The following is a 57,671-nucleotide window of genomic DNA, read 5'->3' as shown; positions in this document are numbered from 1 at the left end:
ATCTGCCCCCGCTTCTAATAAACTACTAATATCGAGACCATGCATAATCCCCCCAGTAGCAACCAGCGGCAAACGGACTTCTTCTTGTAAAACCTCCAACAAAGTAGCGAGCGAGTAGTCATCCTCTTCAGAATTAAGGAAAGAACCCCGGTGTCCTCCCGCTTCAATTCCCTGCAACACAAGTACATCGGCTCCCGCATCACTCGCCAAGATTCCTTCTGCTGGTGTTGTAACGGTGACCATTACACAAGACCCACACTCTCTCAATCTGCTAATCACATCTGCAGATGGACAACCGAAAGTGAAACTTACAAACGGCACTCTTTGCTCATATAGTACCTCTAGCTTTTCTTCCCACTCATCATCTACATCCATTTTTGCTTCGCCAACATTCACATCAAGTAGCTGAGCGGTTTTCTTAAGCAACTTTGCATAGTTAGCAACCGCTTGAGTGTCCACAACATCAATCCCCGGGACAAAGACATTAACCCCGAAAGGCTGAGTGGTTAACTTACGCATCTGGAGGATTTCCTCCCGCATCTGAGATGCCGACTTATACCCGCCTGCCAAAAAACCAAGTGCTCCTGCATTCGAAACGGCTGATGCTAGCGTTGGATTCGAAACACCCCCAGCCATCGGAGCTTGAATAATCGGATATCGAACCGAAGCCAACTCCATCATCCCACCTCCTTCCTTGTGGTAATTCCCTGGAAGGTGCCTGGCACCATCCAGTTACTTCCATTTCTATATACTCCATTCTACCATGGTGCTAAAACTCAAACTTTTGCACAAATTGGCAACCTTGGCATGCTCTCCCGATTTGTTTTTTGGTTGAGGGGTCTATATAGTAAATTTCGTCAAATCCACAAACTGAACACTCTAGTGCATGTAGCACTTCTCTTTCACCAAATAGAGCATTTAATAGATAGTCAAAATTCATCCTGACACCACCTCTTAACACACTTTTTCTTAAAATAACAAAAAGCACCTCCGAAGCTACAAGAAACTTGTCAGATGAAGATCATTATTTATCGACAATTTCATCCTCTAACCATACCTATGTAGTACTTGGCCCATTGTTGGATGTTAATTCCTGGAAGGTGCCTGGCACCTTCCAAGTTTCTAACATATTTACCGAAATTTCCAAGTTACAACATTATAACAATTCATTTACATCTCCCTACTTTTCTATGAATTATGATACAATTACGGTCATGCTGATCTGAGGGGGAAATTAATTTGTTTAAGAAAACATCGAAATGGTTTATAGCAATGGCAATTGTCACGTTCCTACTAGGAGCATGTAGCAGTGGCGGTTCGGATGAAATTGTAGCGACTGTTAATGGAAAAGATATTCTGAAGAAAGACTATGAAGTAGAAATAGAGAATACAAAAACATCATATGAACAACAAGGGATTAATCTCGATGAACTTGATAGTGAAATGAAAGAAGAAGTGGAAAAGTCGGTATTAGACCAACTGATTAATACCGAGTTAATTCTTCAAACAGCAGAACAAGATGGGGTTTCTGTTGAACAAGGTGAGATTGATAGTGAAATAGATGCGATTAAATCCCAGTTCGAAGAGGACAAACAGTTTGAAGAGTTACTAGAAAAGAATAAATTAACTGAAGAACAATTAGGCGAGCAAGTAAAAAAACAACTTATTATCACTAAATATCTCGATAATAATGTCGGAGAGCTATCTACTACTGACGAGGAACTACAAGCCGTATATAACCAATACAAAGAGTCAGCCGAGACTCAAGAACAAGAACCAGAAGACTTTGAAACAATGAAACCTCAATTAGAACAACAAGTATTGGCTCAAAAGAAAAATGAAAAAGTGAACGAACTAATCGAAGAATTACGTAAATCAAACGAAGAAAAGATTGAGATTCTTCTATAAAGATGGATTTTACTAACCACCCAAAAAGCCCCCTAACGGTCATGTTAGGGGGCTTTTTACAATTTCTCAAATCATTTGGTAAACAACTGGGTGGTGCCAGGCACCATCCAAGTTTCTTCCAGTAACCATGTGTAAGATTCTATTGATATACTACCTATATGTTCTGCACCTATTCGCCTACCGCTTGACTGTTTGAAGAAGCAATTGATTCTTGCCTTCTTACCAGGTTAACGAGTAGATACACGACTGGTGTTAACACGACTGATGCAACGAATTTGAAGATATACTGTGTTAGAATCAGGCCTCCGAGTACAGCCAAAGGCATCGTACCGATGAAGGCGATGGTGATGAAAATGGTTGTATCGATTAATTGACTGAGCATTGTTGACGCATTATTACGCAGCCAAAGCTTACTCGATCCATGTTTGTCTTTCAACCGACCAAACACAAACACATCTAGATTTTGACTGATCATATAGGAAATTAAACTTGCAAGCACGACTCGGAAGCTCCCATTCAAGATCGTCTCAAACGAAGCTTGCTCACTAAACACCGGAGCTGCTGGCAAGGAGACGGTAATTGCGATAAAAATAAGCGCTAAAACTTGTGTGATAAAACCCGCTCGAACCGTTCGCTGTGCCTCTTTCTTTCCATAAACCTCAACAATCACATCGGTAATCGGAAAGGTAAAAATATAAATGATAACCGCTGCCGGTAGCATCGCCCACGTTCCAAGACTAAACAATTTTACAGCAACAATGTTCGATAAAATTAGCAACCCAACAAAAATTCCATTAAGGTATAAAAGCATATTGTCACCCTTTCATTCTGTTTTTCATTTCGGGCTTTAAGGGATTTCTTTAGGAAGCTGGCCTTATTTTATGTGACCCGATATTTACTAGGAACTCCACCTACTATCGTGAAGTCCAATCACATTAAAAATGAGCGCCTACGCCCTATCGATTATCAACCTTCTCAGGATAAAGATCATGATTCATCAAGCGGAAATTCGCCATTTCTTCATACTTCGTATCAGGCTTTCCGTAATTACACCACGGGTCAATGGAAATTCCGCCACGTGGCGTAAACTTGCCCCAAACCTCAATATAGCGCGGGTCTAACAGCTTGATTAAGTCATTCATTATGATGTTGACGCAATCCTCATGGAAGTCCCCATGATTACGGAAGCTAAACAAATACAATTTCAAAGACTTGCTCTCCACGATTTTTTTATCAGGAATATACGAAATATACATCGTTGCAAAATCAGGCTGACCTGTAATTGGGCAAAGACTCGTGAATTCCGGGCAATTAAATTTCACGAAATAATCGCGATTTGAGTGCAGGCTGTCAACCGCCTCTAACACCTCAGGTGCATAGTCGGATGGGTATTGTGTATGTTGATTCCCCAAAAGGGTCAAATCCTTTAAACCTTGTTCTTCATTACGTCCAGACATAAAAAAACCTCCCTGTATCATCTAACCCGATGCGTCACAGGGAGGTCCATAGCAAAAATAAGGATGCAAAAAAGCCACATCCGGGTATGGACATGGCTTTTAAAAAGTCATAAATCCATAGTTTTTTATAGAGGGTTTCCGCTATGAACCTCTCCCGTCCGAACACGGGTATTAAATTCTTTATTTATCATAATGAACATTAGTTAAAACGTCAATCACATTTTTAAAAGTACCATAAAAAGGATGAGCTATCCTAGCTTCAAAGCGGTTTAATCAATCGATTGTTAAAATGGGCCATATGGCCAAGAATGGGTTCCACTTGCCCTTCACCTAAAAGTTGTCTTCCGCTCCTTTTCACAAATTTGTCACCATTTTTTCAATAAGTTCCGATAATCAATCCATAACTTGTGAGAATCGATGCATATCTTCTGAAAATCAATCCATAACTCTATAAAATCAATGCATAGTAGATTTAATGCATCTGATAGATGTGAAAATCTCGTGAAATCCCCATAAAAAAGACCTAGCCAGTAGGCTAAGTCTCATCAAAACATATTATTTCGCTGGAACAATCAATTTCTGCCCAATGATTAAGTGCTTGGCTGGGTCTAATTTATTTACATCAACAATCGATTGCACAGTTACACCATACTGTTGAGCAATCTTCCAGAAAGTGTCGCAAGAAAATTTTCGAATACTGGGAAGTAATGGGGAAATAAAGTAGGTATTATTTATTGAAAAAAAAGGCTCTTCCCATGCAAAAAAGAGAAGTGCACAAAACACTTCTCCTCTAACAAAAATCGATTACATTTTCATCACTTTCCGCTTTTGCAACTCAGCTAAAACCACTGGATATTCCTTATCCAATTTAAATAGGAACATTAAAATCAACTGTAGCACGGCTAGACCTAATGGGATATAAAGATTCAGTGCTAAGATCATTTGGATGGAAAGCGCGGATTGTTCTGCCGCTCCACCTACATAACCACCAAAGCCCAATAACCAACCAATTAACGCAAGACCTAAACCAGTTCCTACCTTGATTCCAAAGCTTGCTCCACTGTTCACTAATCCTTCCGTACGAACGCCACTTTTATATTCCCCATATTCGACGGTGTCATTGATCATCGCAAACAACAAGGCAATTGCAGGAATTGCACCGATTCCAGCTAGAGCTGAACCCGTTAAGAAAACAGTTAAACTGGTCGGATCCGTCATTTTAACCAACTGAGCAACGATGTAAAGCAATGAACCAAAAATTGCCAAATTTCGTTTACCGAACCTCTTAACTAATGGAGTTAAGAAGAACATTCCGAGGAGCATCGGGAGAGATACAGCAAGTCCATAAAGCGGGAAGTAGGCAAGATTCCCCAATACCCACTGAGAATAATAGAGCGCGGCTCCTTGTGTAAGCGCCGTTGTTGCATAAAAAGCGATACAATAAACGGTGATAATCAACCAGTACTTATTTTTCGTTAGAGCAATAAATCCTTGCTTGGCGCTAACCTTTTCAATTTGACCATTCGCGTAAGAAGAGCTTCTTTCTTTTACCTTGCGGAAGGTTACATAAAGGGCAACAACCGTAATTAAGCCATATAAAACAGCGAGCATCGTCCAGCCGATAGCAGCTGCTAAGGGCTGCGTCAATGTCATAACCACTAGCGTACCAGTCATAATAAAGATACCTGCATAAACGTTTGCTTGAGAACGACTATTCTGATCCTGTGTCATCACACCTAGTAGCGTTTTATACGGAATCGATACAGCCGTGTAGAGCAAAATGAAAATTAAATACGTCGCATAAGCATAGATAATTTTCCCAGAATCACTAATATTCGGAACAGAGAATAATAGAATCGTCGTTGCCCCTAAAGGGAAGGACATCCATAAAAGCCACGGGCGGGCCTTTCCATGCTTAGATTTCGTCATATCTACAAGAGAACCCATTCCGAAGTCGGTAATTCCATCAAATAATCGCGCAACTAGCATGAGTGTACCGACCGATGTAGCCGCTAAGCCAGCAACATCTGTATAGTAAAAAGTCAAAAAGGCACCTAGTAACGTCCAAACTGAGAAGATCCCAAAACTACCTAAACCATATGACCACATTTCCGATTTCCCTGGTTTTTCCACTTCAGCAATAATATTTTTACTATTTACAAAATCATGTTTGAGTTGTTTCGCTAACATTTTCTACTCCCCCTGATCCTAGTATGAAAATCTCTCTTTTTATAGAATTACATGTTATTAAAATAGTATTGGACTGTGCAAAATCGTATTTGCCCTTACATCTGAAGTCTAAGCTGAAGATGACGAACCCATTGATAGTGCGTTTAAACCCCCGTAATGACGGGCGCGAACACAAATAACTAACCGGTTAGTATCTTAAAATAACAACTGTGAAATAATGATTAATTTGTTCGGCACCCACCCTCTTTTTATCTTAAATATACTGGAAAAGAGCTCCAGTTGATTTCCAAATTTATGTACTCCTTTAATATATTGGATGATAATTTACTTGTCAAACATAATTTCTAAATTATTTAAATATTTCGAAACAAGTATTTTAGTATAATAATTACACTGAAATTTATTTCTTTTCTTCCCTAAATAGTTAGCGTAAATCATCGTAGAAACCCCTTCTAATCTCCTTTTAAATACTCAAATTCCTGCATAGAGTGAATCTCAACATAAGACTCATATAATTAGGAAAATGGTTGGAATTCTGTCAGCCATCTTGCCCTTTAAAAGCGGGGTGAATGAATGCTTTACTAGATTCCCTCTTGGGTATAATAGCTAATCGCCCCCGTTCGTACTAGAGCGGTAGGAATCATTTTGGCGAAATAATGTGGCCTATTTTCAAGCATAATCACCTTATAAAATGATGTTTTTACAATGCTGGCTCTAATGGACCTATACAAGTGCGAATCTTCTATATAGCCTAAATTCATCCTAGATGAATTTAGGCTATATGAGTCTTGCCATTACACCCTCTTTCTGATCTGGAAATTAAACATCACGCATTATTTACTACACCAATCAACCAGACTGCCACGATTCCGAAATTACTCATTATTCGACAATCATTATAGAGAATCGGTCTCGTTCATAAATACCTCACAAATTCATTAACATTCCGTGAACAAAATGAAATATTCTGACAAAATTCGAGCATTTTCACACGTTGACGACTAGGAAAAAGCGCGAAAACTAGGGAATCGTAAAAATCGGTGCATGTCATTTGTGGGATTATGTCGAGAGTAAGGCGTTTACAAAGTTCTGAATTCTTACAATAATTTAAGAGGGAATCAACATCCATGAATACATAACACAGAGAGCATTCACTACAACATTTAATTTCTGGGAGGTTATTAAAATGGTCTATCAGCAAAAGCCTTGGTTAAAGTGGTATGATTCAAAAATTGACGAGCATGTGAGTGTAAAGTACGCGTCACTTTATGATTTTTTAGAAGATGCAGTCAAACGGTTTGGTGATAAGCCTGCATTTACCTTTTACGGTAAAGTCTTTAGCTACAATGAAACAAAAGCAATTGTTGACCGCCTGTCGGCTCATTTACATAGTAAAGGATTTAAAAAGGGCGATCGCGTTGCAATTATGCTTCCGAACTCGCCACATTATATCTTTGCTTTATTTGCGATTTTCCGTTTAGGAGGAATTGCGGTTCAAGTCAACCCAATGTATGTAGAAAGAGAAATTGCTTTTGTTTTAGAAGATTCCGGTGCGAGATATATGTTTGCCCTTGATGCATTCTATCCAAAAGTTAAAAAGGTCCAAGCGGATACATATTTAAAACATGTGGTTGCCATTGGTTTCGGTGAAAAGATTGCGCTCGCAGAGGGTGATAAATACTTTGAAGAAGCTCTTCAAACCCCAGTCACTGTGGAAGAAGCACCGATTAACCCATTTGAAGATGTCGCTGTCCTGCAATACACTGGTGGAACAACAGGCGTACCTAAAGGCGTCATGCTGACACATAGTAACCTCCTTTCCAATTTTAATCAGGTTTGCGATGCTATTTATAACGCTTGCGAAGATGTACCAGAATCTTTCAAGATGATCACCGTCCTTCCAATGTTCCATGTGTATGGACTCTCTAGTGTCGCCCTTTGCGGACTAAGAGAAGGTGCGAACCAAATCGTCTTGCCAAGGTTTGATGTCGCTGAGGTCATCGAGACAGTTAAACGCGAAAAGCCATTCATTTTTGCCGCTGTTCCTACGATGTATTTCGGCTTGAACAGCCAACCAGAATTATTAAAAGAAGCCGGCTTTGACCAACTATACTTTGTTGGAAGCGGTGGGGCTCCACTACCTGTTGAACAAGCGAAAGCATTCAAAAAAATTACCGGCGCTTCCATAATGGATGGATACGGACTCTCTGAAGCGGCACCAACGGTTATTTTTAACCCGCCATTCGTGCCTGCCAAAGAAGGCAGTATTGGAATTCCAGTTCAAAGCACCATCGTTCGCATCGTTCGCGAGACAGAGGATGGCGAATATGTTGATGTTCCAGTTGGTGAAGCGGGTGAATTGATTGTTAAAGGTCCGCAGGTGATGAAAGGCTATTGGAACCGCCCAAAAGATACAGAAGAAGCTCTTAAAGATGGCTGGTTGCATACTGGCGATATCGCAAAGATGGATGAAGATGGCTATTTCTACATCCTTGATCGCAGCAAAGATATGATTATTGCCAGTGGCTACAATGTCTACCCACGTGAAGTAGAGGAAGTTCTTTACCAACTTGAAGGCGTTGAAGAAGCTATCGTCATTGGTCTTCCAGATGAATATCGTGGTGAGACTGTTAAAGCTTTTGTGAAGCTAAAAGAGGGGGCTGTCGTTACCGAGGAAGAAATTCTTCAGTTCGGAAAAGATAACCTCGCACCATATAAGGCACCAAAGGCAGTCGAAATCCTTGCCGAGCTTCCAAAGTCAGCCGTTGGAAAACTGCTTCGGAGAGAACTTCGTGAGTTGGAGCTGAAGAAGGTTCAGGCTTAAGAAACATTCTCTAATAAAACAAGCAAGGGTGCCCTATTGAGAGGGCACCCTTGCTGTTTTTCTAATTTTTAGTATATCTATTCTTCCGACTTTGGAATCAAAGCTTCAAGCTCAACTGAAAACTTTTCTACCTCTGATTGCTTCCAACCAAACTGATCAGCCATATAAAGTAATACTGGATTCTTCCACTTTTTAACCGTCTCGATATCAAATAATAAATCCCCTGTTCTACGGAACCAAAAGTCTACTGGGGTAGCAATCATTTCGTGTTCAAGGCCGTAAATAAGTTGGGCAAAGATGCTTTTAGGGAGATTGTACGTTTCCAGTTCATTTTTATGTTGCTGAAACAGTTCGAAGACAATTGGAGTATTCGACCCATAAAAGCAAGCAAGCTGGATGGCTTCTTCTTTTGTTAATCCATCCGCCACCATCTCTTCTACTGCGGTTTGAACATACTGTTCGAAATTCGCTGCTCCGCCAACATTCCCGCCGGAAATTGGTAAGTTCTTTGTTTTGCACGGTCCAAATGGACGATTCAACTCCACTTTGAATTCTTCCGCGAGTTGGTCGACAATCGTTTCGGCCATTTTTCGATATCCCGTTAATTTTCCACCCGCGATGGTGATTAAACCAGACTCCGACTTCCAAATTTCATCCTTACGTGAAATCTCGGACGGACTCTTCCCTTCTTCAAGAATAAGCGGACGCACTCCGGCCCAGCTTGATTCAACATCACTTGCTGTCACCTTTACAGTTGGGAACATAAAATGGACCGCCTGGAGTAAGTAGTCGACATCTTCACGCGTTACATCAGGGGCAATAGGGTCTTTTTTATAAAAGGTATCGGTGGTGCCAATATAGGCTTTCCCGTTTCGCGGGATCGCAAAGACCATGCGCTTATCAGGTGTGTCGAAGTAAACTGCTTGCTTTAATGGAAACACAGATTGATCCAAGACAATATGGACACCTTTCGATAAAATCAACCCCTTGCCTTGCTTCGAACCGTCCATCTCACGGATCGAATCCACCCACGGTCCCGTTGCATTGATGATTTTTTTCGCCCGTACGTTAAACGTTTCACCCGTGAGTTGGTCAACAACCTGAACACCAACTAGTTTTTTATCTTCATATAAAAGTTCTTCTACCTTGGCATAATTTAATGCCTTCGTGCCATGGTCGACAGCGGCTTTCAGGACTTCGATTGTTAGACGCGCATCGTCGGTTCGATATTCTACATAATATCCCCCGCCCTTTAAGCCTCGATGTTTGATTAGCGGTTCCTTTTCAAGTGTCTCTTCCTTATTCAGCATGAATCGGCGCTCACTCTTTTTCACGCCAGCGAGAAAATCATAGACACGAAGCCCGACCGATGTCATCAAGCTACCGAATGTTCCGTCTTTATGCAAGGGAAGAAGCATCCATTCTGGTGTCGTAACATGTGGGCCATTTTCATAAACGATTGCTCGCTCTTTGCCCACTTCAGCAACCACTTTAAAATCGAATTGCTTTAAATAGCGCAAGCCGCCATGAACGAGTTTCGTCGACCGGCTCGAGGTTCCTGCGGCAAAGTCCTGCATCTCGAGGAGGGCCGTGTTCATCCCACGAGTCGAGGCATCTAGCGCAATCCCTGCCCCGGTAATGCCCCCGCCAATTACAAGGAGATCATAGGAGACCTCACGTAAAGTGGAGACTATCTCTTCCCGTTTTTTATTGGTAAACATTTGAATTCCCCCTTAGATAGGGCCGTTTTGGGTATAGGTTGGTGTTTGAATCGCAAAGCCGATTTTAACGCTTGGTTTGCTGATTATCCTAAAAGCAAACGATAAACATAGACTAGATTCCTAATTAGGTCCCGAAAGCAACAAAGCACGAGAAAAGAGCCCTGGATAAAAAAAGACCACGAATAGCTAACCGGTTCCGTTTCCTATTAAAAACAATAAAAATGTAAGTTAAAATGAGTGTCAAAATTGACACTCATTTTTTATATTAATGAAATCCCTAAAAAATTAGTATAGGAAATTGCACCTAAAATTGTCGGTGTACAAGGGCTGTTGTCCCTCTACAACTTCATCTGCAAATTGATATATAGTTTATCTTACAAAAAATAAGCGGAGTTTTTCCGCTTAAGTAAAGAAAAATTACCCATTTTCACGTTTGTTGAGTAAATAGTCGGAATTTCTCCGTCTATTTAAGTTGTTTTTAGTGCTTTTTCCAAAATAGCCGGAGTTTCTCCGCTTATTTATCAAACAAAACTGGCCCCAATCAATAAGAGTTTTAAAAGCCATTATTATTTGAACGATTGGGCTGCGGACACTGCCTTCTTCCAACCACCATAAAGCTTCTCGCGCTGTTCTTCCTGCATGGTTGGTTTAAATGTTTGGTCCACTGCCCATTGTCCGGCGATTTCGTCCTGACTTTTCCAGAATCTCACCGCAAGACCTGCCAAATAGGCGGCACCCAGTGCAGTTGTTTCATTAATGACTGGCCGTTCGACAGGAACATTTAGCACGTCACTTTGGAACTCCATTAAAAAATTATTTTTCACAGCACCGCCATCGACCCGGAGTGTTTTCAATTCAATAGCTGAATCCGCCTCCATTGCAGATAGGACATCCTTCGTTTGATAGGCGAGCGACTCAAGCGTTGCCCGGATAAAATGCTCCTTGCTCGTTCCCCGAGTCAGTCCAAAGACAGCACCTCTTACATCGCTATCCCAGTAGGGTGTCCCGAGCCCAACAAATGCCGGGACCACGTAAACCCCATCCGTTGATTCTACCCTTTCAGCATACTTTTCACTGTCTTTAGCATCTTTAAACATTCGTAACCCGTCCCGAAGCCACTGGACCGCAGAACCAGCGACGAAAATACTGCCTTCAAGGGCATACTCCACTTTTCCATTTAATCCCCAAGCAAGCGTGGTCAAGAGCCCATGTTCAGAAACCACCGCTTTTTCACCAGTATTCATTAACATAAAACAACCCGTTCCATAGGTGTTTTTCGCCATCCCCGCCTCAAAACATGCCTGACCGAATAGAGCAGCTTGCTGATCACCGGCAGCTCCTGCAATCGGCACTTCTTTACCGAAAAAGTGGGTGGCAATCGTATGGGCGTAAACCTCGGAGGATGGTCTGACTTCAGGAAGCATCGATGCGGGAACACCGAGGATTTCCAACAACTCCTCATCCCATTTTAATTCATGGATGTTGTACATTAGCGTCCTCGAAGCATTGCTATAGTCGGTTACGTGAGCTTGACCTCCGGAGAGCTTCCAAATCAGCCAAGTATCAATCGTTCCGAATAACAGGTTTCCCTCTTCAGCTCTTTGTTTTGCCCCCTCAACATTGTCGAGAATCCACTTCACCTTTGTGCCCGAGAAATAGGCGTCAATCAACAGGCCTGTTTTTTTACGAAAGGTATCGTCTAAGCCCTTTGATTTTAGTTCCTCACAGATGTCACTTGTTTGCCTCGACTGCCAAACAATCGCATTGTATACGGGATTACCTGTTTCTTTATCCCAGACAACCGTCGTTTCGCGCTGGTTTGTGATGCCAATTCCGGCAATCTGCTCAGGCTTAAGGTTCGATTCCGATAAAACTCCAGCAATCACTGCTAGGGTAGAGCCCCAAATTTCGTTCGCATTATGCTCCACCCAGCCTGGCTTTGGAAAATACTGCGTAAACTCATTCTGCGCGCTATACATAATCTTCCCTTGGTGATTAAAAAGAATCGCTCTTGTGCTTGTAGTCCCCTGATCGATGGATAAAATGAATGTTTCCATCCTATACTTCCCTCCCTCGGAATCGGTGGTTATCTTAAATTCATGTTTAGCTAAAATTTTTATATGGTTGGAGTGGTTTGTTATCTTCGTTTGGTTTAATGCTTTGTTTAACCGCTCTCTTGCACCTCACGGATAACACTTATTGGCGAGCGCGCAACAGCTTCTTGATACTTATTTTAACAGGACTGGGAACCATATTGTACCTAATCGCCTCTACATAGTGAAACACACACTTTTATATTTTATGAGCTTTCTAGAAAAAAAGGAGACCACCACAAAACTTTTACGGGAGTCTCCATTTTTATATATGAGCTTACTTTGCTAATTAATCAAACGTTTGATTGAATTGGCCTTGGTAGATCAAGGTTTAAAGGCTGTTCTTCACAAGTAAACATTCACAAACTTCTAAATTTATGCTTCTTTTTTAAAAGAAAGATAGGCAAGCATGGTAAAAACGAGGACCATTAACGCTGTAATTAACAACCACCCCGAGGCAAAGCTTCCCGTTTGGTCAACCAACAAACCAAAAAGAGGAGGGACTAAAACGACACCTAACGAACCAAAGGTAAGACTCACCCCGCTCGATATCCCCGATTGCTCGCGCGGAACAATTTCAGTCGCGAGGTTCATCCAAATCCCATTAAAGCCTGAAACGGAAAACCCGAATACGACTACGATTGGCACCATCATCCAAAAAGAAGCGGACGAGGCAAACGCTACCGTCGTGCTCGAAACGGCCGTTAAGATCGTGATGATGATTAAAATAATGACTCGGTTACTGTTAAACAAGAAATCACTAATCATTCCCCACGCAATTCGGCCCAACGATCCACTCACTTCGGAAATCACGAGGAGAATTCCTGATAGAAAGATAGAGATTCCAAGCTTCTGATGAGCATATAAAACAATGTAGGTGTTCAAACACATTTGTGCGCCACTTAATCCGATTGCACTTAAACTGACCAACATCAAAGCCTTATTTTTCATCATTTTAAACATGGATTTATAGAAAGCACCTAGACCATGCTCTCCAGTGGCTGTCGTTTGGTCGGGGGGATCCCGGTAGAACAAATAGGCGAGAAATCCACCGACCATTAACAAAATACACGCCCCTAAAAGGACAGGCCGCCAGCCATACTCGGCTCCAAGGGGAAGCAGAATCAAGCCAGCGAGTGCCGAGCCTGCTGTCACCCCTGTTTGCTTAATCCCCATTGCCGTTCCCCGTTTTTTTACCGAAAACCAATAAATAATTCCTTTGTTAGTAATCGGATGCATCGCCCCATACCCGATTCCACCTAACATCACAAACAAGAGGACGGCCCAAAACTGACCCAGGAAGGTCATTACGAAAAAACCAAGACCCAGGCATAAGGCTGCGACAACGAGCAGTTTCCGCGAACCCACACGGTCAGTCAACATTCCTGCCGGAACAGCAGCGACTGACTGCCCTAAAAAGAGCGCAGCAGGTAGCATTCCAATTTGCGAGTTCGTTAATGATAGGTCCTCTCCAATCAGTACCCCGAGTGGACCGATACTCCTACCGACGAAAGCAATCAATAGTTGCGCCATCAGCAAGAAGAACAACATCCGCCAAGGCTCTGATGTAGGGATGGGCTGATGTTTTTGCATTAAGCTATTCATTTTCCTTCGCCTCTTTTTTTATCCATTAGTCCCATCAGGCATTGAAACTGCCTCTAGCGACTTTTCAACCATTAATCATTTGAATTAAAATGATAAATCCTATCTTACCACAAGTTGATGGGAATTTTCTGATAAAACTGTGTCCAATGTGGGGTGTGGGAGGGATAAAAAGAAGAAGAAGGGAGAAGCGCTCGTTTACCTGCTTCTCCCTTCCTAATATGTGTCATTAGTTATGCACCTGTATACTTTTTTACTCAAGAACCTTAATGAATTCTCTTAAGTAGTCCGGTAAATCTGGTGGACGACGACTTGAGATGAGATGTCCATCTGTGACAACAGGCTCGTCCGACCAAATCGCTCCTGCATTCTCCATATCATCCTTGATGCCCGGAGTGCTCGTGACCTTTTTCCCTTGAAGGATTTTTGCTGACGCCAATACCCAACCTGCATGACAAATTTGGCCAATAGGTTTTTTAGCCTGATCCATTTGTTGAACCAATGAAAGCACCTCAGGAAAACGGCGGATTTTATCAGGTGCCCAGCCTCCAGGTACAAGAATAGCATCATACTCCTCGGCTTTAATGTCCCCATAAGCATAGTCAGATTCAGCTGGAACGCCATACTTGCCAATATATTTCACATTCGCTTCCTCACCAGCAAGGTCAACAATTGCACCCTCCTCGCGAAGCCTTAGAATTGGATACCAAAGCTCCAAATCCTCAAAATCATGGTGAACAAGACTAATAACCTTCTTCCCAGCTAAACGCAAAACATCAACATCCTTTCTAATCATCATTATTACTAAACTACCCCTCATTGCAACTTCCAAACCCTCAGTCGTGTTAACTTCCAAACCCTGGAAGGTGCCTGGCACCTTCCAAGGTTTGGAATAGAGTTCTTTTATAAACGCTGATCAATCCATTGATGAATATCTTCATAGACCTCCTGCTTGTTCGTTTCATTGAGAATTTCATGCCTGGCACCTGGATAAAATTTATAGGAAACATCCTTTAATCCGACGGACTCAAGTTGGCGTAAGTTTTCGAGAACACCTTTCGTATTCTTTCCAACTGGGTCTTTGTCTCCAGAGATAAAGTAAACCGGTAGATTTTTAGGAATGTGCTCGTCTCCATCGTATAGTACAAGCAATGCATTTAAAAAATCCTCAAAAAAGCCAGCAGTGAAAACCCCGCCACACAGTGGATCTTCAATATAACGGTCAACTTGGCTTTCATCCCGACTCAACCAATCGAATTCCGTTCGTCTTGGATTAAACGCCTTGTTATAGCTACCAAATGTTAATTTGTTCAGCTTATCGCTAGGAATCTTTCTCCCTGTTTTACGTGCCTCACGACTTGCTAGAAAATGACCAATTTTCCCCAACATCCCCGGATGACCACCTGTTCCTGAAAAGATGATCCCATCGAGCTGGTCACCATAATGCTGAATGTATCGTCTAGCGAGAAAAGAACCCATGCTGTGACCGAGCATGTAGAGCGGTACTTCGGGGTAATCCTGCTTGATAACATCTGTTAATAGTTTCATATCCTCTACCACGGTTTCAAACCCATTTTCATCCGCATAATAGCCTCGGTCTTCATTAAGTGTTTCCGTGTGACCATGACCGCGATGGTCATTTCCGTACACATAAATCCCTTGTTGGACTAGAAACTGTGCAAACTCATCATAGCGACCAATATGCTCTGCCATCCCATGAGCAATCTGTACGATGGCCTTAGGTTCCTCTTCGGCAACCCATTTGCTAGAATAGATTTGCTTCCCGTCGTTCCCCTCTAAGTAAAAAGTCGAAGTATCCACGCTCGTTCCTCCTTTTTCTTTGTTACTAGTATTATATAATTTCAATCAAACCATTTACATTAACTAGCTTTTACTCCAATTTAAATAGGGAATATTATCAACTTGTCATGATGTCGACAATTTCCTATTTCCTGGGACATAATACGACTATGTAAATGTCGCAATATGTAATATTACCAAAAAAGATCGCACATCCCTTAAACAATAAGTAGAGGTAGAAAATCTTACAAAGTTGCGACTCGGCACCATTCTCTTCAACATTCAGGAACATCTCGTATATTTCATTCAAACTATACCCACTAACTCGAAAGCAGAAAACGTTAGCCATAAAACATATAAGAGATAAAGCTAAAAAAATGACTAATAAGCCCTTTTTGAAGCCTGCCATTTCCTAATGTATCTGGATAAATTTATGGAATTGAGCACACCTTAGAATACGAGGTGATAGAAATGAAAAAACAGACAATAGCTGGAACAGATATTGAATCAGTCAAACAGCAAAACGCCAATTCCGGCATGTCATACAATGAGGTTAAAGAATATTTAGCACGAACAACCGGTGGACATGGTACGGCGAAATACAGCAATACCGATATTGAACAAGTAAAAAGCGAGAATAGCCCAAGCCAACAGCAGGAATAACCTAAACATTGGAAGGTGCCAGGCACCTTCCATTTTATTTCCACCCCACCCTAGTTACCCATCCATCAATCTAGAGTTAAAGCTCTTCCCGTCCCACAAAATTTCACTCTCCGCTTTCCTCTTCCGGACCTCTGCTTCCTCTAATAAGAGAAAGAAGTTTTTCGAGGGAAGTTCCCCTAAGTCATGTTTTTCACATAGTCGTTTCAGATAAAACTCCCTCGATTTCAGCATTTTAGACTGATTATCGTTGAACTCGGAAAAGTCATAAAGGACCCCTGCAGCAGCCACCCGCTTCACTCGGTACTGAGCAGATACTCTCAAGAAAAAATCCCAATCCCAATAATTATGTACATACGGGTCAAAAAAACCGATCGCATCATGAAGAACTCTCCGGTAAAGACACCCTGAGGGGACAAAGGTTGAAAACTTCTTCATTGCCTCTAAGTCCAACTCATAAGCAAATAAAACCCGACTTTCAGCGACGCGAACATGATCTTTTATCTTAAACTGAACAATTTCAACGTCAGAATAGAGCAAATCAACCTCATCGCTCTCCTGAACCATCCTTTGAATATGAGTAGGAACAAGCAAATCATCATCGTCCATTAGCATGATCCACTCACCTTTTGCGTGTTGAACCCCTTTATTTCTTGCATACACATGTTTTGAGTTTCTCTCCATCTCGATGATGTTTATATCTAATTCTGGGTATAACGTTTTTACCACATCCACATTCTCCCCGCAGTCATTCACTATAATTACTTCAAAGTCCCGGAAGGTTTGTCTACTCAGTGATTCAACCAATTCAGCTAAAAGAGGAAGCCGGTTGTACGTTGTAATCACAATCGAAATCAACGGCTGGTTATCCATCTAAATCATCACCTACAATTTCTATCGATATGGGATTTCATCTGTAATATTTATCCATTCACTAAATGTATTATGATTGTAAACCGCTTTTAAAAACAACAATTAACCTTTAAACAGACAAAAAATGGATGGTGCCAGGCACCACCCATTTTTTTTACATCCTACAACCTTATTTAGTTACTAATTCTAATTGAACCGGAACGAATGCTTCTACGCTGTCGCCGTTTAGTACTGCTTGTGCTGTGTCTACGGCACTAACGCCGATTTCGTCTGGCTTTTGTGCAACTGTTGCTGCCATTTCGCCACTTTCAACCGCTGCAACCGCGTCATCTGTAGCATCGAAGCCAACAACTAGGATATCGTTCATTCCAGCTGCTGCTAGCGCTTCTTTCGCACCTAGTGCCATTTCGTCATTATGAGCAAAGACCGCGTTAAATTCTGCACCACTTTGAATGATGTTTTCCATAACATTTAAGCCTTCTGCACGATCAAAATTAGCTGTTTGGTTTGCTACGATTTCAATAGAGCTACCATCAATCACTTCGTTGAATCCTTGACCACGTTCACGAGCTGCTGATGATCCGGAAATCCCTTCTAGCTCAACAACACTACCTGCATCACCTAATTGCTCAATAATAAAGTTTCCTGCCATTCTTCCACCTTCAACATTGTCAGAAGCGATGTGAGCAACAACTTCGCCACTATCTGCACTACGGTCAACCGTGATGACTGGAATGTTTGCATTGTTCGCAGACTCAATCGCTGTTGCAACAGCAGCAGAATCCGTTGGGTTAACTAAAATTACACTTACACCTTGTTGAATCAAATCTTCAATGTCACTTGCTTGCTTTGCCGGGTCGTCTTGAGCGTCAACAACCGTAATCTCCATCCCTAGTTCAGCCGCACGAGCTTCAGCACCTTCAGCAAGAGTAACGAAAAACGGATTGTTTAAAGTAGAAATTGAGAAGCCAATTTTCTTTTCTTCAGATGCTTCGCCGTCTCCACCACTGTTGTTGGCTTCCTTATCACTTCCTGGTGCATCAAGTGAACATGCTCCTAAAAACATTGCCATAATCAAAAGAATTGCTAATGTCCAAATCTTTTTCATTTTAAAATCCCCCTTAAATTTAGGAATATATATGTCATGCAGACTTCTTCCGATCGAGTAGAACTGCGAGCAGAATCACTCCGCCTTTGACCACTTGCTGGTAGAACGATGATACATTCATCAAATTCAATCCATTGTTCAAGACACCGATAATCAGCGCGCCGATGATGGTTCCAACAATCCACCCACGACCGCCAGTTAAACTTGTTCCGCCAAGAACGACAGCGGCAATCGCATCAAGCTCATAAGCGGTTCCTGCCGTAGGCTGAGCTGAATTCAAGCGCGAGGTAAGAATGATCCCCGCAAGAACACTTAGCATCCCAGTAAGGGTGTAAACCCCAACTTTAATTCGATCAACCTTAAGACCTGCTAGATGGGAAGCTTCTTCATTCCCACCAATCGAGTAAACACCGCGTCCGAAGGTCGTTCTTTTTAAAATAAACCATAAGACCGCGAAAGCTAAGAACATCGTCACAACCGGAAACGGAATTCCCAAGATATAGCCCTTACCAATCATTTGAAACGCGAAGGAATCAGATAAGCCTGTGATTGGACGCCCATCCGTATAAACGAGTGTCAACCCGCGGAAAATCGTCATCGTCGCCAATGTTGCGATAAATGGAGCGACACGGCCTTTCGTAATAATCAAACCATTGAAGGCTCCCATTGCTGCACCAGCAAGTAAGCCGATTAAAATTGCTAGGATTGGATCAATTCCTGATGTCATTGCCCCGGCAGTCAAGGCCGCCCCTAAAGCAAGCATCGAACCAACGGACAAGTCAATTCCACCTGTTAAAATAACAAACGTCATTCCAAAGGCAATTAAGGCATTAATCGATACTTGTCGTAAAATATTTAAGATGTTTCCCATATCCAAGAAACTCGGACTTACAATCGATAAAACGATTACAATTAGTAGCAGTCCAAACAAAGGACCTAATTTTTGTAGCCATTCTTTATTTTTCAAGGTCACTCGCCTCCTGTGGCAGCTGTCATGATGGTTTCCTGTGTCGCATCTTTCCGGTCAAGCATCGCGCTCACTTTCCCTTCATGCATAACGAGAATCCGGTCCGACATACCGAGAATTTCCGGTAACTCAGAGGACACCATAATGATAGACACGCCCTTTTCTGTCAGCATATTCATAATTTGATAGATTTCTTTTTTCGCTCCGACGTCTACACCTCTAGTAGGTTCATCGAGGATAAGAACTTTCGGCTCCGTTGCCAGCCATTTTCCAATGACAATCTTTTGCTGGTTTCCACCACTCAAAGACTTCGCTGGTTGGTCCATACTGGATGTTTTAATCCGAAGGCGCTCAATCAAATCCTGTGCGGATTCCCGCTCCTTCACACGATTGAGGATTCCTAATTTAGAAAGTCTCCCTAACTGTGCGGTCGCTAGATTCTCACGAACAGACTGACCAAGAATCAGACCTTCACCTTTTCGGTCCTCGGTTACAAACGCAATCCCAGCAGCGATGGCATTTTTCGGATGCTGCCCTTTGATGGATTGCCCGTCTAAAAGGACTTCCCCAGCTGTCCGCTTATCGGCACCAAAGATTGCTCGCATAAATTCGGTTCGGCCGGCCCCCATCAACCCTGCAACACCAAGGATTTCCCCTTCGCGTACTTGCAGGTCTGCTGCCTTAACGCCCGTTTTCGTTGTGATTCCTTTTACCACAAACCGCTCTTTCCCCGGTTCAACAGCTCTTTTCGGAAATTGTTCGCCGAGTTCACGTCCAACCATCATTTTTACAACCTCAGCAAAATTCGTTTCCTTAATCACTCTCGTTCCAATCGAAGCGCCATCTCGTAAAACGGTAATTCGATCACACATTTTAAAGATTTCATCCATTCGGTGGGAAATGTAGACAATCGCCACACCGCGCTCACGCAGTCCATTCATTACTTTAAAAAGGACATCAATTTCCTTAGTCGTCAGAGCCGCTGTTGGTTCATCCATAATTAGCACGTCGCTATTCGTTGAAACCGCGCGAGCAATCTCAATCATTTGTTGCTGTCCAACCGAACAAGATGCAGCTGACTTTTTCGGATCTAACTTAATCCCAAGATCCATCAACCATTTTTCAGCTTCCTGGTTCATTTCTTTTAATTTCATTACACCGGATTTCCCGTATGTCTTCTCTTTTCCTAAAAAGAAGTTCTCCGCAACCGTCAAGTTCGGAAGGATATTAAGCTCCTGGTGAATAACGCTAATCCCTTGCTTCTCAGCTTCTTTCGGATTTTTAAATTGAACAGTCTTGCCTTTATAGGTAATCTCGCCACGGTCCTTTTCATAAATTCCCGTCAAGATCTTCATCATCGTAGATTTCCCGGCGCCATTTTCACCCATTAACGCGTGAATTTCACCCGGTACAAGATCAAAGGTGACACCCTTCAACACCTCTACCTTATTAAACGCTTTATGGATATCCGTCATCGTGACAATTGGTGTCTGACTCAAAAGATCACCCCCGCATGCAAAATAATATTTGCATAAGGCGTTGCTTCCCCTGTCCGAATAATCACTTTCGCCGACTGGGTCTGTGCCTTAAATTCTTCATGGCTGACCGTCGTAATCGATGAGTGAGTTTGACGAATTCGTTCCAACAAAGCACCGTTTGCAGTCTCCATTTCCGTTGCAACGGTGACTCGTTCAATTTCCATATGAGTTTCCAAAAGCTCTAGAATCTCTAGAAATTCCGGTTTGCCAATCGTAACAGCTAGATCAATTTTCCGAACACCCGGTGGAATCGGAAGCCCGCAATCCGCAATGACAACCGTATCGGTATGGCCAAGATCAGCAAGCACCTTTGCAATCTCACTATTTAATGGACCATTTTTCATCATGAGGATTTCCCCCCTTCAAGAAAACTCTGTAGCTGCTCATTCGTCGGCATTCCTGTTTGAGCACCAAAAGCGGTTACCGAGAGACTAGCCGCCGCAACCGCGTGGGCAACTGCGGTTTCAAGCGATAGCCCTTCATCCAAACCAGCGGCCAACACGCCATTGAACGTGTCCCCAGCCCCGGTTGTATCCTTAACCTCCACTTTCGGAGCCGAAACGAGCTTTCTTTCACCTTTAGTAAAATAAGAAGCGCCTTTTGAGCCTTCTGTAATAATCAGCTTTTCTTCGTATGACGGCTTAAAAATCGAGCTTTGCCTCATTTCAGCTGCCTCATGTTCATTTGGGGTTACATAGTCAATCAGTTCCCACCAATGATCCGGCAATTCCTGATAAGGAGCAGGGTTCAAAATCACGGTTGTCCCTGCTTCTTTCGCAATCTGTATTGCTCGCTCAACACCAGGGAGTGGAATTTCAAGTTGCACCAATAACACATTCGAACGCTCAATCACTTCTCGGGTTGCTTCCACCTCGTCAGCTGTCATACGATCATTTGCACCAGCCACGATGACAATGGTGTTATCTTGCTCAGCAACCGTGATGAGTGCGGTCCCAGTCACCTCATGTGTAACCGGTTTCACATTTTCGATCAAAATGCCTTCTTCTGTTAAGTACTGGCGGTATTCTTGCCCAAAAGCATCGTCTCCAACCCGACCGATCATATGCACTTCTCTTTTAAAACGAGCAGCCGCCACTGCTTGGTTTGCTCCTTTGCCACCAAAGATGGTCGCAAAGGAATTTCCTTGCAACGTTTCCCCTTTTTTAGGAAAACGGTCTACCGTTGTTACTAAATCCATATTTAAACTGCCAACAACTGTGATCATTCTCGTCACCTCTTTTACCTAAGAGTCTCTATTTTTTAGCGAACGGAGTTTCTAATCTTTAATGATGTGTCCATCACATAATGCTCGACAGGCATCCTAGAATCTTGAATTCTTGCTAATAGCATTTCTGCTGCTTTCTTCCCCATTTCATAAATAGGCTGCTGCATCGTCGTAAGCTCCGGGGTCACCGTTTCTCCCCATTGCACACCATCAAACCCCATAAACGAAATATCCTTTGGTACTTCGACACCGAGTCTAGCTGCGGCTTTTAACGCACCGATGGCCATGACGTCATTCGCTGCAAACACCGCATCAATCTCAGGATGCTCTTCAAGCAACTGCATTGTTGTGACCATTCCTTTTTGCAGTTCATAATGACCCTGCTTCAAAAGAATCGGTCGTCCATGCTCCCTCATCACATCTTCATACGCTCGTTTTCTTTCGCTAGACGTAAAAACATCCGATGGTCCTGCGAGATGGGCAATCGTCTTGCACCCTCTTTTAATCATATACTCAAGAGCCTTTTTCGCCCCATCATAGTTATCAATAATCACCGAGGAAAGCCGTTCATCAATATGACGGTCAAGCGCAACGACCGGCACACTCAATTGCTGTAAATGTTCCCATTTAAGCGAGTTCGACACGACAATAAAGCCATCCGTGTATTTCGCGGTCATCCCCTCGATAAACTCAACTTCATGCTCCAATCGCTCATCACTGTTATATAAAATCGTCGTATAACCAGCTGGATACATCACATCTTCAATCGCTCGAACAAGCTGAGGGAAGAATGGGTTAGTGATATCTGGAATCACAAAGCCAATCATCTTGGACGTTTTCTTAAACAGGCTCCGCGCGACATTGTTTGGTTTATACTCTAGATCGGCAATTGCTTGGACTACCGCCTTACGAGTATCCTCATGCACATACCCTTTATTATTTATGACCCTCGAGACAGTCGCAACAGAAACTCCTGCCCGCTTCGCCACCTCCGAAATCGTTGCCATATTCCTCACTCTTTCTCGTCACGATAGTATTCGATGTGTGTAACCGGTTACAGCTTTTGTAAAAAAATACGGTTTGAAAGACCCTAACCAGAGAATTACTTTTGCGTAACCGGTTACACATCGTTCAAAAAAATATATTAGTGGTTTAGTAAGCTTTTATCATTCAACGGAAGTACCGGTCTGTAACCGGTTACACACATAATATATAAAATAATACTGAATCCGTCAACCCCTTCTTTTAAAAATAAAAGTAGCCGATTTATTCTGATAATAAGAAGAGCCGTCCTTCCCCTTTTATAATAAAAAGGGGAGGATGTCCTCTCCTCAAACGAAGTTGCTCCTGCGTCCGAAGTGATAACCGACTCAACTTGCCGCTAATTTTCTATTAAAAATAAACCGCAGAAAGTTGGTAAAGGGCCTTAAGGCAGTCTTTCATCCATTCGGTCGAAATCAGGAAGTAACGCGGACAGCGGGACCATTTCCGCTTGTTTTTCATATTCAGGAATATAAGCTTTGAGAGCATTCACAACCTTATCCCCTGTAACGCCGACATGACCAATCGCAATAATTTGCTTATGTTCTTCTAAACGATCCACTAACTTGGAGGCTTGATGATAAATATGCTTGGCCGAATAAATATGGTCGAAAAACAAATCGTTTTCGAGGTACGGAACAGATAACTCTCTCGCCAATTTGGGAATGACGCTCTTCCCCGTTGTTTTACTATCCAGGTAAAAAACCCCTTTTTCCCTGCATACCTCTAGGACGATTCTCATCACCCGTTCATTTTCCGTCACCTTTGAGCCCATATGATGGTTCATTCCAACAGCATGTGGGACATTTTCAATCGCCTTTTCAACCTGTTTCCTTACTTCTTGATCACTCATATCGGTTGTAATTGCGCCAGGACCTAACCAACTTTTCTTCCCTTTCTTCGGTTCCATCGGCAAATGGACAATCACCTCATGTCCCTTCTCATGAGCCAGTTGGGCATCTCGTTCCGTTGTCGACAGAAAAGGCATAATCGCTATAGTCAACGGAATCGGAAGGTCTAACATGTCCTCCGTCCCCTTCATGTCATTACCGAAATCATCGATGACGATTGCCAACTCTTTATGTGACAGTTGCTCGGTTTTTGCATCAGTTATCGTTGGAAAACTGGAGATACATAGCAGCACCAACACTAGTAAAACTCTCATAATCCACCACTCCTTTTCCTTTAAGATGACACAAAAGTGGAGGATTCATCCAATGCACAAAAGTTTCATTTCTGATGGGGGCCGTGTTAGTCACTTGGGCAATTGACTCGGGCGCATTTTTGGCTGACAAGCAGGATGAAATGAATATTCTTATCACTAAGGTCCGACTGAGGACTCGAAGTAATATCTAAAAGGGTGTAGATCGAATCTACACCCTCCATTGCTTATTTCTCCATAAATATAAATAACGTTTCGACTCCCGGGAGTTTCGCTTCTTTATATCCGCGGTAACCTAGTTTTTGATAAAATGAGATGTTTTTTTTATTGATGGTTGCTGTAAACAACTCCATTCTTGTATCGGGGAACAGCCCTTCAATTTCATGCATAAGTGCTTTTCCGATACCCATGTTTTCGGAATTGGGGTGGACCATTAATCTGCTGATATGGCAAGTGTCCCCTTCCTGATGAGCTCGGACTGAGCCAAGCATTTTCCCATCGACGACGTACTTTAAGATAACATGTTGATCAAATGCCTCTTCCACATCTTCCACCGTTTGGGTTAATGGCAAGATTTCATATCCCTCAAGTTCCGCAACACTTATAAACGCTAATTTCTGCAAAGATAATAGTTCCGGGGCATCCGAAATCACTGCCCGCTCGATTATGTTCATTCTTCAATCTCCCTAAACTTGATTTTTTTCACCCTAGCTAGACCATCCTCAAACAAAATAAGTGAACAGTAGGATGAAAGCAAGCGGGCCTAGAACGATAAAGTAACCTTTTGGATTGGCGAGATTCAATGTCCAACCGACTCCAAAGCGTTTTTCAACAAAGATCGACGGATCATTTTTATTAAAATAAAACAGTCCACCCTTCCAATACTGGTCCTCGTCTACATCGCCAATACCCTCAACAGACTCGGTTCCAATCTTTTCTCCAGCTCGCCCAACTTTGACGGCATACACAATCGCTCCGCCAAAGATCACGAGAAGGAAGATAAATGGGGCAATCAACATCGTCCCCTCACCAAACAAACCTTCATGGATGGTTGATAATTGTAGGAACGAAAAGAGCATTGTTAATAGTAAGCTGATTAAAAACATAAACCAACTCGTATATTTCCTTAGAGTTAACTGACGTATCCGCGAGGCCTCCGTTCTTGTGGCACTTAATTTTATCCCTGAGCGCTTGGTTGTTTCATTGATTCCGAGAAACATCACTTGCATGACAAGGAGAATAAGTGGTGCCGAAATCACCGATATTGGACTTTTAGCAGTAAAGGCATCTGGTTGACCATTCGGGCCCCAATGCGTCGGGATTTGCTCCGGAAGGGTCGGATATTGGAGGACGGTGTAGCCAATTACACCGAGAGTGACGACCATCGGTAAAAGATACATATACCAAGGCAACATTTCATCCTGGGAGCGGACCGACAAGTCGGTGACTCTTACTTGCTTAAGGTTCTCTCCCCACCGATTTTGTCGTTTTAGCTGAGTGGTTTTCGCATGAAAATATACATAGCAGGCGAGACTCAAAAGGATCATCGCAATTGGGATCGCTGTACACACCAGCACAAGCTGCTCTTCTGCGGGGCTGGCTAGCATCCCCCATAAAAGAAAGCTAATGAAAACAACCATAGAAACGGAAAAGACGATGAGTGCGTACCGTTTTTTATACTCACGAAGTTCAGACGCTTTCGTGTACTCTTCTGGAATCGAGACGCCAAATACCACGGTGCGTTTAACTAAATAGGGAATTGCCGCCTCCATTACAGCCAAAAACAAGATAATAATTGCAAAAATGGTCAATGTCATAATATATCCCTCCATTCTTAAAATTTGTTCACGTCACGTACCGGGGGGACCGGGTTACGTTTTTTGTTATTTAAATTTGTTTGTGAGCCTAATTAACAATCCTATTTGAGCCTTGGTTTCCCTTTTAATTCTTTCGTAACCGATGCCACAAGCTCCTCAATCTGCTCGCTTTTGAATCCCAAAACAAGCGCTTCTGCAATCACTGTTTTCATTTCTTGCTGAATCCGCTGATAGTGAGGATTATTTTTCTCTATCGCTTCTTGCGATTGAATCACCGCACCTGATTTAGGCACAATCCGGATAATCCCCCGCTTTTCTAATTCATGATAACTTTTATTGACAGTATGCATGTTAACCCCAAGATCTGCCGCAAAGGCCCGCACTGAGGGTAACGATTCCCCTTGGCGTAAAGCCCCCCTCGCAATGCCCTCCAAGATCTGGTTCGTCAGCTGCATGTAAATTGGAATATCTGATTGAGGTTCAATTTGAATAATCACCGAAGCCCCTCCATTCTGTTCTATATTTATTATAACACATTTGTTCTATTCCATGTAGAACAAACAACTAATAATCCCCCCTAATAACTGCAGATGGAAAATCCCTGGAAGGTGCCAGGCACCTTCCAGGGATTTTCCACCTATTGATTTACCAGCTAATTTTTCCCATTTCCCCTTTACATTTCATTCCTATGGATGTAGAATTTCTATATACCTAAAAAACCTAGGTAGGTGATAAGATGTTTAATCGTGAGTTAGTCAAAGGCAGTACTTCGCTTTTATTGCTTCAATTGCTCGAGGAACGCGATATGTATGGCTATGAGCTTGTCAAAGAGCTTGAAAAGCGGAGTGCTAACGAGTTTTCCGTTAAGGAAGGCACATTATACCCAGCCCTTCATAAGCTTGAAAAACAAGAATACATTGAATGTTACTGGCAAGAACAGCCGAAGGGACCGGCAAGAAAGTATTACCGGATAACTGAAGCTGGAAAAGAAATGCTACTAGAAAAGACCCGTGAGTGGAACGACTTTGTTTCCGTTATGAACAAGTTGATGGGGAGAAAAAAGCATGGAACAACTGAAGAGTGACTTTTTAGCAGACTTGGCAAAAGGTCTTGGAGATCATCCCGAAAAGGAATCAATTCTAAAAGAGTATAGTGTTCATCTCGATGAACTCCTAGTCGACCTCTATCAAATAGACGATAAATCTGAATTGCAGGCACACGTTCATTCAAGATTCGGGTCACCCGAAGAGATTGCCGCCATGTGGAAAGAAGAGCTTTCCGTCACTCCTAGCAATATGAAATGGCTGTTCATCGCTTTGAATATCCTATTCTTCGTTGGAGGCGGCATCCTCACACTTGCCCACAATCTGCTCGATTGGAACTGGCTCAATCGCCTATGGGCGAACCTGACCTCTTTCCCAATCGTTATTGCGCTCGTTTACATGCTGTTTTGGGCATTGCTTGGCTATGAAATTGGCAGAGGCTTCGGACATAAGGGGAAAAGACTGATGACCCGAACGTTCATCCTTGCCCTGATCCCTAATCTAACACTCATGCTGTTAACCGTTTTCCGAATCATTCCCCACGAATGGTTCAGCCCATTGCTAAAAGAAACCTTTATCGTTCTTTGCATCCTACTCACATTACTCTTATACCCAGTATGCCTAATCAGCTACAAATGGGGGAAAAAGGCTTCCGTTTAAGCTTTTTTTTACTCACATACCTAGAAAATCTATATACATAGAAAACTAAGGGACGGTTCTTTTGCTTCCGAGTTTTGGAAGCAGAAGAACCGTCCCCAGGGGGTTAAAAAAATGGAATTTAAATTTGAAAAGAAAGATTGGATTTTTCTACTTTTATGTTTTGTCGTTGGAATTGTTGCCGAGGAGGCATTTTTCAGGGGTCAGATTGGACTTTCTTATCTCGTGTTCCTAGCGGTTTTTTACGCCTTCTTTTTCTGGAGGTTTCGTGCATTTTCATTCTCGCATCAACGGTTTGGTTATCTCGTATTGATTTCCATTTGGCTATTGGCCGCAAGCTACTACCTCCATGACACCGGCCTTTTTTACGCATTGAACATCCTTGTGATTCCAGGGTTGGTCATCTTTCATCTTGCCATGATCACATCACCGAACAAGATGGAATGGAATAAATTAGGCTTCCTTTTATATACACTTTTACGCCTTGTAGGTGGCTTGCGCTACAATGCCCTTTTTGCCGCTCATATGGGACGATTAGTTAAAAAGAGCAGCAAGCCCGACCATTATCTAATTTGGAAGAAAGTCTTGATTGGGATTGGTATCTCGATCCCGATTTTATCCGTCATCCTGAATCTATTGATTTCAGCTGATGCTCAATTCGAACGAATTTTAGGCCGTTTGCCTGATTTACTCAGCTTCAATCCAGAGAATCTCTTCCGTTTTGTCATCATATTGATTTATTCGTTTGGATTCTTTGGCTTCTTGCAGGTTCTTTTATATAAAAAAGTCCAGATTGCTCAGAAGGAAAATACTTCGCAGCCCTTTAGTTTGGATGGAATTATCACCTTAACCGTACTCCTACTTCTCGATTTTGTGTATGTATTATTCGTTGCTGTCCAATTCAAATACTTCTTCAGCGGTACACTTGAAGCTGGCTACACATATGCGGAGTATGCCCGCCGCGGCTTTTTCGAGTTACTGTTTGTTACCTTAATCAATTTGACTGTCACCACCGCTGTGATTACCTTTACGAAAAGTGTCACGAGCTTTGTGAAAAAGGCAATCCGCGTGGGCTTGAGCGTGCTGATTTTATCAAGCGGAGTGCTATTGATATCGGCATTCATGAGAATGGCCATGTATGAGGATGCGTATGGCTTCACGTTCACACGAGTTCTCGTTCACTCATTCATGATCTTCCTGATGGTCATCCTTGCCTACACACTCGTAAAAGTCTGGCTTGAGAGACTATCTCTGTTCCACTTTTATTTCATCGCTTCACTCATATTTTATGTCGGAATCAATGTCGTCAATCTTGATAAAATCGTCGTCGACCGCAACCTTGCTCGCTATGAAGCAACAGGAAAAATTGACATTCATTATTTAAACATCCTATCCTCCACTGGAGTTCTAGGGTTAATCGAGCTACACGAAGAAAACCCAGATGTACCGGAACTGGAAAGGGTGCTAAAGGACCGAAAGATTGAAAGAGGGTACTTCAAAAGCGACAACTGGCAATCTCAAAATCTCACCAGAAACCGGGCATATGAAAAACTGAAGGTGTTGGAATTGCCCAACACTAGATAGCGGGTAATCCTAGATGGTAATAAATTTGATGGTAATAAATTGGATGGTGCCTGGCACCACCCAATTTTTTTCCTGACCAGGCACGGTTATGGTTGTTCCTTGCATACTAAATAAAGAAACTTATTGCTTGAGGAGCACAGGCTTGGAGTTCCTCTAATCTCCAACAAGGAAGGTGTTGTATCACCATGCACTATCACCCATATTCATATTCACACCCACAGCCATACCCTTACTACTATCATCCAACACTCCAACCACATTATGGCTATCGCCAATATCCCGAGGTCGATGAGACGATTTTCATCCATTCCGTTGAAGCATTTCAAAAAATTGCTAGAGAAGCAATCACGATTCTTAATCAATTTTCTAACCACACATTTGCCAAGAAATTAATGAGGGCCGCCCAGCAAGGGAATCAACAAGAAGTAGACCGACTGATGAAATCGATTGGAGTGGACACACCGATTACCACCACCTATACCCCAAGCGGAGTCAAGCTCGAAATACACGCGAACGCTCAAGGATCCCAATGCTGTACACTGACCATGTTTCTGAGATGGGGAAATTAGAAGAATCTTTTTGAAAAAAAGGATTAACTTAAAGTCGGTTTGACTCAACAACGTCAAGCGGCTTTTTTCTTTATAAACGCATTTCACTTTTTTATGGGTAGTTTCCTTAAAAATGTTCTCTCGACACAAATTAGTCACCATTTTATCAATAACTTCCGAAAATCGATGCATAACTTCCAAGAATCAATCTATAACTCATCGGAATCAATGCATATCTCCTCCCAAGTGTCATTCCGTACCTCACAAATATAGCAAATTGCTTATAACTACCCTCAACTTTTATAATAGATCTCTATTTTCGTCAAAAAACAGTCAAACTCTACGCTAAATCGAGCAGGATTTCATTCAGCATTGCAGAATCCTTTCATGAAATAAGAAAGGAGGATTGTTTTGTTTATAAAACCACTTCAACCACCGATTAGGCTTCAAGCATTAAATGCCTTACACAGCCGATTAGTGAAAACCTCCCCTAAATATGAAGAAATTAGTGGAGAACGCGCCCGAAGACTCGCTGGCTTCATTGGCGAAAAGAAAGTAGAGTACATTTTAAGAACGATTGACGAGGATCATTATTTTATTTTTCATGATTTGTGCCTTAAAGTTGGTGACCTCACATTCCAGATGGACTTTCTCTTGCTCACCAGCAGATTTGCCCTCATTATTGAAGCGAAAAACTTTGCTGGAACAATCTTGTTTGATGATCAAGGCCAATTCATAAGGATACTCGGTGAACAACAAGACGGTTACGCTAATCCTATTGCCCAAGCACAATATCATCAAAGATGCCTGCGCAAATGGCTAGCCCTTCACCATTTCCCCGCTCTCCCTATCGAATATGTCGTGATTGTCAGCAAGCCCTCGACAATTATTAGAATGGAGAACCCCGATCCCGAGGTACGAAACCGAGTCCTCCCAGCAACCAAACTTCCTAACTATCTCTTTCACCTAGATCAACATTCAAAAAAGGAATTATCCGACCCAAAAACGTTGCGTAAATTGTCCAAGCTTTTAATAAAAAAACACTCCCCACAATATCCTAATCTAATGAAAGAATTCAATTTAACTGAACAAGACATACTATTCGGGGTGCAATGTCCAAAGTGTACTTCCCTTCCGATGATCTCTTTAAAAGGCTATTGGAAATGTTCGGTCTGCCTGTTCCCTTCGCGAGATGCCCACATTCAGGCAACTCACGATTTATTTTTGCTCTACGGACCTACCGTTAAAAATAAACAGTTTCGGGAATTCCTCCATATCTCATCAATACAAAAGGCCCGCAAATTGTTAAGGTCTATGAATCTCCCTTACTCCGGCGATAAGCGAGGGAGGGTTTATTTTCGACCGGAGAAGTAGCATTTCTCGCAATCCAACCTCTAAATTGGGCCTTGATCTTTAAAAAGGCAGCGTCAAGACACTTCTTAAGCAAGAGATTTACGGAACTTTATTCACTACAAACCGTATTAACAGTAAGAGATAAGCTATAAAATTTCTTATAAAAAACATAAAGGGTGTGTAGGTATGGGAAAAGTGAAGATGGTTTTAATCGTGGTGGGCTTAATGTTCTTAAGTGGATGTTCCTTGCTTACCGAAGTCAATGATTCGATTGACTATGTCAACACGGCAACCGAGCATGTTGCCAAGCTAAACACATTCGCAGATGAAGCTCCACAATTAGTGCAAGCCGCCGTCACAGATCCTGAGGCGAAACAAGAGTTAGAAACGAAACTGATTACTCTAAAACAAGACATTGAGGAATTTATCAGCACCCAGAACATCCCAACTGTAGCGGAAGACATTCATCAGGAATTCGTAGCTAAAAACGAAGTCCTCCTCGGAGAAATCAACCAAGCGTTAGATAATGGGAATTTGGCGTTAGACAAGCTCGAGAATATGGAACTATTCACGACAATCAATGAGGTCACAGACTTACTCAACCGCTTAGAGAATATCGTTCAGTAAAGAGTCCTAGTTGGGGCTCTTTTTTTGTAGCTAAATAGCTTTGGCTTTATCCGTTGGCAGAGCTTTATCTGTAACAAAAATCACCTTTGGACACAGTATAGTCTCCATTTTTTCAATAACTCTGGAGAATCGATCCATAACTTTCGATAATCGATGCATATTCTTAAATTAACAATCAATAACTCGCAAGAATCGATGCATAACGAATCTGGCGCTGATTGAAAACTTGTGTTGACGTGTTCAACTTGGTAGATTTTAGCCTTTTTCTAATAAAAAAGTGATTATTACAACTCAAAGTCATCCATCACCCCGTGAAAACGATAGTTTATCGCACAAATTAGAGCTTTTTTTCCGCAAAAAAAAGAAGACTTACCCGCAAACCTTAATTTGCGTGATAAACCTTCCCATTCACCATCTTTACTTACGATAAGTCACTTCAAACAAATCCTTCCGGCGGTCGCGCAACTGCCTTACCGTTCCGGAGCGTCTTTGTCTTCTTAAAATTTCTAAATCGACGTCGCCAACGACGACGGTTTCAATATTCGGATGGCATTCGCCAACAATTCCATCGCGGGCAAACTCAAAATCAGACGGAGTGAAAATGCCTGATTGGGCATATTGAATATCCATGTTTTCAACTTGCGTCAAGTTCCCCACCGTTCCAGCAATCACCGTGTATACTTGATTTTCAACCGCACGGGCCTGGGCGCAATAACGCACGCGCAAGTAACCTTGGCGATCGTCGGTACAGAATGGCACAAATATAATGTTTGCCCCTTGATCAACCGCATACCTTGTCAGTTCAGGGAACTGGATATCGTAGCAAATCTGAATCGCAATTTTTCCGCAGTCGGTGTCAAATACGCGCACCGAATCTCCCGGCTGAATGCCCCACCATTTTCGTTCGTTCGGCGTAACATGAATTTTATATTGCTTCTCAATCGTACCGTCACGGCGGAACAAGTAGGCAATATTGTAAATATGGTCATCCTCTTCAACAAAGTGGGATCCACCAATGATGTTCACATTGTAGCGTACGGCCAATTTCGTAAATAGCTCAATATAATCCTCCGTGTACTCGGCAAGCTTCCGCACCGATTTTGAAGGAACCTTCTCCTCTAAAAACGACATTAGCTGCGTCGTGAAAATTTCGGGGAACACCGCAAAGTCACTATCGAAATCATAGGCCACATCAACATAATACTCAACCTGCTTCGCAAATTCCTCAAACGAGCTAATCGTTTTCATCATATATTGAATAACGGTAATTCGAACAGGGTAAGCGGTTTTAAAATGACGCTTCGACTTCGGTTGATAGTCGATATTGTTCCATTCCATCAGCGTCGCATATTGCATCGACTGCTGGTCATCTGGCAAATATCCTGGATTGATTCGCATCAGGTTAAACCCATTCATAATTTGGAACGTCAGCACTGGGTCAAAGATGTTTTGATTCCCGACCTCTTCTACATACTCACGGGGCGAATATTCATCTTTATATTTATGGTAATTCGGGATGCGACCGCCGATAATAATGCTTTTTAAATTGAATTCGCGCGCCAATTCCTTTCGAGCTTCATAAAGCCGCTTGCCAATTTTCATGCCGCGATAGTTCGGGTCAACCATTACCTCAATCCCGTAGAGGTTAAAGCCCTCCGGATTATGGTTTGTTATGTAGCCTTCATCGGTAATATCGTCCCATGTATGTTTGTCGTCGTACTCATCAAAATTAATAATCAAACTCGAGCAACTGCCAATCAGCTTGCCATCAAACTCGACACAAAACTGCCCCTCAGGGAAAATTGTTAAATGACTAACCAATTGCTCGCGCGTCCACGGATCCATATTCGGGAAACAGACCTTCTGCATTTCTAACAGCTGGTCAATATCCTCCATTTGTAAATTTCGAACCTCAAGCTTTTTTTCAAAATTTGATAAATCTAGTTTTGACATCCTTTTCTGTCCCTTCGAGTGTTTTTCAGTGTAGTTAGTGTTACCAAATATCGCCCGAACTAGCGCTAAATATTCACATAAATATAGTAGCTTCCCCACTCCCTCTGAGGCGAAGTACCGGGCTATATTTCAACCATCACCTTTATTAAAAGTAAGCTTATCCGAATAATCCTTACCAAATAAACAAATAGCTAATAAAAATGCAGGTTGAGGTGGTGTCTTTGATTTCCAGGCGAAAATTGAAGAAATATCCTTATATTGTGTTAGGGATCGTTCACTTCGCTATGATGGGTTTTACCTTTTATAAAAAGAAGGATCGCAAGCAACTACTTGTCTTGTTTTTATCATATACGGGTTTTGCTTATTTGTTTGAGTATGTCGTCTTTGCCCTCTTAAAGGGTTATGTTTATAAGCCTAAGTTTTTTAAAGTTCGCAGTCTGGACCATGTATTTGGCTCCGTATGGTCGCAGTTCTTCTACGTGCCAACCACTGCCTTGTTTATTACTGCATTTCAGCTTGGCTGGAAAGTGAAGTTATTTTTCAGCATTTACTTTTCCGTTGTCGAAAAGTTATTTCTATATTTCGGGATTTTTAAAAATCATTGGTGGAAAACAAGGTATACCTTTGTCATGATTTTCATTTCATTCATCGCTAATGATTTATGGTCTGAAAAGCTTCAAAAGAACAATCCTTATGTACGCTTCATTTCCCTATTCCAAATGATTCAAGTCACGTGGTCGAACCTGAATTTTCTTTTGACTATTTCAGGGAAAATTCGCTACGGAAAAGCGTGGGGCCGACCATGGAAAAAACATTTCAAAGTCGCACCACTAGTTAATTTGCTGGATTCGTTACTAGTCGCATGGTGGTTAAAAAGCGGAGATTTTTTGTCAAAATTGAAATCATTTCTTTTCATGTGGTCCCTAGATTATTTCTTAATCAAACAACGCAGGTTAAAAGTGGACAACTACTTGCTGCTTCCCTTCTTTTATTTCGTCATTGTCTTTACGGGACATCATTATCAAAAGTGGATTTATCGACCTTTTCAACGCGACAATTCTATCTGACAAAGATTTCTTGTAACAGTTACTGCACCGCCCATTGAAGTCATTCTCAATGGGGTGGTGCATGTTTATTTTTTCTTATTTTTATCAAAGCGATAAAACGTCCCTGAAGTTTGGCACAACAAGTCGCCCTGCTCATTCTTCACTTCAGCTTCCATAAAGCATACCTTATATCCCTCTTTTAAATAGCGCGCCGTTGCGATTAGTTTCCCAGTAGTCGTTGCTTGAAAAAAGCTGGTTTTCAACTCTAATGAAACATAAGGTGCGTCCTTATGACGGAAGTTCAAATGCCCCATCGCTGTATCCGCAATAAAAGTAAAAATTCCACCATGAACAATACCCGCTGGATTATACATAATGTCTGTCACCGGACACGAAATCGTGCACATCTTCGCCTCATCATCATAGTCAAATTCAAAATCGAGCAATTTGAACATAAATATATTCTCTGGTTTTGCTTCATACGTATCGTACGCATTCTCCACATGTGCCATAAACTCTTGCTTGTCCATCCCAGTTCCCCCTCAAACTAAAGTACGTTTTCTTCTTTCATCATACCATGATTGTTGGAATTTTGAGAATATAATCGCTTTTAATGGCGTTCGCGTGGGGAGTGTTTAGTTCGATTATGACGAATTGGTTTGGTCGAACTCTATATCAACATTAAGAGAGTTTTCACCCATAGTTAGCCTTTTACCTTTATAAATACCCATAGAACAATAAGATGAAACCACGTTACACCTGAAGATACTCTAAGGTAAAATAATACATTCGTAAGATTTAAAAAAGGCTCCCTTAAATGATAAGGAAACCCTTTCTATAAAACTTAGCGCCTTCTGCCTCGCTTGCGCAAGAAGGCCGGTACATCTAGTGAATCTTCTTCCGAATACTGGGAATGTCCGTTATAGTCGACTGGTTGCTGTTGGTGCTGGTGCTGTTGCGTTGGTCGGCGGTTTGTTCTGATTTCTTCGTGCTCGATCGGTTCTTCATATGGGACGGTTTCCCGTTGGTCTACCTGAGCTTGCTGTTCACGGGGCTGTTGGGTTCCTTTTAATGATGGGGTCTCATCGTGAGAAAATCCCGTTGCAATCACTGTAACCATGATTTCCTTTGTTAAATTTTCATTAATCACCGAGCCGAAGATCATGTTGAGTTGCTGGTCAGTGGCCGAAGCGACGATATCAGCTGCCTCTTGGACCTCGTATAAACTTAAATTCGTACCACCCGTAATATTCATCAGCACCCCTTTGGCTCCATCAATAGACGTCTCCAGGAGTGGACTCGATATCGCTTTCTTGGCTGCTTCAACGGCGCGGTCCTCACCCGAGGCAACACCAATCCCCATTAAGGCTGTTCCTTTGTTGGACATAATGGTTTTAACGTCGGCGAAGTCCAAGTTGATTAATCCTGGGACGGCAATTAAATCCGAAATCCCTTGCACACCCTGCCTCAGGACATTATCGGCTTCGCGAAATGCTTCAAGCATTGGCGTTTTTCGATCGACGATTTCTAGTAAGCGCTCGTTTGGAATGATGATTAAAGTGTTAACAGCTTTTTTCATCTCCTCGATTCCTGCTGCCGCATTGGCCGCACGCTTCCGACCTTCGAAGGTAAACGGGCGAGTAACGACCCCAATCGTTAGGGCTCCAAGGTCGCAAGCGATTTTGGCAATCGCAGGAGCTGCCCCCGTACCAGTGCCCCCACCCATTCCCGCGGTGACGAACACCATATCGGCTCCTTGTAAAATTTCCTGAAGCTGCTGTTTACTTTCTTCGACCGCTCTTCGGCCAATTTCCGGATTGGCCCCAGCGCCTAGACCGCGAGTCAGGGATTCACCAATTTGCATTGTTGTCTCTGCCTTTGAGAGATTCAGAGCTTGTGCATCCGTATTAACGGCAATAAACTCCACTCCTTGGACGCCATCCTCAATCATCCGGTTAACGGCATTATTTCCACCGCCACCTACGCCAATCACTTTAATCTTCGCAAATTGATCTATATCGATATCAAATCCTAACATACTAATTCCTCCCAATTTTCAATTCTACAATTCAATTGCCCCACTACTTTTTCTATGTATAAAATCTATTATATTAGTCTATTCGCTGCCGTTAAGGATTTTCCGGCCATTCCCATCGATTTTTAATGATTGTAACTTGAATGTAACATGGGGACGGTTCTTCTGCTTCCTCTTGGAAGCAGAAGAACCGTCCCCATGCTTTGCTGTTGTCACACTTTAGTCACCATTTTTTCAATAACTTTGGATAATCGATCAATAACTTTTAATAATGAATGCATATCTACCAAAAATCAATCAATAACTTACCAGAATCGATGCATAATACAAAAAGACCACCTAACAGAGATCTTCATGAATCCCTGATAGACGGTCTTTGTACTATTTTTATAGAAAAAATAGCTAATCCAATCTCAACAAACGAAAAGACCCCGCTAAACGTTAAATCTAGCGGAGTTTTACATATTTATTTTTTTAAAAAGCAGCCGTCCAACCAGCATCAGCGGTTAAAACTGCCCCATTCACAAAGCTGGCGTCATCCGATGCTAAAAATAGGGCAACCTGTGCGATTTCTTCTGGTTTACCTGTACGTGGCACTGCAGCATGTGTCAGCCCTGCTCGGCTAATTCCAAATTGGTTTGGCGCTGTCATCGACGAGCTAATATTGGTTTCAACTGCTCCTGGAGCAATCGCGTTGCAACGGATGCCTTTTTGAGCATACATGAACCCAGTGTTTTTCGTAAACCCAATGACGGCATGCTTGGATGCCACATAGGTTGCACCAGCATGAGCCCCGTTCATTCCACCAGTTGAGGCAACATTGATAATCACACCTTTTTCTTTCGCTAAAAAGATTGGCAGTGCTTTCCTTGTTGAACGCATGACACTTTTTGTATTCACATCAAAGATTAAATCCCATCTTGCCTCGTCAATCGCTTCAGCTGGCTCAAAATTGTCCATGATGCCAGCGTTATTGACGAGAATATCTAAGGTGCCATATTCACTAACGGCTGTGTCAATCATGCCATCTATATCTGCTAGTTCTCCTACATTTACTTTCAAAGCGATTGCGGTTCCGCCACTTGTGACAATCCCACTCGCTACACTCTCAGCACCCTCTATGTTTAGGTCAGCGACTACAACCTTCGCACCTTCTTTTGCATACAATTCAGCAATTGCTTTCCCCATACCAGACGCTGCGCCCGTTACAACAGCTACTTTCCCATCTAATTTCATCATCATTACCGCCCCTCTCGACATTCGTTTCACTTTACCTCTCTACTATAAGCCCTCTAAGAAGAAACAAAACACATCAATCGGAAAATTTTGTGAATTTTAGGGACGGTTCTTCTTCTGCTTCCTAATAGAGGGACAAGGAGCAAGTAAACCCGGCCATGACGTGAACAAAGATAACCCCTTCATGAATACTATGGGTAAACAAAGGGGGACTTGAAGTGGCTATTTCATTACCAGTTCGTTTGAAAACCGTGGAAGTGGGCACCGGACCTGATCAAAAAATCTATTATCCTAAAGTCATAAAGATGCCTAATCATCGTCTCGAAAAATTCATCAATCAGTGGATCATCTACCATACGCAACAGCTCATCAACCAACAAGTCGGCGAGTCGCCGTCAACTGTCGTTGAAATGCTAGCGTCCTATGAAATTAAGAATAACCAACGTGATGTATTGAGTTTCTCATTCTCTAATTATACCTACCATCACCAAGCTGCCCACGGAATGACCTATATCAACTCGTTAACATTCGACTTAAAGACAGGAAAGAAACTTCAATTAGACGATTTGTTTAAGCCTGGAAGTGACTATATCGGAAAAATCTCATCTCTTATCCAGTCCCAGATCGAACAACGCGACATCCCTCTACTAAACGAGTTCACCACCATTCAACCAGATCAGGATTTTTATATTGCTGATAAAACACTTGTGATTTACTATCAACTGTACGATCTCACGCCATATGTGTTCGGATTCCCAATGTTCCCAATCTCTGTTTATGATTTGAAAGAGATCATTGATGAAAACGGCCCGCTTGGGCGGATGGCTGAAAATAATTAGGGCAAACACAGGGACGGTTCTCCTGCTTCCTTAGGAAGCAGGAGAACCGTCCCTGTGTTTCGTCAAATAATGCTCACATTTCGCGTCTCATTTTTAATTACTATTAAATTATAATAATAATTAACAACACCGACTTACTATTCTAAATACTTTAGTTAAAAGGGGTGGAAATATTGAAATCGTTAAAGCTTAAAATCTTTTCTCTACTTTTATTGGCTGTTGGGTTAGTTGCTTGCTCAAACACAGAAGAAGCAAAGGCTCCTGAACAAGAAGAGAAACCAGATATCACCGTGAGTAGCTTACTTGTTCCAATCGGAGATGTTCCTGTTCCAGAAGATAATCCAATGACAGATGATGCAATCGAATTGGGTAAGACTCTATTCTTTGACCATCGACTTTCCGGAGATAACAAACAAAGCTGTGCCACCTGCCATATTCCAGGCGCTGGATATGGAGATAATCGTGCGAAATTTGTTGGCCATGAGGGATTTGAAGGGCCAAGAAACTCGCCGACCGTCATCAATTCTGGCTATTATACATCCAACTTCTGGGATGGACGTGCTGCTTCCTTAGAAGAACAAGCATTAGGTCCGATTGAGTCCGCAGTGGAAATGAATCAACCCTTAGATGAACTTGTCGAAAAGCTAGCTGCCATCGAAGGCTATGAGGAATTATTCCGAGAGGCATTTGGCGGACCAATTACCTTAGACAATGTCGCCAAGGCCATTGCCGCATTTGAACGTACAATTGTTGTACAAGATACTGCTTTTGATCGTTTCCTAGAGGGCGATAATGATGCATTGTCCGCTCAAGAAATTCGTGGCTTGGACTTGTTCCAGGGCAAGGCAAGTTGCATTTCCTGTCACCAAGGTGAGAACTTAAGCGATAATAAATTTCATAACATTGGTTTAAGTGGAGATGAAGGCCGTATGGCGATTACTGGAGAAGCTTCAGATGAGGGAGCGTTCCGCACGGCTGGATTATATGGAATTACTCATACCGCACCATACATGCACGATGGCCGATTCGAAACGCTCGAGGAAGTCGTTGACTACTATAACCATGGTGGAGAAGATAATCCTAATAAAAGTTCATTTATTTTCGAGTTGAATTTAACAGATGATGAAAAAGCTGACTTAGTTGCATTCTTAAAAGTATTAGGCGGAGAACCACCAATCGTAACACCACCAAGCCTTCCAGGTATGTAGACCATTTTTTCTAAGATAGACAAAGGGACGGTTCTTCTGCTTCCTAATAGGAAGCAGGAGAACCGTCCCCATGCTTTATAATCGGTAAACTCTTGCTTCGTAAGGGCGAAGCGTTCGGTTTGTGCTTTCTGGGTAATTGCTTAAGCATAGTTCTGCTTGCTTTGTTTGGAATTTCTCTGGCAATGTAAATTCGGCTGCTTCTGCAAACAGATTGGCCATAACGACGAAGGTTTCCCCTTCGAACGTTCTTGTGTACGCGTAGGTTTGCTCATGGTCTTCTAGAATAAGATCGTAGCTACCATAGATGAGCGTCTCATTTTCTTTGCGAAGTTCAATCAATTTTTTATAAAAATGCAAGATGGAGTTCGGATCTTGCAACGATTCTTCGACGTTAATCTCTGTGTAATTTGGATTTACTTTTAACCAAGGAGTTCCTGTCGTGAACCCGGCATTCTCCGTAGTGTTCCATTGCATTGGCGTTCTTGAGTTATCGCGGCTGTTCTTCCAAATAATCTCCATGATTTCTTCGTGTGATTTGCCGTCTTCAAGCTCGGTTCGATAGAAGTTCCTATCTTTAACGTCATTATAGTCTTCGATGGAATCGAACTGAACGTTGGTCATGCCAAGTTCTTGGCCTTGATAAATAAACGGTGTTCCCTGCATTAAGAAATACATCGTTGCTAGGCCCTTTGCAGACTTCTCGCGCAACTCTCCGTCATTTCCCCAAGTAGACACTGAGCGTGGTTGGTCATGGTTTTCAAGGAATAACGCATTCCAGCCGCGACCGTCTAATCCTGTTTGCCACTTAGTTAATGTTTTTTTCAGGGCATGGATATCAAGACTGCCTGACGTGCTTTTGCCCCAAAGGTCCAAATGTTCAAATTGGAAGATCATATTGAACTTGCCGTTTTCCTCGCCAACCCATTCATCTGCTTGACCGACACTAACCCCATTCGCTTCCCCAACGGTCATAATGTCGTAGTTAGCAAACGTTTCTTGTTTTAATTCCTCAAGGAACACTTGAATGCCATCGCGATTCATATGCCCTTTCATCGACGGGACATACTTTTTCTTATCCGGGTTCGGTAGATCTGGGAAACCAGGAATTTTTTTAATATGAGAGATCGCATCGACACGGAAGCCATCGATTCCTTTATCCAACCACCAGTTCACCATATCGTAAAGCTCACGACGAACCTTTGGATTTTCCCAATTTAAATCAGGCTGCTTCTGGGAGAAAATGTGCATATAATATTCTTTCGTTTCCTCATCATATTCCCAAGCCGGACCGCTAAAGATTGATTCCCAGTTATTTGGTTCCTTGCCATCTTTGCCAGGATGCCAGATATAGTAATCGCGGTACGGGTTCTCTTTTGAAGAGCGAGATTCAATAAACCAAGGATGTTCATCGGAAGTGTGATTAATGACCAAATCCATAATCAACTTCATGCCACGGTTATGGACTTCATCTAACAGCTGGTCAAAATCTTCCATCGTCCCAAACTCTTCCATAATTCCTTGATAGTTACTAATATCGTAACCGTTATCATCATTAGGAGAAGAATAGATCGGACAAATCCAAATGACATCAATACCGAGATCCTTTAAATAATCAAGCTTCGAAATGACCCCTTGGATATCCCCAATTCCATCGCCATTATAATCCATAAAGCTGCGCGGATAGATCTGATAAGCCACCGCTTCTTTCCACCAAATTTTCTTCAAGTTGTTCCCTCCTAAATCCTGGATGGTGCCTGGCACCATCCATTTTTCTTCCATTCTCCATCTATTTGTCACTTTGATTTTTGTTGGTTATGTTTAAGTACAAGCGATAAAATGCTGAAAAGGATAAAAAGGCTGTTAGTGCTCCTGTGAAGAAAATGAACAGGAACAATGGGCCGTTGATGCTTGCGTATAACAGGATAATCCCACTAATGGATACCGCCAATAATAGAATTGGACTGCCGACTGTAATGAGCATCGCTTTCTTCATGACATCGCGCAGTTTTAAATCATAATGTGCATTAACGGAGAAAAAGTTGACAGTATACACATATAAAATCAGTCCAAAAACAATGAAAACCATACCAAGAATTGGACTTTGCTCTCTTAAATAATAGTAATCGGCTACTAGAATCGCCCATAACAAGGTGAGGATGCTCCCACCGAGAACGCTTTTTTTATAGTTTTCCTTGAAGTATTTTAAATAAGACGCAACCAGTGAACCTCCATCTTGATCTAGTAGCCAATCCCTTGCACTCGCAAACAATGCAGCTGTTGCCGGGAAAAATATTACCGGAGCGAGCACAACTGTTGGGATTAGAAACAGAATAAAATGACTTGGTTCTTCAGCCTTAAGCAAATTCACAACGCCAAAGACGATTGGGAGATTCACGAGTAGCCACAGCAAGTTGGTGACCGAAAATCTCATAATCCATTCACTCGCTGCATACAACCCGCCTACGATGTTTTTCATGATGATTCCTCCCTTTCGAAAAAATGGCGCTGAACTACTGTGATTCTATAAAACATATTTAGTAGTTACATTAATGTGTTGATTATGCCTCAGACACTTCGCAACAAGGGGAGTTTTTCGGGAGCCCCTTAGAGGCTGTCAAACCCCTACCACCGTGCCAAACAAGTGCAATTAAAGCGAAATCGTTTGCACATTATTCCAAAAAAAATTGCATTGGCGCTCCCGCCATCGCAACTATTTTTACTTGTCTAACAAGGATTGACATGAGCCTCGCTCTTCAATAAACGTCGGGATGATGACACTCTTTTTAAACATCAAAGGATTCTTAATCTCCTCGATCAAGCATTTCGCCGATTCATACCCTAACTGATAGATTTGGGTGTCAATTGAGGTTAATGGTGGCGTTGCCAGCTTAGCAATAATCGTATTGTTAAAGCTAATAATGCTAACTTCTTCCGGGACTTTAATGTTCTTTTCACGCAAACATAACAGCAAATTGAGCGCCGCAATATCATCTGTGACCACAAACCCCGTTGGAAGCTTCGAGCCATCTAATAGTTCATCCACGACGCGCTTCATCGGTTCAGATTTATCCAAATGCTTGATAAAATCCGCATCAATATCTAGGTTATTCATGCGCATGGCATCCGTATACCCTTGGAGACGCGCGGCTGACACTTCATATTTCGGTTGTTCACTAATAAACCCAATTTTCGTATGACCAAGCCGGATTAAATATTCCGTCGCCTCTTTGGCCGCTTGAACATTGTCATTATCGACACTCATGATCTCGTTTGCTTTGCCAATCGGCTTTCCAACAACTACAAACGGGATCCCACTTTTCACTAAAAACGGCACGACTTTGTCATCCTTTTTCGAATAAGAGACGATTAGGCCGTCCACTCGTTTTCCTTGGACCATCTTCACAACATCATTAAAAATCGCTTCCTCTGACTCACCAGTTGTGATGCTAATATTAAAACTCTGCTGATGGCAGAGTGCACTGATTCCTCGTAAAACTTCTGGAAAGAATGGGTCATGTAGAGAGGCACTGGTTGAATTTTTCATCACAATCCCAATCGTTTGGGTCGATTTTTGCACAAGCACGCGAGCATTGTGGTTGATATAATAGCCCATTTCCTCCATGACTTTCCGAACCTTTTTCTTCGTTTTCTCGCTGATTCTCGGACTGTCTGACAACACGCGAGACACGGTCGATGGAGCAACATTTGCCTGTTTCGCAACATCTTTAATCGTGACTGCCATCATCTACACCTTCTTTCCTGGTCGATCTGTCTCTTTCCCTTTATTTTAAAGGAAAGAGGACTAAAGTTCTATACTTTCTAACTATTTCACAGCACCTTCTGAAACCCCTTCAATAATCTGCTTTTGCGCAAAGAAGTAGGCGATGATGACAGGAATGATCGCAATCGTCAAACCAGCCAAAGCTAAGTGCCATTGTTTTGTATACTGACCGAAGAAATAGAACATCTTCAATGGAATCGTTGCACTGTTTTCACTTAAAATTAACGAAGGCAATAGATAGTCATTCCATATCCAGATGATGTTTAAAATCGCCACGGTCACTGAAATCGGCTTCAACAATGGGAAGACAATATGCCAGAACGTCTGGAATTTATTCGCCCCATCAATAAGCGCCGCCTCATCTAAGGACACAGGAACCCCGGTCATTGCTCCATGATATAAGAAAATCGACAAACTGCTACCGAAACCTAAGTACATAAAAATCAATCCAGCCTGGTTCAGCATATCTGCTTGCCCAAAAATTGAAACGAGTGGAATCATTACTGATTGGAATGGAATCAGCATCGCCGATACAAAGAGCAACAGAATCGCACCGCTGACTTTGCTTTTATTCCGCGACAGGGCGTAACCAGCCATCGAGCTGAAAAGCACAATAATGATAACACTCACACCTGTGATCAACACAGAGTTCCAAAGCGAATTGACAAAGTTTAAATCGATAAACGCTTCAACAAAGTTATCAAAAGACCAAGCTTCTGGCGTCCCAAGGACATCTGTAAAAATTTCCTTCTTTGTTTTAAAGGCATTGACAATCATTAGGTAAAACGGGGATAACCAGATTAACCCGAGCAGGATACCAAGTGCGCCAATGATATACGAATTACGTTTGCTCTCCATTAGAGGTCAACCTCCCGTTTTTTATTGTAATACACTTGCGTTAACGCAATCGCTGCGACAATGATAAAGAAGACAACCGCTTTCGCCTGTCCATACGCCATTTCATTGGCACTGAACGCGGTTTTGACGATTTCCATCGCGACCATTTGCGTCGATTCGTACGGACCGCCGTTTGTTAACGACAAGTTTTGGTCGTAAATTTTAAAGGAATTCGATAAAGTTAAAAATAAACTAACCGTAAATGCTGGTGCCACAAGCGGGAACGTAATGCTTTTAAACCGTTGGAAGCTATTGGCGCCATCAATTTTAGCGGCTTCAATTAACTCACTTGGGATGTTCTGTAAGTAGGCAATATAAATGATCATGATATACCCAGCCATCTGCCAACAAGTCAGAATCACAAGACCCCAGAAACCTGTTCCCGTGGTCGATAACCAGCCTTGCAACGCTTCAATACCAAGCGCTTCGCCAATATCACTAAATACATTGATAAAAATAAACTGCCAAATGAACCCGAGAATCAGTCCACCGATCATGTTCGGCATGAAAAAGACCGTTCTTAATAAATTGCTTGTTTTCAATTTGCGTGTCACTAGGATGGCCAAGCCTAAGCCAAGTACATTTAAGGCAATAACTGTGACAAATGAAAACTTAACTGTAAACCAAATCGCATTTAAAAACGCTGTATCTTGGAATAGTCGGATATAATGCTCGAATCCGACAAACTCTGTTGCCTTTATTCCATTCCAGTCTGTAAACGAATAGTACGTACCGTAAATCAAAGGAACGATGACAACGAGACCTAACCCTAACAAGACAGGTGTTAGAAACAGCCAGAACGAAACGTCCCGATTCCTCATGAAGGATCCCCCCGATGTGTTTTGCTGATGAAATGGAACAAAACAGCCATTTTAGCTGTTTTGCGCCATCACTTTTTTATGAGATTGAGATAGATTACTTACGCTTTTCTTCCCATTGCTTGATAGAGTCTGCTTCAACTTCATCCCAAGTCATTTTACCGTCGATGTATTGTTGCATGTTCGGACCAGCTACGCCTGTGCCCCATGGATTGCTAGGGTATCCAGCGAAAATCCAGCCAATTGTCTTTCCTTCTGAAGCATAGCGATAAACATCTTGAGATAGAGGGTCAGAAATTTTATCCGTGTCATAGCCTTCATAAGCAGGGATAAATTTAAAACTTGTTAACACAGCTTCTTTACCAGTATCAGATGTATACATCCAGTCTAAGAAATCTTTAGAAGCTTGTACTTCTGCTTCGTCTGCACTAGAGTTAACAGCCCAGTAGCTAGATACGCCGACAGGAATGCTGCCTTCATAGCCTTCTACTGGAATTGGTAGAATGCCAATGTTCTGTGCTACTTCTTCATCCATTTGTTCAACAGAAGGGAACACCCAGTTTCCTTGCTGGATCATTGCTACACGCTCAAGGGAGAAGTATTCTTCAACCTGTTGAGAATAGTCAAGGCTTAACACCGGCTGAACAGAATACTTATTCATCAAGTCTAGGAATCTTTGCATTTCATCGCCTTTTTCGAACTTAACCGTGTCAGCATTGAAAGATTCAACAACCGAGTGATTGAATTCATCCGCTAAAAACGCATTCGCTAAGTGGTCACCAAGTACCCATGCTTCTTTACCTGGTAAAGCAAAGACTGCTTCAATGCCTAGCTCATCTTTTTTGCTATCTAGTGTTTTAACCACATTTTCTAGGTCTTCATGCGTTTGGATAGTACTAGGATCAATTCCAGCTTTTTCAAAGATCGCTTTGTTGTAAACTAAGCCGTACCCTTCTTGGTTCACTGGCAATCCTAAGATTTGCTCTCCATCTAAAACTGTAGCCAATGTGCCATCTAATGCTGCCTCAGCTGCTTTTGTACCTGAAAGGTCTGTTAAATACTCTTTATAGTCGATGACATCTTGTGGTCCAGTTACGTTAAAAATATTGATTTCTTCTCCAGAAGAGAAAGTCGATTTAAGTACTGGAGCATAGTCTGTTCCGCCACCAACGGTTTTCACGTTGATTTTCACATCTGGATTTTCTTCTTCATATTGTGCAACCAATTCTTCAAACTGAGTCTTGAATTCTACTTTATTTTGAAAAATATCGATTGTGACTTTATCGCCTGATGCCGTATCGTTGGATGAACCTTCATCTGAAGATCCACACCCAGCTAGTAAAATACCAGATAACGCCAACGCTGAAATCGCCTTTACATAAAACTTTTTGCCCTTCATTCCATTCACTCCTCATATATAGAACTTGTCTGTTTTTCTTTCATCTAATGAATTCGTTTGCACTTACCGTTTAACTCTGAAACCCTATTACAAGCGCTTACAAACCCACTAAATAGTAGAAAAATGTAGATTGTTAAGCTGTAACTCTCTACTATTTTGCGCAACTTGTGAAAACGTTTGCGCTAACTTCTAAATTGATAATATCATAGAGTCTAAATTTGCGCAAACGTTTTCTCTCGTAATCATTGCGGAAGCAAGGGGACGGTTCTCTTGCTTCCATTTAGGAATCAGAAGAACCGTCCCCTTGCTTATTTTGGTGAGAAAGATGGGGCTTGTCACAAATCCGTCACCAATATTTCAATAACTTCCGAGAATCGATGCATAACTTGAAATAATCGATGCATAACTTTCGATAATCAATCCATAACCCTCAATAATCGATGCATAACTAAAAAAACCACCCCATAGAGAAGGCAAACTTCTTCTAGCAGAGTGGTTTTATCAATAGAAAATAGAACGATTTCAGCTAAAATCTAGTATTCTCCCATCATTGCACCAATAAAAGCTCTCGAAACACCTCGCTTTTAGCAAGAAGTAATCTACTTTATAAGGCTCTTTTCTCCTTTTTAGCTGCATGGTCTAAAACAGAAATGATTTCGCTATGTTTTCACTGAAAAGTACAAGCAAAGGGACGGTTCTTCTGCTTCCTAAAAGGAAGCAAGAGAACCGTCCCCATAGTCACCCGCCTATTTAGCAGGTATAACTGGCAACAATACATGTGAAGGGTGTTGGCTGTCGTGATAAATCGTTTGGGTTGCTTTGACCATTTCGACGGTGTCCTTTGTGGTGTTCCCAGTATTCGGGTTTACATCATACCTCGGAAAATTACTAGACGAAATTTCGAGCCTAATCGAATGTCCTGGTAAAAAGACATTGCTCGTTGCCCATAAATCGATTTCATATGGAACAATCTCGCCAGTTAAAGGAGCCTTTTCCTCAGAACCTTCTCTATACTTTGCCCGAACGATACCATCTGTCAGATTATACGCTCTGCCATCAGGGTACACATCTATTAACTTTGCAGTAAAATCCGTATCTGGTGCATCTGTAGACGCCCAGAGCTGGACTTTTATCCAACCGGTTACCTCAAGTGGATCAACCATCGGCTCTGATGTATACACGAGTACATCTTTACGCTCCTCAATCTTACGCTGGTCTCGAGGTCCTGAATTTCTTCCATTGTAAAACAAAATACCGCCGCCATGGGTCGGAACAGGGTCCTCTGGGTCGTAAACATACTGGTCCTGTGGCTCATCATCAGGTCCCTCAAGCGATAATCCACCTGACTCTAGGTGCGCTGTACCCTCACTATGGAGATAAAAAGGGGTATAAACAGTCCTTTGTAATGGCCATTCCTTTTCTGAACGCCACTCATTCACACCCATTGTAAAAATCCTCACTGGTTCTTCATCAGTGGGCAATGAGGTCCCATCCTCTTTTAACCAGAAGTTGAACCAGTCAAGATGAAGCGAGGTGATGTCCTCCTTTCCACCAATTGAATCGCCTGAGCTGTTAATTCCGAAGAAACGCTCGCCAATTTCCGAATGGAACACACCATGCGCCCACGCGCCAATGATTAGCTTTTGATTGTTTACCGAGCCAGTAGTACTCATTTCTTCAAAATTTTTGATGGTATGTGCTAAGAAATTATCATACCAACCAGCAATATGGTAGGCCGGAATCTCACCAGTATACGGCGCACTTCGATCAGGATGTGTAAGGAGTTCTGAGTTTAAATGCTTCTTATATAGTTCTCGCATTTCTGGGTGTTTCATAATCGGTGGCCAATTCTCAAAAGGAATATGCTTATGCCACTCATCAATATGATTCAAATCATTCGTAATGTCCTTTAGGGTCTCGGCATATTTCTCACCATTCCCTTGTTGTCTTTTTAAATAGTCAGGAGCAACAGAATCCAAAATCCATGTTTGGGCAGAAGCCAAATCACAAACGCCATGTCTGTCCACGTCTTGCCCTGAAATATTACCGGTCATTGCGGGCACAATTGCTTTAAGCGAAGGAGGGGCCGCCTGCAAGGCATATAATTGGGTAAAACCATAATAGGACAACCCAAACATGCCGACCTTCCCGTTAGAATAAGGCAAACTTGCAGCCCATTCAACCGTGTCATATCCATCTTGAGCTTCATACTTGCCTGGTTCAAACTCACCCTCTGACGCGAATCGGCCGCGAACATCTTGGATAATTACGACATAACCACCCAACACCATTCGCATCGGATCGATATAGCGGTGCGAAAAGTTCGGTAGGTTTTTATTATAGGGTAAGCGAGTCAGCACAACCGGAAATTGCCCTTCGCTCTTCGGACGATAAACCGTTGCATACAAAGTAACACCATCCCGCATCACACATGGAACTTCTCTTTCAACAATAATTTCTGACATCCTCACAGCCTCCTAGAAGAAGCAAGGGGACGGTTCTTTTGCTTCCTAAAAAAAGGAAGCAAGAGAACCTTCCCTATGCTTCCTTTTGTATTACTTCCCTAGCATTTCGTTTACTTTGTCTTGGTTGTTGTCGATCCATTCACGAGCGACTTGTTCGGGGTCTTGGCCTTCGTCTTCTATTTTGGCAATCATCGCTTCGACGTCATCGATGGAAATGCTCCAATTAGCTAGAAACTCATAGGCTTCCGGAGCCCTTTCTTTTAGATCATTGTTGGTGATGACTGAAACACTTGCTGATTCAAAGAAACCTTTGTTATCTTCTAACACTTTAATATCAAACTTATTGAACATTGTATGTGGACGCCATCCGTAAAAAATGACTGGTTCCTCTTGAGCCATTTTTTTCATTGCTTGAGCAATCATCCCGCCCTCTGAGGAATTTATTTGGGTTAAATCTAATTCATAACCAGCAATGGCATCATTGATCACTTCAGTGGCACTTGCACCTTTTTCAATCGCATACATTTCATTTTTAAACAAATCTTCCTTACCTTTTAAATCAGACATCGTATTGATATCTTCCATATAAGAAGGCACAACCCATCCTGCTTCAGCATTATCGTAACTTACCGCTGTGTTATGGATGTTATCTGCATATTTATCTAAATAAACCTCATGAACTGGAAGCCAAGCATCCATAAAGACATCAATATCTCCACGTGAAAGTCCAATGTAGACATTTCCTGCATCAGCCTTTGTCTCGGCTACTTCATATCCCATATCTTGTAAAATCAAGCTAGCAATTTTAGTTGGAGGGACTGTACTAGTCCAAGGAGTCACACCAAAAGTAATCGTTTCTGTTGCGTCTGTGTCACTGTCCCCTTCTGCTCCTTCTTGGTTAGTTGCTCCCTCATTCGAAGAACAACCAACAATTATCGATAATACGAACATTGTCATGATTCCTAATAGAAATTTTTTCATCACTATCTCTCCCCTTTTTTTTATGATTTATTTCCTAAACCTTGTGTAATTCGGTCTAAAATAATCGCTAACACAACGATAGCTAAACCACCTGTTAAACCAAGTCCTACATTGACCGTTGAAATTCCTGTTAAAACGGTAGATCCTAGACCAGGAGCTCCAATCATCGAGGCCACTACAGCCATCGATAACGCTAGCATAATCGTCTGATTCACGCCGGCCATAATCGTTGGCAAAGCCAATGGAAGCTGAACCTTAAAAAGTAATTGCTTTGATGTCGAACCAAAAGCTTTAGACGCTTCTACTACTTCTTCAGGAACTTGTTGAATCCCTAAGCTGGTCATTCGTACAGCCGGTGGAGTGGCAAAGACAAAGGTTGCAATGACTGCTGGTACACCACCTAGACCAAATAATAGAATCGATGGAATTAAATAGACGAAAATTGGTAATGTTTGCATGAAATCTAATATTGGTCGAACTATTTTATCCACAATCCTATTTGTTGCACTCAAAATTCCCACCGGTACTCCGATAACAACAGAAATAATGGTGGAAACAATAACAATCGAAACCGTTTGCATCGCATCCGCCCAAAGGGATACAGATCCTAAATACAGACATCCAAGTAAGGTAAACAAAGCAGTACCTTTTCCCGCAATTTTCCAAGCTAAGATAATAAGAATGAGAGCGATGAGCTCAGGGGGAACCGCGATTAAAAAGTTGGCAACGCCTTCAATTGATGTTTTTAAAACTTCACTAATCTGGTCAAAAAAACCACTCATAACCGGCAGTAACCAGTTATTCACAAAGTCATTTGTCCAGTCTTCTAGCGGAAAATGGAAGTAATTCACGCAGATACCACCTCATCTTTCATGCCTTCTTCACTTTTTTTTTCAGCTACTTCATTATGCATCTCAACATCTACTTCTTTTCCTAATACCAAACCTGACAGAATTGATACCCGCGAGATAATCCCTAATAGCTTCCCATCCTCAATGACGGTAATAGGGTATTTCGTAACAGCAGCTATACCAATCAAATCATTTAGTGGCGTTTCAGGAGCAGTCCAGTAAACATCTTCTGTTAATACATCGACCATTGGCAAATTCTCTTTATATGCCTTTATGGCATTATCAATCGTTAATAAGCCTTTGTAGTTTTTATCCTTATCAACAACAAAGATACTTGAAGCTCCGGCTTCCTCCATCTTACGGATTGCCACTCGTGGACCATCTTTATAGGTCATCAGTACTTCAGGCTTTTTCATGACATGGGAGGCTTCTAGAACCTTAGAACGATCCACGTCTTTAACAAATTTAGACACATACTCGTCTGCTGGATTTTCTAAAATCTCTTCAGCTGTACCAATTTGAACAATCTTTCCGTCTTTCATGATCGCGATTCGGTCACCAAGCTTTAACGCCTCGTCTAAATCATGAGTAATAAATAGAACAGTCTTCCCTAACTTGTTTTGAAGCTTCAGCAACTCATCCTGCATTTCTTTGCGGATAATCGGGTCCAATGCACTGAACGCTTCATCCATTAATAAAATATCAGGATCGTTTGCAAGTGCACGAGCCAGGCCAACACGTTGCTGCATCCCGCCACTAAGCTCTTTAGGATAACTAGCTTCATAGCCTTTTAAACCAACATCCTCAATCGTTTTCATCGCTTTTGCTTCTCGTTCTTCTTTTTTGATTCCTTGAATCTCTAATCCATAGGCGACATTTGATAAAATTGTCCGGTGGGGCAGCAGGCCGAATTTCTGGAAGACCATCCCTAACTTTTTCCGTCTCGTTTCAATCAGGGTCTTATTATCCATTTTCGTAATATCATCGCCATCAATGAGGATTTCGCCATCAGTAGGTTCGATTAATCTGTTAACAAGACGAATCAATGTAGACTTCCCGCTACCAGACAACCCCATAATCACGAAGATTTCTCCTGGTTTCACCGAAAATGATGCTTGGTTTACCCCAACTGTCATTCCTGTTTTATCAAGAATTTCAGCTTTTTGTTCCCCACTTTTCAACCTTTTTAGACCTTGTTGAGGGTGAGGGCCGAAAATTTTCGTCAGATTTTTTACTTCAATCTTATTCATACACATTCCCCTCTTCTTTTTTTAGCTCCTACGATCGCTTAATACCAATTTTTCGTCCAGCTAGTTTAGGAGTTTCAAGCTGTTGATGAGCGTTCCAAATTTCTTCTATTTTAGGAGCGATTTCGCCTGGAAATGGAGCTGACTTACCTTGAGCTGAATCCATCCCCATCAACATCTGCTCACTCGTCGCAATCACATTCTCCGCTTTATTTTTCATTGTAAAAAACACATGCAAACGTTTGGCATCGACATCAAGTAGCTGTACGGTCACACTCAATGGCTCGCCCTTATGCGCTTCCTGCAAGTAGACGATATGCGTTTCTAACGTAAAAATCGTATAGGCATACTTTTCTCGCGCATTCTCATCTAAGCCGATATAGTCCATGAAAGAATCGACCGCTAAGCTAAACACATTTGCGTAAGCGGCATCGTTCATGTGGCCATTATAGTCAACCCACTCACCACGAACCTCGTCTTGATAGTGAAACATTTCCATTCCCTCCGGTCCCGAATTAATTTTTTATTAGACTCTTAGATTCAGGCCAGTAGTCTTCCACTAAATCTAATAATTTAACTAAAAATTCATTTCGTTTCTGTTCGAGCTCGGAAATGGTTGTCTCGCCCGCATGTGTTTCGCAGCCGGAAATGACTTTTTCTTTCAAATCATCTGTTAATTCTGGTGCTACTAACTTTGTCCATGGAAGTTTAAGCGCCGGTCCAAACTGTTCAAGCATGTGGCGCATCCCTTGATCTCCACCAGCTAGATGGAAGGTTAAGAAAGGTCCCATTTGTGCCCAACGTAATCCTGCTCCGTAGATGATCGCTGCATCCACTTCTTCAGTTGTTGCAATTCCATCATTCACTAGGTGAAGTGCTTCACGCCAAAGCGCTTCCATTAGACGATCGGCTACATGGCCCTCGATTTCCTTTTGAATCACTAATGGCTTCATTTCAATAGATTCATAGAAAGTGCGTGCTTCATCCATCACTTTCGCATCTTTTGCTTGCCCGGCAACAAGTTCCACAAGCGGTAAAAGATAAACGGGGTTGAAGGGATGGGCGACAAACACTCGTTCAGGGTGTTTCAGTCCTTCTTGAAGCGTAGTAGGCATAATCCCAGAAGTGCTTGAACCGATTAATGCATTCGGGTTCGCATACTGGTCGATGGATGCTAATACGTTTTGCTTCAATTCTAAACGCTCAGGCACATTTTCTTGAATCAGATAAGCGTCGACAACTGCTTCTTCGAGTGTGTCAACAAAGGTTAAACGCTCGGTAGATGCACCATCGGCAAGTCCTGTTTGCTCTAAAGATGGCCAGGCTTTTTTCAACATTTCACGAGTGCGTTCTTCCGCTCCTGGTGCAGGGTCGAAAGCAACCACGTCATGACCTTTTGCTAAAAATCTAGCAATCCAGCCATTACCGATGACTCCTGTCCCGATTACCGCAAGCTTTTTACTTTCTTTTATCATATGATTCATCGTCTCTCCCCTTTGCTGTGGTTGATTAAGCCGAATTTTTCACGAGCTTCCTGTGGAGTTAAAACCCCAATTCCGTTCGAATCTAATAGGTTGATAGCTTTTTCAACTAGCTGATCGTTCCGTGCCATCACACCTTTTGATAGATATAAATTGTCCTCCAAACCCACTCTTACATTCCCACCAAGCATAGCGGCCTGAGCGACGATTGGTAATTGCATACGACCAATTCCAAATGCGGACCAGTGAGCATTTTCTGGAAGGCGATTTTTCATATAGAGGATTGTCTCGACATCGGCCTCTGCTCCCCATGGGATTCCCAAACAAAATTGAAACATAGGATCGCCGTCAATTAAGCCTTCATTAATCAACTGCTTGGCAAAACGAAGATGTCCAGTATCAAAGCATTCAAGCTCAGGCTTCACCCCTGCTTGTTGAATAAGCTTAGCTTGCTCTCGTAGCCAATCTGTTGGACTCATATACACCATATCTCCAAAATTGACGGATCCGCAGTCAAGTGTACACATCTCCGGGAGTAATTCCCCAACTGGTTGATGACGCTCTTTAGGGGTTTGCATATCGGTTCCATCCCCACCGGCAGCTGGTGTGCTTAAACTTGGAATAAAGTCGCCGCCCCCACCAGATGTAATATTGATAATGACATCCGTTTCAGAGTCACGAATTCGATCAACAATTTCACGGTAATGGTCGATATTATGACTAATTCCACCTGTTTTTGGGTCTCTAGCGTGAATATGTGCGACTGTTGCTCCAGCCTTGGCAGATTCGATTGCCGCTTCTGCGATTTCTTTCGGAGTTACTGGGACATGCTGACTTTTAGAGGCGGTATCTCCCGCACCTGTGACAGCTGCTGTTAATAGTACTTTGCTCATGTTCATTCCCCTTTCTTCAAACACAGTATTTTATGTACCATCCGGACGGTTAAGTTCAATATGATTATTACTATACCATCCGGACGGTTATGTTTGCAAGGGATAACCACAAAAGAAAACAGTGCAGTTGTCGTGTTTCAAGTAGATAAATAGGGGGGCATGCCTGTTATTTCAATACATTTGTCTGTACTTAGAAAATTTTAAAAAAGGTAAAAATCATTAATCAATCCTAATTTTGGTGTGCTTATTCTGGTTTTTGTTCATCAATCCACTCTTTTAATCTTGCATAAATAATTTCTTTCTTTTCTTCTCCAATATGATAGATATCAAAAAGTTCTGCTAACCAAATCCCATCCGTCGCTAATCGGATGATTGTAGCTTTTACAGGATCAATGCCATCATTTTCAATATCTCGCTGCCACTCGGTGTACAAATCACGTATAGGGTTAAGTAAATCAGCATTAACGGCTTTTGCTGCAAGCAGACCGGAGTTCATATCTTTATTTTCATACGTGTTCTTAAACGTTACATCTACATACGCCCGTGTCCATTTTCCTACATCCTTAGGATCAGCTTTCGCATTATTCTCGATTTTCTCTCGATAATTACTTGCTAAATGGTCGACCATCCCTTTGACTAAAGCTTCCTTAGAAGGGTAATGATAGAGAAGTCCACCTTTGCTAATCCCAGCCTCTTCTGCTGTAGCCTCTAACGTTAAATTAAAGATTCCTCTTTCACTAACAATCTTAGAAGCAGCATGAAGTATATCTACTTTCCTAGAGTTTCTGCCCATTCCATTCTCCTTTTTTTAACATTAATATCAATTACTATACCATCCAGACGGTACTCTTTCAACTTTAACCTTGGGGACGGTTCTTCTGCTTCCTGATTAGGAAGCAAGAGAACCGTCCCCATGGTTTATTGTGGTGAGAAAGATGGGGCTTGTCACAAATCCGTCACCAATATTTCAATAACTTCCGAGAATCGTTGCATAACTTGAAATAATCGATGCATAACTTTCGATAATCAATCCATAATCCTCAATAATCGATGCATAACTAAAAAACCACCCTAGTAGAGGACGAACGCCCCTCTACTAGGGTGGTTTTTTACTATAAATGAGAACAATTTTGGCTATGATCTAATATTCTTCCTCCAATCCGCCAAAAAAAAAAGAGAAATTGCTACTAAAACACGCTTCTTTTCATGGGGACGGTTCTTCTGCTTCCTAAATGGAAGCAAGAGAACCGTCCCCATGGTTAAGTGCCGTTCCCTCATCCGATGACAAGCCATAGGATATGAACAATAGGAAAGTGAGGTGAACTAATATGGCAGCTGATGAAATTCTATATACGGTGGTGAAGGGGGATACTCTTTGGAGCATTTCTAGAAAGTTTAGTGTGACGGTGGAGTATATTAAGCAAGAAAATAATTTAACCTCTGATACCATTCTCCCAGGCCAAGTGTTAAAGGTCGGCGATCAGGATTCTCAATATACGGTTGTAAAAGGAGATACACTTTGGGGGATTGCGAAAAAATTCAATGTTACGGTCGACCAACTAAAACAACTGAACAATTTAGACTCTGACGTGATTTATCCGGGACAAGTTTTAACCGTGGCGAAGATTGACACTCCTCAAGACACAACTTACACCGTCGTGAAGGGCGATACACTCTGGGGAATTTCAAAAATGTTCAATACAACAGTCGACCAACTCAAGCAATTGAACGGTTTGACCACTGACACCATCTATCCAGGGCAAGTTTTACAGGTGAAAACAGATCAGACAGGACCTTCTAAACTAATCAGTCACGGCAACCTCCAGCGGAAACAAATTGCGTTAACCTTTGATGCTGGGTCAGATATTGCTGGAATTGGGATTTTAGATGTACTGAAAAAACATCAAGTAGCTTGTACCTTCTTTTTAACCGGAAAGTGGGTGGAAAAATTCCCTGCCCATGCAAAACGAATCATCGCTGATGGTCACGAGGTCGCAAATCACTCTTATAGTCATCCAGACTTTACAAAAATTGGTGAGAAAACTATTTTAGAAGAATTAAAGAAAACAGAACAGGCCATCCGCCAACAAATGGGCATAGACCCTCGTCCGTACTTCCGCTTCCCATACGGAGCGTCTAACGCACAAGCACTTAAAGCTGTCGGCATGGCCGGTTATCCTTATAGCATTCATTGGACCACTGACACAATCGATTGGCGACAGCCTGAAGAAGATGTAATTGCAACAAGGATTGAATCCAACGCAAGCAATGGGGATATCGTCCTCATGCACATCGGTGGAGTCAACACACCCGCCGCAGTCGACAAGGTCATCCCGAAACTAAAATCGAAAGGATATCAATTAGTGACGGTTGGCGAGATTTTAAAGTAAAGAACAAAAGCGCAAGCGCCTTGATCAGCCCCGTGAGTCTAGACGAGCCGTCAATAAGGTTGTTTTTTAACCTTCTTGACGGATTGTACCAAAAGCGGAGGCGACTGCACAGGGACGACAAGCATAAGACGCGGCCTGTAAGAAGGTGCTTTTTACCTTCTGAAAGGGAGTGGCTTATGTCTTCGTGTCCCTAGGAGCCGCAGCTAGACAGACTTATGACCCGAGGGGCTAGGCGCTGGAACTGGATACAGAGAACGAACACAATTATCCACACCCTTAAACTTTTATAAATTCCTTAACAACAAAAAGGACGGTTTCCCCAAGCGGTACCGTCCACTTACATACTATATTGC

At 42.2% G+C, this 57,671-nt stretch carries 52 protein-coding genes and 1 riboswitch (1 of these 53 only partly in view); of the genes, 13 read left to right on the top strand and 39 right to left on the bottom strand.

What is annotated here, in order from left to right; genetic code table 11:
• Together BMX30_RS16465 and BMX30_RS16460 are read right to left on the bottom strand one after the other, a co-directional pair.
• Positions 1–678, bottom strand: the 5' portion of a protein-coding gene (locus BMX30_RS16465; RefSeq protein ID WP_211482082.1) for an NAD(P)H-dependent flavin oxidoreductase. It extends 351 nt beyond the left edge of the window; 678 of the gene's 1,029 nt are visible here — the first part of the coding sequence; it begins with the start codon at positions 676–678; its stop codon lies beyond the left edge, outside the window.
• 91 nt (positions 679–769) lie between these two features.
• Positions 770–940 carry an acyltransferase gene (locus BMX30_RS16460; protein ID WP_090748177.1) on the bottom strand — a complete coding sequence of 57 codons (171 nt, stop codon included), beginning with the start codon at positions 938–940 and terminating at the stop codon, positions 770–772.
• Between the two features lie 299 nt (positions 941–1,239).
• Between BMX30_RS16460 and BMX30_RS16455 the strand changes: the two genes are divergently transcribed.
• Positions 1,240–1,908 (top strand): SurA N-terminal domain-containing protein, encoded by a 669-nt coding sequence (locus BMX30_RS16455; RefSeq protein ID WP_090748174.1) that lies wholly within the window; start codon positions 1,240–1,242, stop codon positions 1,906–1,908.
• A gap of 169 nt (positions 1,909–2,077) precedes the next feature.
• On the opposite strand, the gene BMX30_RS16450 is transcribed toward BMX30_RS16455, so the two are convergent.
• The 3 genes from BMX30_RS16450 to BMX30_RS16435 form a co-directional block, all read right to left on the bottom strand.
• Entirely contained in the window at positions 2,078–2,719 is a 642-nt protein-coding gene (locus BMX30_RS16450; RefSeq protein WP_090748171.1) for a queuosine precursor transporter, read from the bottom strand.
• 145 nt (positions 2,720–2,864) lie between these two features.
• Positions 2,865–3,365 (bottom strand): preQ(1) synthase, encoded by a 501-nt coding sequence (queF, locus tag BMX30_RS16445; RefSeq protein WP_090748169.1) that lies wholly within the window; start codon positions 3,363–3,365, stop codon positions 2,865–2,867.
• 111 nt (positions 3,366–3,476) lie between these two features.
• Positions 3,477–3,523, bottom strand: a riboswitch (PreQ1 riboswitch).
• Between the two features lie 646 nt (positions 3,524–4,169).
• The gene (locus BMX30_RS16435; protein WP_090748163.1) at positions 4,170–5,555 is read right to left on the bottom strand and encodes an MFS transporter; all 1,386 of its coding nucleotides are present in this window, start codon (positions 5,553–5,555) and stop codon (positions 4,170–4,172) included.
• Between the two features lie 1,186 nt (positions 5,556–6,741).
• Here BMX30_RS16435 and BMX30_RS16430 point away from each other — a divergent pair.
• Complete coding sequence (locus BMX30_RS16430) at positions 6,742–8,379, top strand: long-chain-fatty-acid--CoA ligase (protein ID WP_090748160.1); 1,638 nt, start codon at positions 6,742–6,744, stop codon at positions 8,377–8,379.
• A 77-nt stretch (positions 8,380–8,456) separates the two neighbouring features.
• On the opposite strand, the gene BMX30_RS16425 is transcribed toward BMX30_RS16430, so the two are convergent.
• The 5 genes from BMX30_RS16425 to BMX30_RS16405 form a co-directional block, all read right to left on the bottom strand.
• On the bottom strand, positions 8,457–10,100 hold the full coding sequence (locus tag BMX30_RS16425; RefSeq protein ID WP_090748157.1) for a glycerol-3-phosphate dehydrogenase/oxidase: 1,644 nt from the start codon (positions 10,098–10,100) through the stop codon (positions 8,457–8,459).
• 566 nt (positions 10,101–10,666) lie between these two features.
• On the bottom strand, positions 10,667–12,157 hold the full coding sequence (gene glpK, locus BMX30_RS16420; protein WP_090748154.1) for a glycerol kinase GlpK: 1,491 nt from the start codon (positions 12,155–12,157) through the stop codon (positions 10,667–10,669).
• Positions 12,158–12,568: 411 nt separating this feature from the next.
• Complete coding sequence (locus BMX30_RS16415; RefSeq protein WP_090748151.1) at positions 12,569–13,798, bottom strand: MFS transporter; 1,230 nt, start codon at positions 13,796–13,798, stop codon at positions 12,569–12,571.
• Positions 13,799–14,048: 250 nt separating this feature from the next.
• Positions 14,049–14,567, bottom strand: coding sequence for a type 1 glutamine amidotransferase domain-containing protein (locus BMX30_RS16410; RefSeq protein WP_090748287.1), 519 nt, complete (start codon positions 14,565–14,567; stop codon positions 14,049–14,051).
• A 131-nt stretch (positions 14,568–14,698) separates the two neighbouring features.
• Positions 14,699–15,616, bottom strand: coding sequence for an alpha/beta hydrolase (locus BMX30_RS16405; protein ID WP_090748148.1), 918 nt, complete (start codon positions 15,614–15,616; stop codon positions 14,699–14,701).
• A gap of 450 nt (positions 15,617–16,066) precedes the next feature.
• On the opposite strand from BMX30_RS16405, the gene BMX30_RS16400 reads away from it, so the two are divergent.
• Entirely contained in the window at positions 16,067–16,258 is a 192-nt protein-coding gene (locus BMX30_RS16400) for a gamma-type small acid-soluble spore protein (protein WP_090748145.1), read from the top strand.
• 54 nt (positions 16,259–16,312) lie between these two features.
• Here BMX30_RS16400 and BMX30_RS16395 read toward each other — a convergent pair whose 3' ends face one another.
• The 11 genes from BMX30_RS16395 to BMX30_RS16345 form a co-directional block, all read right to left on the bottom strand.
• Positions 16,313–17,128: a glycosyltransferase family 2 protein gene (locus BMX30_RS16395; protein ID WP_090748142.1), complete on the bottom strand. Its 816-nt coding sequence runs from the start codon at positions 17,126–17,128 to the stop codon at positions 16,313–16,315.
• 169 nt (positions 17,129–17,297) lie between these two features.
• A complete protein-coding gene (rbsB, locus tag BMX30_RS16390) occupies positions 17,298–18,236 on the bottom strand; it encodes a ribose ABC transporter substrate-binding protein RbsB (protein ID WP_090748139.1) in 939 nt (312 codons plus the stop codon).
• Positions 18,237–18,270: 34 nt separating this feature from the next.
• Positions 18,271–19,203, bottom strand: a complete 933-nt coding sequence (locus tag BMX30_RS16385) for an ABC transporter permease subunit (RefSeq protein ID WP_280139982.1) — start codon at positions 19,201–19,203, stop codon at positions 18,271–18,273.
• 2 nt (positions 19,204–19,205) lie between these two features.
• A complete protein-coding gene (locus BMX30_RS16380) occupies positions 19,206–20,678 on the bottom strand; it encodes a sugar ABC transporter ATP-binding protein (protein WP_090748284.1) in 1,473 nt (490 codons plus the stop codon).
• A 20-nt stretch (positions 20,679–20,698) separates the two neighbouring features.
• Positions 20,699–21,088 (bottom strand): D-ribose pyranase, encoded by a 390-nt coding sequence (gene rbsD, locus BMX30_RS16375; RefSeq protein ID WP_090748132.1) that lies wholly within the window; start codon positions 21,086–21,088, stop codon positions 20,699–20,701.
• A complete protein-coding gene (rbsK, locus tag BMX30_RS16370) occupies positions 21,085–21,966 on the bottom strand; it encodes a ribokinase (protein ID WP_090748129.1) in 882 nt (293 codons plus the stop codon). The genes rbsD and rbsK overlap by 4 nt, the downstream gene beginning before the upstream one ends.
• Before the next feature lie 35 nt (positions 21,967–22,001).
• Positions 22,002–22,973, bottom strand: a complete 972-nt coding sequence (locus BMX30_RS16365; RefSeq protein ID WP_090748126.1) for a LacI family DNA-binding transcriptional regulator — start codon at positions 22,971–22,973, stop codon at positions 22,002–22,004.
• 419 nt (positions 22,974–23,392) lie between these two features.
• Positions 23,393–24,172, bottom strand: a complete 780-nt coding sequence (locus BMX30_RS16360; RefSeq protein WP_090748123.1) for a divergent polysaccharide deacetylase family protein — start codon at positions 24,170–24,172, stop codon at positions 23,393–23,395.
• A gap of 224 nt (positions 24,173–24,396) precedes the next feature.
• Positions 24,397–24,843, bottom strand: coding sequence for a GNAT family N-acetyltransferase (locus BMX30_RS16355; RefSeq protein ID WP_090748120.1), 447 nt, complete (start codon positions 24,841–24,843; stop codon positions 24,397–24,399).
• Positions 24,844–24,891: 48 nt separating this feature from the next.
• Positions 24,892–25,986, bottom strand: coding sequence for a DUF1648 domain-containing protein (locus BMX30_RS16350; protein WP_090748117.1), 1,095 nt, complete (start codon positions 25,984–25,986; stop codon positions 24,892–24,894).
• Between the two features lie 101 nt (positions 25,987–26,087).
• Positions 26,088–26,483 (bottom strand): GntR family transcriptional regulator, encoded by a 396-nt coding sequence (locus BMX30_RS16345; RefSeq protein WP_090748115.1) that lies wholly within the window; start codon positions 26,481–26,483, stop codon positions 26,088–26,090.
• Between the two features lie 239 nt (positions 26,484–26,722).
• On the opposite strand from BMX30_RS16345, the gene BMX30_RS16340 reads away from it, so the two are divergent.
• The 6 genes from BMX30_RS16340 (at position 26,723) to BMX30_RS16315 (ending at position 31,798) form a co-directional block, all read left to right on the top strand.
• Entirely contained in the window at positions 26,723–27,070 is a 348-nt protein-coding gene (locus tag BMX30_RS16340) for a PadR family transcriptional regulator (protein ID WP_090748111.1), read from the top strand.
• Positions 27,051–27,689 (top strand): HAAS signaling domain-containing protein, encoded by a 639-nt coding sequence (locus BMX30_RS16335; protein ID WP_090748108.1) that lies wholly within the window; start codon positions 27,051–27,053, stop codon positions 27,687–27,689. Before BMX30_RS16340 ends, BMX30_RS16335 begins: the two co-directional genes overlap by 20 nt.
• Positions 27,690–27,800: 111 nt before the next feature.
• Entirely contained in the window at positions 27,801–29,270 is a 1,470-nt protein-coding gene (locus BMX30_RS16330; RefSeq protein ID WP_090748105.1) for a DUF4153 domain-containing protein, read from the top strand.
• Positions 29,271–29,455: 185 nt separating this feature from the next.
• On the top strand, positions 29,456–29,839 hold the full coding sequence (locus BMX30_RS16325) for a YuzC family spore coat inner layer protein (protein ID WP_090748102.1): 384 nt from the start codon (positions 29,456–29,458) through the stop codon (positions 29,837–29,839).
• Between the two features lie 390 nt (positions 29,840–30,229).
• Complete coding sequence (locus BMX30_RS16320; RefSeq protein ID WP_170843916.1) at positions 30,230–31,192, top strand: nuclease-related domain-containing protein; 963 nt, start codon at positions 30,230–30,232, stop codon at positions 31,190–31,192.
• 165 nt (positions 31,193–31,357) lie between these two features.
• Complete coding sequence (locus BMX30_RS16315; protein ID WP_090748097.1) at positions 31,358–31,798, top strand: DUF6376 family protein; 441 nt, start codon at positions 31,358–31,360, stop codon at positions 31,796–31,798.
• Between the two features lie 417 nt (positions 31,799–32,215).
• Here BMX30_RS16315 and BMX30_RS16310 read toward each other — a convergent pair whose 3' ends face one another.
• Positions 32,216–33,751 carry a bifunctional GNAT family N-acetyltransferase/carbon-nitrogen hydrolase family protein gene (locus BMX30_RS16310; RefSeq protein WP_090748094.1) on the bottom strand — a complete coding sequence of 512 codons (1,536 nt, stop codon included), beginning with the start codon at positions 33,749–33,751 and terminating at the stop codon, positions 32,216–32,218.
• Between the two features lie 221 nt (positions 33,752–33,972).
• Between BMX30_RS16310 and BMX30_RS16305 the strand changes: the two genes are divergently transcribed.
• Complete coding sequence (locus BMX30_RS16305; RefSeq protein WP_090748091.1) at positions 33,973–34,818, top strand: hypothetical protein; 846 nt, start codon at positions 33,973–33,975, stop codon at positions 34,816–34,818.
• Between the two features lie 65 nt (positions 34,819–34,883).
• Here the strand turns inward: BMX30_RS16305 and BMX30_RS16300 are convergent, their stop codons facing one another.
• The 3 genes from BMX30_RS16300 to BMX30_RS16290 all read right to left on the bottom strand — a co-directional run bounded on the left by BMX30_RS16300 (position 34,884) and on the right by BMX30_RS16290 (position 38,068).
• A complete protein-coding gene (locus BMX30_RS16300) occupies positions 34,884–35,327 on the bottom strand; it encodes a PaaI family thioesterase (RefSeq protein ID WP_090748088.1) in 444 nt (147 codons plus the stop codon).
• Positions 35,328–35,641: 314 nt separating this feature from the next.
• Positions 35,642–36,835 carry a cell division protein FtsZ gene (gene ftsZ / locus BMX30_RS16295; protein ID WP_090748085.1) on the bottom strand — a complete coding sequence of 398 codons (1,194 nt, stop codon included), beginning with the start codon at positions 36,833–36,835 and terminating at the stop codon, positions 35,642–35,644.
• A gap of 471 nt (positions 36,836–37,306) precedes the next feature.
• A complete protein-coding gene (locus BMX30_RS16290) occupies positions 37,307–38,068 on the bottom strand; it encodes an SDR family oxidoreductase (RefSeq protein ID WP_090748281.1) in 762 nt (253 codons plus the stop codon).
• Positions 38,069–38,286: 218 nt separating this feature from the next.
• Here BMX30_RS16290 and BMX30_RS16285 point away from each other — a divergent pair, with 218 nt between their 5' ends.
• A complete protein-coding gene (locus BMX30_RS16285) occupies positions 38,287–38,907 on the top strand; it encodes a DUF3298 and DUF4163 domain-containing protein (RefSeq protein WP_170843915.1) in 621 nt (206 codons plus the stop codon).
• A 173-nt stretch (positions 38,908–39,080) separates the two neighbouring features.
• Positions 39,081–40,115: a cytochrome-c peroxidase gene (locus tag BMX30_RS16280; protein WP_090748083.1), complete on the top strand. Its 1,035-nt coding sequence runs from the start codon at positions 39,081–39,083 to the stop codon at positions 40,113–40,115.
• Between the two features lie 75 nt (positions 40,116–40,190).
• Here BMX30_RS16280 and BMX30_RS16275 read toward each other — a convergent pair whose 3' ends face one another.
• The 14 genes from BMX30_RS16275 to BMX30_RS16210 all read right to left on the bottom strand — a co-directional run bounded on the left by BMX30_RS16275 (position 40,191) and on the right by BMX30_RS16210 (position 55,721).
• Positions 40,191–41,840 (bottom strand): glycoside hydrolase family 13 protein, encoded by a 1,650-nt coding sequence (locus BMX30_RS16275; RefSeq protein ID WP_090748275.1) that lies wholly within the window; start codon positions 41,838–41,840, stop codon positions 40,191–40,193.
• A 61-nt stretch (positions 41,841–41,901) separates the two neighbouring features.
• Positions 41,902–42,591 carry a YesL family protein gene (locus tag BMX30_RS16270; protein WP_090748080.1) on the bottom strand — a complete coding sequence of 230 codons (690 nt, stop codon included), beginning with the start codon at positions 42,589–42,591 and terminating at the stop codon, positions 41,902–41,904.
• Between the two features lie 240 nt (positions 42,592–42,831).
• Complete coding sequence (locus BMX30_RS16265; protein WP_090748077.1) at positions 42,832–43,857, bottom strand: LacI family DNA-binding transcriptional regulator; 1,026 nt, start codon at positions 43,855–43,857, stop codon at positions 42,832–42,834.
• 81 nt (positions 43,858–43,938) lie between these two features.
• Entirely contained in the window at positions 43,939–44,754 is an 816-nt protein-coding gene (locus BMX30_RS16260; RefSeq protein ID WP_090748074.1) for a carbohydrate ABC transporter permease, read from the bottom strand.
• Positions 44,754–45,614: a carbohydrate ABC transporter permease gene (locus BMX30_RS16255; RefSeq protein WP_090748071.1), complete on the bottom strand. Its 861-nt coding sequence runs from the start codon at positions 45,612–45,614 to the stop codon at positions 44,754–44,756. Before BMX30_RS16255 ends, BMX30_RS16260 begins: the two co-directional genes overlap by 1 nt.
• Before the next feature lie 94 nt (positions 45,615–45,708).
• Complete coding sequence (locus tag BMX30_RS16250) at positions 45,709–47,010, bottom strand: ABC transporter substrate-binding protein (protein WP_090748069.1); 1,302 nt, start codon at positions 47,008–47,010, stop codon at positions 45,709–45,711.
• A gap of 746 nt (positions 47,011–47,756) precedes the next feature.
• Complete coding sequence (locus tag BMX30_RS16245) at positions 47,757–49,475, bottom strand: CocE/NonD family hydrolase (RefSeq protein ID WP_090748065.1); 1,719 nt, start codon at positions 49,473–49,475, stop codon at positions 47,757–47,759.
• A gap of 90 nt (positions 49,476–49,565) precedes the next feature.
• The gene (locus tag BMX30_RS16240; RefSeq protein ID WP_090748061.1) at positions 49,566–50,456 is read right to left on the bottom strand and encodes a glycine betaine ABC transporter substrate-binding protein; all 891 of its coding nucleotides are present in this window, start codon (positions 50,454–50,456) and stop codon (positions 49,566–49,568) included.
• A 20-nt stretch (positions 50,457–50,476) separates the two neighbouring features.
• A complete protein-coding gene (locus BMX30_RS16235) occupies positions 50,477–51,307 on the bottom strand; it encodes an ABC transporter permease (protein WP_090748058.1) in 831 nt (276 codons plus the stop codon).
• Positions 51,304–52,557 (bottom strand): quaternary amine ABC transporter ATP-binding protein, encoded by a 1,254-nt coding sequence (locus BMX30_RS16230; RefSeq protein WP_090748055.1) that lies wholly within the window; start codon positions 52,555–52,557, stop codon positions 51,304–51,306. The genes BMX30_RS16235 and BMX30_RS16230 overlap by 4 nt, the downstream gene beginning before the upstream one ends.
• Before the next feature lie 28 nt (positions 52,558–52,585).
• A complete protein-coding gene (locus BMX30_RS16225; RefSeq protein WP_425283772.1) occupies positions 52,586–53,047 on the bottom strand; it encodes a thioesterase family protein in 462 nt (153 codons plus the stop codon).
• A gap of 22 nt (positions 53,048–53,069) precedes the next feature.
• The gene (locus BMX30_RS16220; RefSeq protein WP_090748050.1) at positions 53,070–54,038 is read right to left on the bottom strand and encodes an L-carnitine dehydrogenase; all 969 of its coding nucleotides are present in this window, start codon (positions 54,036–54,038) and stop codon (positions 53,070–53,072) included.
• Positions 54,035–54,928: a beta-keto acid cleavage family enzyme gene (locus tag BMX30_RS16215; protein ID WP_090748048.1), complete on the bottom strand. Its 894-nt coding sequence runs from the start codon at positions 54,926–54,928 to the stop codon at positions 54,035–54,037. The genes BMX30_RS16220 and BMX30_RS16215 overlap by 4 nt, the downstream gene beginning before the upstream one ends.
• Positions 54,929–55,172: 244 nt before the next feature.
• Positions 55,173–55,721 (bottom strand): TetR/AcrR family transcriptional regulator, encoded by a 549-nt coding sequence (locus BMX30_RS16210; protein ID WP_090748045.1) that lies wholly within the window; start codon positions 55,719–55,721, stop codon positions 55,173–55,175.
• Between the two features lie 535 nt (positions 55,722–56,256).
• On the opposite strand from BMX30_RS16210, the gene BMX30_RS16205 reads away from it, so the two are divergent.
• Complete coding sequence (locus tag BMX30_RS16205; protein WP_090748042.1) at positions 56,257–57,318, top strand: LysM peptidoglycan-binding domain-containing protein; 1,062 nt, start codon at positions 56,257–56,259, stop codon at positions 57,316–57,318.
• Positions 57,319–57,671: the final 353 nt, after the last annotated feature.

Source organism: Mesobacillus persicus, assembly GCF_900109925.1.
Classification (GTDB): Bacteria; Bacillota; Bacilli; order Bacillales; family Cytobacillaceae; genus Mesobacillus_B; species Mesobacillus_B persicus.
Note: the sequence above shows the minus strand (reverse complement) of the source record. Positions and strands in the feature narration are given on the sequence as shown.

Coding starts and splice junctions, on each gene's coding strand:
- BMX30_RS16425 (WP_090748157.1), bottom strand. CDS start 10,100: ATGTTTACCAATAAAAAACGGGAAGAGATAGTCTCCACTTTACGTGAG.
- BMX30_RS16400 (WP_090748145.1), top strand. CDS start 16,067: ATGAAAAAACAGACAATAGCTGGAACAGATATTGAATCAGTCAAACAG.
- glpK (WP_090748154.1), bottom strand. CDS start 12,157: ATGGAAACATTCATTTTATCCATCGATCAGGGGACTACAAGCACAAGA.
- BMX30_RS16250 (WP_090748069.1), bottom strand. CDS start 47,010: ATGAAGGGCAAAAAGTTTTATGTAAAGGCGATTTCAGCGTTGGCGTTA.
- BMX30_RS16430 (WP_090748160.1), top strand. CDS start 6,742: ATGGTCTATCAGCAAAAGCCTTGGTTAAAGTGGTATGATTCAAAAATT.
- BMX30_RS16360 (WP_090748123.1), bottom strand. CDS start 24,172: ATGAGAGTTTTACTAGTGTTGGTGCTGCTATGTATCTCCAGTTTTCCA.
- BMX30_RS16450 (WP_090748171.1), bottom strand. CDS start 2,719: ATGCTTTTATACCTTAATGGAATTTTTGTTGGGTTGCTAATTTTATCG.
- BMX30_RS16460 (WP_090748177.1), bottom strand. CDS start 940: ATGAATTTTGACTATCTATTAAATGCTCTATTTGGTGAAAGAGAAGTG.
- BMX30_RS16355 (WP_090748120.1), bottom strand. CDS start 24,843: ATGAACATAATCGAGCGGGCAGTGATTTCGGATGCCCCGGAACTATTA.
- BMX30_RS16225 (WP_425283772.1), bottom strand. CDS start 53,047: ATGTTTCACTATCAAGACGAGGTTCGTGGTGAGTGGGTTGACTATAAT.
- BMX30_RS16240 (WP_090748061.1), bottom strand. CDS start 50,456: ATGAAAAAATTTCTATTAGGAATCATGACAATGTTCGTATTATCGATA.
- BMX30_RS16230 (WP_090748055.1), bottom strand. CDS start 52,557: ATGAATAAGATTGAAGTAAAAAATCTGACGAAAATTTTCGGCCCTCAC.
- BMX30_RS16350 (WP_090748117.1), bottom strand. CDS start 25,986: ATGACATTGACCATTTTTGCAATTATTATCTTGTTTTTGGCTGTAATG.
- BMX30_RS16310 (WP_090748094.1), bottom strand. CDS start 33,751: ATGTCAAAACTAGATTTATCAAATTTTGAAAAAAAGCTTGAGGTTCGA.
- BMX30_RS16325 (WP_090748102.1), top strand. CDS start 29,456: ATGCACTATCACCCATATTCATATTCACACCCACAGCCATACCCTTAC.
- BMX30_RS16255 (WP_090748071.1), bottom strand. CDS start 45,614: ATGAGGAATCGGGACGTTTCGTTCTGGCTGTTTCTAACACCTGTCTTG.
- BMX30_RS16300 (WP_090748088.1), bottom strand. CDS start 35,327: ATGGACAAGCAAGAGTTTATGGCACATGTGGAGAATGCGTACGATACG.
- BMX30_RS16220 (WP_090748050.1), bottom strand. CDS start 54,038: ATGAATCATATGATAAAAGAAAGTAAAAAGCTTGCGGTAATCGGGACA.
- BMX30_RS16435 (WP_090748163.1), bottom strand. CDS start 5,555: ATGTTAGCGAAACAACTCAAACATGATTTTGTAAATAGTAAAAATATT.
- BMX30_RS16330 (WP_090748105.1), top strand. CDS start 27,801: ATGGAATTTAAATTTGAAAAGAAAGATTGGATTTTTCTACTTTTATGT.
- BMX30_RS16205 (WP_090748042.1), top strand. CDS start 56,257: ATGGCAGCTGATGAAATTCTATATACGGTGGTGAAGGGGGATACTCTT.
- rbsB (WP_090748139.1), bottom strand. CDS start 18,236: ATGAAAAAGATTTGGACATTAGCAATTCTTTTGATTATGGCAATGTTT.
- BMX30_RS16215 (WP_090748048.1), bottom strand. CDS start 54,928: ATGAGCAAAGTACTATTAACAGCAGCTGTCACAGGTGCGGGAGATACC.
- BMX30_RS16290 (WP_090748281.1), bottom strand. CDS start 38,068: ATGAAATTAGATGGGAAAGTAGCTGTTGTAACGGGCGCAGCGTCTGGT.
- queF (WP_090748169.1), bottom strand. CDS start 3,365: ATGTCTGGACGTAATGAAGAACAAGGTTTAAAGGATTTGACCCTTTTG.
- BMX30_RS16265 (WP_090748077.1), bottom strand. CDS start 43,857: ATGGCAGTCACGATTAAAGATGTTGCGAAACAGGCAAATGTTGCTCCA.
- BMX30_RS16335 (WP_090748108.1), top strand. CDS start 27,051: ATGGAACAACTGAAGAGTGACTTTTTAGCAGACTTGGCAAAAGGTCTT.
- BMX30_RS16270 (WP_090748080.1), bottom strand. CDS start 42,591: ATGAAAAACATCGTAGGCGGGTTGTATGCAGCGAGTGAATGGATTATG.
- BMX30_RS16395 (WP_090748142.1), bottom strand. CDS start 17,128: ATGGATAACCAGCCGTTGATTTCGATTGTGATTACAACGTACAACCGG.
- rbsK (WP_090748129.1), bottom strand. CDS start 21,966: ATGATCACAGTTGTTGGCAGTTTAAATATGGATTTAGTAACAACGGTA.
- BMX30_RS16340 (WP_090748111.1), top strand. CDS start 26,723: ATGTTTAATCGTGAGTTAGTCAAAGGCAGTACTTCGCTTTTATTGCTT.
- BMX30_RS16380 (WP_090748284.1), bottom strand. CDS start 20,678: ATGACGGATATCCATAAAGCGTTTAATAAGGTAGAGGTGTTGAAGGGT.
- BMX30_RS16315 (WP_090748097.1), top strand. CDS start 31,358: ATGGGAAAAGTGAAGATGGTTTTAATCGTGGTGGGCTTAATGTTCTTA.
- BMX30_RS16365 (WP_090748126.1), bottom strand. CDS start 22,973: ATGGCAACGATTTCGGAGGTGGCGAAGCGGGCAGGAGTTTCTGTTGCG.
- ftsZ (WP_090748085.1), bottom strand. CDS start 36,835: ATGTTAGGATTTGATATCGATATAGATCAATTTGCGAAGATTAAAGTG.
- BMX30_RS16245 (WP_090748065.1), bottom strand. CDS start 49,475: ATGTCAGAAATTATTGTTGAAAGAGAAGTTCCATGTGTGATGCGGGAT.
- BMX30_RS16210 (WP_090748045.1), bottom strand. CDS start 55,721: ATGGGCAGAAACTCTAGGAAAGTAGATATACTTCATGCTGCTTCTAAG.
- BMX30_RS16260 (WP_090748074.1), bottom strand. CDS start 44,754: ATGGAGAGCAAACGTAATTCGTATATCATTGGCGCACTTGGTATCCTG.
- rbsD (WP_090748132.1), bottom strand. CDS start 21,088: ATGATGAAAAATGGTCCATTAAATAGTGAGATTGCAAAGGTGCTTGCT.
- BMX30_RS16415 (WP_090748151.1), bottom strand. CDS start 13,798: ATGAATAGCTTAATGCAAAAACATCAGCCCATCCCTACATCAGAGCCT.